The organism is Aeromonas media (assembly GCF_000819985.1).
GTDB classification, from domain to species: Bacteria; Pseudomonadota; Gammaproteobacteria; order Enterobacterales; family Aeromonadaceae; genus Aeromonas; species Aeromonas media.
Window position 1 is genome coordinate 1 of the sequence record NZ_CDBZ01000210.1, and the last position, 55483, is coordinate 55483.

Below are 55483 nucleotides of genomic sequence, written 5' to 3' on the forward strand. Positions count from 1 at the left end.
CTCCTGATGCAGTAATCCTACGGTGCGGAATGTAGTGGCCTCGAGCAAGAGAACGGAGTGAACCCACCATCCGCGGGATTTATCTCCAATAGCACCCAGCTTGCCAAGCTCTTCGGCGACCTGGTGGCGATAACTCAAAGAAGTGGTGTCCTCAATGGCCAGCAGTTCGGGAAACGCCTGAGCTAACTTGACGGTTTGCATGGCGCCAGCCTTTCTGATCGCCTCGGCAGAGACGTTGGGATTGCGGATAAATCGGTAAGCGCCTTCCTGCATGGCTTCACAGCCCTCTGATGAGATGGTTATTGATTTTCCAGAACATTTTGCCAATTGAGCGGCGACGTTAACCAGACGGGTGGTACGGCGAGGATCACCCAGCGCCGCCGAAGAGAACACAGATTTAGCCCAGTCAGCCGCACGATGAAGAGCAGAAGTTATCATGATCGTTACCATGTTAGGAGGTCACATGGAAGATCAGATCCTGGAAAACGGGAATGGTTCCGTTCAGGGCGCTACTTGTGTATAAGAGTCAGCCCTTCGGGTTGGTGACGGGATCGCCAAACATATCGAGGAATACGCTGCGCAGGAAGTCATCGGCAAGGGCGATGGCTTGCTGGCGCTTCTGGCGGATGGCGTCGGCCTTATCCAGAATCGCGGCAATACGCTTTTGTTCTTCGAGTGGGGGAAGTGGAATTTTTAACTCTTTAAAGCGCGCAACATCCAAGTTGGAAATATTTGTGGTTTGTTTGCCTAAATGGCGAATTGAATGTTGAATCTCTGGGGAAGTAATCCAATAATATAAGTATTTAGATTCTATTTTGCTTTTTTTAGCTCTAACTATAGATATAAAGCCACCAGCTGTAGCCTCGTAATCTAATTTTTTAACAAAACTTGTTTTACCAACCAACTCCCAGCTATTCGCACTGGAAATCAACAGATCTCCATATTTAAGCTTCTGCTCTTCACGCTTCATAAAATCACGCGAAACTGAAATCAGATCAGCACAATCAAGCCCCGCCACCTGTACGTTTTTTGTTCTCATGACAACGATCGAGCCATGAGTAAATGCTGGTACAACATCCGTTGGCTTAAACGTAATTCCTCGAATAAAATCAATAACATTGCCAAGGCTAACCATCGGCCATTTCATAGCATTTTCCCCAGAGCCTTGAGATCACGCATAATCTCGACTTCCAGCGTTCTTAGCTTGCGCAGGATATCTTTTGGATCGTCATAGCTCTCCTCCTGATAAACCAACTCTTTATAGCGATTGATGGAGAGATCGTATTTCTGGGCGGCTATATCGGCCTTGGGCACGATAAAGGCTTGTTGAGTGCGGTCCTGATAATCCCGTTCACTGCCTGCTTCATCTTTCAGGTGCTCGTTATTGGGGAACTGCTGTTCAAGCTGGCGGCTGAGCTGGTGGCCGATAAAGTTGCCGACCGGCATATGAGCCTGTTTGCGGTAGTGCTGCCAGCTCGAAACAAGATGGGGCAGATCGTTGTGGGAGATGGGGTTGCGCTTGTCGTCGAGGCTGTAGCCGTCATTGGCGAGATCGTAGAACCAGACGTTGTTGGTAGCGCCGCCCTTGGTGAAGATCAGGATGGCGGTGGCGACCCCGGCATAGGGCTTGAAAACGCCGGAGGGAAGGTTGATCACCGCCTCCAGCTGGTTCTGCTCCACCAGCAGCTCGCGCAGTTGCACATGGGCCTTAGATGAGCCGAACAGCACCCCTTGCGGCACTACGGTGGCGCTGCGCCCACCGACTTTCAGCATTTGCAGAATGCGGGCGATAAACAGCAGCTCGGTCTTCTTGGTCTTGACTTTGGCCAGCAGCTTGGGGTCGATGTCTTCCTCGTCCAGGGTGCCAGTAAACGGCGGGTTGGCGAGGATCAGGTGAAAACCGCCCTGGCTGGCGTCCGGGAAACGATCGCTAAAGCCCTGGCTCAGGGTGTCCTGATAGTGGATATCGGGCTGCTCGACCCCGTGCATGATGAGGTTCATGGCGGCTATGCGCAGCATGGTGGCGTCGAAGTCGTAGCCATGGAACATGTCGGTATCGACGTGGTGACGATAGTCGGCGAGCAGATCCCCGGCGAAGACTTTTTGCTCTTCCAGCTCGCCACGCTCGTTGGCGACGATCTGGCTGTGGACGTTGTCGGCGGAGGTGTAGCGTTCGACGATGTATTCGTAGCTGTTGGAGAGGAAGCCTGCCGTGCCACAGGCGGGATCGCAAATGCGCTCCCGACGGGCGGGATTGGGCTCCATCATCTCGACCATGGCGCGAATGAGGTGGCGCGGGGTTCGGAACTGGCCGTTGATACCGGCGGTGGTGAGCTTGGAGAGCAGGTATTCGTAGAGATCGCCCTTGGTGTCGCCTTGGTCGATGGGGAGGGACTTGATCATCTCCACCGCGCTGACCAAGAGGCTTGGTTTGACGATCTCCAGCCGGGCATTCTTCATGAAGTGGCTGAGGATGGAGCCCTCGTGGTTGAGGCTGCGGAAGTGATCGAATACGCCATCGCGCACCACCACCAGCATCTCGTCCGCCCCCAGATTGGCGTAGCGGGCGAAGCGATAATCCTGCTCGAACTCGGCAAAGCGGTGTTTGAAGGGGACGCCTGCCAGCATTTCCCGCTGCTCGTCCTTGCTCTCCTGCATATCGAGCATACGGGAGTACATCAGGAAGGTGATCTGTTCAATCACGGTCAACGGGTTGGTGATGCCGCCGACCCAGAACGCTTCCCACAGCTTGTCGATATTACTTTTCAGTTCACCGGTGATCATGCTTGTCTCGTCACTTGAGTGGTCCCCGCTGCCAAAATGTGACTAGCAGACAGACCAGAAAATAAGGCCCGCACTGCGCGGGCCATTTGATGGCGGGGATTGTACCGCGCTTTTTATGGTGATGGGGGTTTATGACCCCTTATCACGTATCCCCAAATTAAAGGGCCGGTTTACCGGTATCGACGCTAAAGCCTTCGACGATGGTCTTGAGCGCCACCACCTGAGCCATATCGGGGAAGACCCCGATCACCCCCTGGCTGTTGACCGAGGTGAAGGGCTGTTCAAACAGCTGCTTCATCTCGATGGTGCCGAAGGTTCGGATGTGGTTTTTCAGCAGATCGAGAAACCGCATCTGGACTGCACTGAGGTTTTGCTGAGCGGCAAAGCCGGTGAAGCGCTCGGCTACCGCTTCGCTATCCATCCCCACCAGGGTGCGCAGGATCTTGTCGAGCCCGGCACTGGCCTCGGGGTAGAAGTCGGTCAGCACCTTGATATCGACGTTGGGGTTTTGCACCAGCACCAACTTGCGCAGTTCATCGAGCTCTTTGTCATCCACCGGCTGACCCTTGCGGATCTTTTGCAGCACCGGGTTGCTGTTAAACAGCGGCTCCAGCACGCCCTGCACCTGCTTGCGGTAGAGCTTGAAATCCACCGATTTGAAATTGGTCTTGCGCTGACCTGTCTGATATTCGGCCTCGTCTTCCTTGATGTTGGTGACCAGCGGCGAGCTCGAAGGGGTGGGGGTTTTCTCCATCAGATGCATGATGCCACGCAGGGTGTTGCGGGCGTGTTCCAGCTGGTCGAAGTCGGCCTGTTGCCACCACACAAGCTCGCGCAACTGGTTGATCAACTCGCCGTGTTGCTGCACCTGAGCGAGGTGAGGCGGCAACTGCTCCACCTTCTCCGCCACCTTGTGATAGCTCTGCATCAACTGCTCTGGGTTGTCATAGAGCGCCTGCTGGGCAGCGATCATGTCGAGATCAAAGCGGATGGCGTCGCCCTGGCCACGCACGTCGAGCCACTGCATCAGGGGGGCCATTTCGCTTTGCAACGCCTGCTGGGTGGCAGGTGAGAACTGGCGCAGCAGCTTGGGGTCGCTGAGGCGAGCCTTCTCCTTCCAGTGCTCCTGTACCGAGATGGATCTGTCATCCAGCGCATCGAGCTGACCCCGCAGCACCATTGCGACCTTATCCAGCACATCCTTGGCAAACTTCTTCTGGGCGCTGCGGCCAAGCTGCAACCAAGCTTCGAAGCGTTGCTGGGCCAGGGATTTGCTGGTGGCTGGCTCCACCTCTTCGGGCTCCTGCTCGAAGTAGTCGAACACACCCCAGTGATCGAAGATGCGGAACTTCTCCTTGTGCTTGCCAGGCCCAAACAGATCTTTGCACAGCCGGGTACCACGCCCGATCATCTGCCAGAACTTCACCTTGGATCTCAGTGGCTTGGCAAACACCAGGTTGACTACTTCGGGGACGTCGATGCCGGTATCGAGCATGTCCACCGAGATGGCGATGGTGAGATCGTGATTTTTGCCATCGCCCTTGAAGTCGTCGATCAGCTGCTCGGCACGGGGGTCGTAGTTGTCGATCACCTGGCAGAACTTGCCTTTGAACTGGGGGTATTGGGCATCGAACACCTCTTGCAGCAAGAGGGCGTGCTGGTGGTTGCGAGCGAAGACGATGGTTTTGCCCGGCAACTGGCCCTCTTTATCCTTGATGCCGTTCTCCATCAGGTTGCGCATGATTGCGGCATTGGTCGGCTTGTTGTAGATGGCCTTGTCGATGCTCTGGGCATCGAAATCAAGCTCATTGGGGTCGATGCCGTCATCTTCCAGTTGAGCAATCTGCTCGTCGGTCAAGTTGTCGCGTTTGATCCCCTCGCGCAGGAATTTGGTGGTGTGAGCCACCACCTCGTAGGGCACCAAGTGATCGTCTTCGATCGCCTTCTCCAGTGAATACTCGGCGGTGGGCATCTTGTAGTCGCAGCCAAACAACTGGCAGGTGGAGCGGCTGACCATTTCGACCGGGGTTGCGGTCAGGCCCACTTGCAGGCAGTCGAAGTATTTGAACAGATCCCCATAGACGTTGTAGATGGAGCGGTGCGATTCATCGGCCACAATGAGATCGAAATAGCCCACATCGAACTGCTCCATGATGTTGAGCATGCCGGGATAGGTGGCGATAAAGATGCGAGCGGTTTGCTGGGTCGCTTTGTCGCTGGTGCCGACCACGCAGAGCGGGTCACTGATAAATTCGTTGAAGGCGTTGCGGGCCTGTTTGCGCAACTCCTTGCGGTCGCACAGAAAGAGTACCCGTTTCACCCAGCGAGCATCGAGCAATAACTTGGTTAAGGCGATGGAGACGCGGGTCTTGCCGGTGCCAGTGGCCTGCACGATCAGGGCACTGCGGCGCTTGTTGCTAAAGGATTCCGCTACCCGGCGGATGGACTCCAGTTGATAGAGGCGAGTGCCGCCCCCAGCGATGTTGGTGTCGATATCGGTTTGCAGCAGATCCTTCTTACTGGTGCGCTGCTGGATCAGGTGTTGCAGGCTCGCCTTGCTGTAGAAGCCAAACAGGCGGCGCGGCGGGTAACCATGCGCGGGATGATCATCCCAGATAAAGATGTCGTATCCGTTGGTGTAGAAGATGACCGGACGCTGACCGTATTTCTCTTCCAGCCAGTCGGCATAGAGCTTGGCCTGTTGGCGCCCTACTGCTGCATCCACCTGGGTACTCTTCGCCTCAATTACCGCCAGCGGCTGGTGGTTGTCATCCCACAGCACATAATCGGCACGCCCTTTGCCGGTCTTGGTGGGCTGTTTGAGGGTGGCCTCTTCCTGGCTGACCTGCTCAGTATCGGTACCATCGTCCGAGATATTCCAGTTGGCATCAAGCAGACGAGCATCGATCAGGCGGCGACGAGTCTCGGCCTCGTTCATATCGAGCAGGCTGACCGCATCTTGGTTCTTCTGACGGGACTGTTCGAGGCGGGCTTTGAGCTCGTCGGCCTGTTCCTTCGCCTGCTGCAAATCGCGCAAGATGGCAATTTCGCGCTCTTCGGCAGCCTTCAGGGCAGCGCAGGCTTTCTCCAACTCCTGCGCCTTTTTCTTCAAGGCATCGGTGGTGAGTTCAAGCGGTTGCTGAGGTGGCAGGGTAAAGCTGCCGCAGTCCTGCTGATTGCCGTTGTCGTAACGAATATAGAGCCAGGCGGCGACCAGCCATCCTTCCTTGAGCAGCCAGACCGAGTGCTTCTGCTCGCACTTCTCGCCGTGAGCGGCCTTGTTGCCGTATTGGCGCAGGATATCGAGCTTGCCGTGAATGGGCTTTGGCATCAGCTCGACAAACACATCGTCCTTGATGAGATCGAACAGGTTGGGCCGATAGCCTTGGGGCAAGCGCTCTTCCCGGTAGATCCAGCGCACGATCAGCTCGACCATGTTGCGCAGCTTGACCAGCGAGGTCTCCGGATCTGTGTAGACGTAACCTTCAGCCATGGCGCCGAGATCGGCGATCTCGGGCCATTTGCGGCGTAGCATTTCAAAGTTCAGTGACTTGTTGGGCATGGTCGTCAATCTTCCAGAAAGTAATCCGAATCCAGGGTCTTGATGGTCAGGGTCTCGCGGGTGGTGACACCGACGCCATATTCGATCATCAGGGCGGCGAGGCGCGGACCGTCGATCAGCACGATGCGCTTCTCAATCAGCCCCAGGGTTTCTTTCATGGGCTAGCCAGAATCAGACAAAACAGGTAGTTATCCTGCCATAGTGACCTCCATGGAGCCATTGAATCACGCACAGTGTGTGCGTGGGTTCAATTTAAATGAGAGAGTCAGATCGCTGGTGGATGGTGTTCTGTTAAGTGAGACACAGCATGTTTTAGCATGAAGAGGGCGACACAAGTGGGAGAGCCTGGGTCGAAGGCGCTGACAGGATTGAGCCACCGGAACTCCGTACCGGCCGACCCGCCACCGATACCCCAGTTACAAGCATTGCCTATGGTGTGAAGACCATTGCAACCGTGGCCGAGATGGGCAACTACCAGGCATTCTTGACGACGTGATGAATTCAGTAAAAGGAATAACTAATTGAACAAGCATCTTGATGAAATAAAACGGGATTACATTCGTTTACGTGCCAACGAGCAAGGACTCTGGCTTGAGGTGCGCGTTGTTGAATGGAACGGGCCTCATGCGTCATACAGCAATTGGACTGTGGTCAAGCGACTGGGGCAACCACCAGCTCCACCTGAAGAGCATACCATCCCGACAATCAGCTTACCGTTCAATACTGATGAACATGAATCTAATGTCCGTGATCATGGATCGGAGGGCTGGATAGTCACACCACAAGAACTGGAACAGTCGGTCGCCAAACTACTGACCAATCGCCGTTATTTTCGAGTGTGCAGCCACTGCGAAAAATTGTTCCAAAGGGGACGCATGTTCGATAACAAGACCTGCCATAGCTGTGCCGTGAAAGAATTTGGCGTAGTCTATTGAACCGTGTCGCTGGTCTAGGGAATGGCGATACAACCACTATCCTAGACCATAACCAATCTGTTTTTTGCTGCGCCATTTGCCGACAATTGGACGTAAAATCGGAAATTGAGGGACAATCCATGGCTGATCTCCCTGCTTTTATTCCTGTCCTTACTGTGATGGTGGACTATGGATTTGCGGATTTCCTGTGGCTCAAAGACTCACCATATGAAGAGGGTTACGTTAATCAGCCTTTCGCCGATGGTTTGAGTAGGGATGAAGATTGTCCGTTCTCAGAAGAGCTCTGGAAGAAGTTTGCCCCTTGGGCGATAGAGTTTGATAACACAAAGGGCGTTGAACATGCGTTTGACTCTGGTTGTTGGGATTGGGCTGCTTATCACGATCGCGGCCTGCAACTGGCACGTGAGCTCAAGGAGGAGGTGGGTGATACTTACCGCGTTGTTTATACCAAACCTGTTGAAGACCCGAATTTTAAACAAGACGAGGACAGGGAGATCCTGGCCGATGGGACAGTAGTGCCGTTTCATCGTGATGACGTGAATCTATCGAATTGAAAGAGTGAACGTTGAGCCAGCAGGAATTTGAACCCGCATCCTGTAGTGGGGACTACATCAAGAGAAGAGCTCACGTTCAATGGGTCAGGAGTACTTCTCTGCTTTGTACCATCATTAGTGCCATTGCAGTTTTCAGTGAAACATTAAATACTTAAATAACAACATGTTATTAATCTAATTCAGATTCCCCCAGCCCACCAAACGTTTGGAAAAGGCCACTTCGCAGGAAGTGGCCTTTTTTATTGCTTGCGTTCATGTCTCTGAGCCGGCTCTGGCTGCCTGTCCGGGGGCTGTGGAGGGTGGAATGGCCCTGATGCCGCCCTCTGCCGTGGCAGAGGGCGGGTCTCGCGTGGAAGACTAATCGACGGGTGTCAGGACCAGCCTGCGCCAGGGCCCCGTGATGTCGCAGTGCCCCGTTTCATCCGTATTTTCCCAGCCCAGTCGATGATAAAACGCCAGCGCCGTGGTGTTGCGGGTGGCCACCTTGAGGGATGCCGGGGGGTTGTGTCCGGCGAGCCCGGCGGCCAGCAAGGCTCGCCCCATTCCCTGGCCATGCCAGTCGGCCACCACATAGAGGTGATGCACGAAGCTGTCTTGACCCCAGATGGAGACAAATCCGCAGGGAGTGCCGCCCTTCTCTGCCACCCAGATCTGCTCACCTTGGGTCTGCTCGGCAAAATCCTCCAGCCTAAACAGGGAGGGCTCGACCCAATGAAAGGCCTGTCGCCTTCCCTTGAGGAACAGTTGCGCCAGCATGGGTTCATCTGCATCTCGCATCATTCTGATCATGAAGACATCCTTGATTTGCCTGCTCACTGCCTCCCACTCTCGATGGATCCCGCCGCGCTGTCAAATCGGCAATTTGGACCCCCTTGAATACGTGATGGTGTGATGCAGGGCTGCCTATTTTATCGCCTTAGGGGCTATACTGCCTGGGTCCCGTCCATGACTGGTTTGAGGTTCACTGATTTATGGATAACAAGCAAATAGAAGGCAGTATTCTGGTACCCGCCCACATCGACGATGTCTGGCGGGCCTGGACCACGGAGAGCGGTCTGCGCAGCTTTCTGGCGCCCGAATGCCTGATGGTGGCGGAACCCAACGGTCCTTTCGAAATCTATTTCAGGCCAGAGGCCCCGCTGGGGGAACGCGGCAGTGAAGGGTGCCGGGTGATGGCGGTCATGCCCCATGACTTGCTCAGCTTCAGCTGGAATTTCCCTCCCCAGTTTCCCCATATCCGTCAGCAGAAGACCCAGGTCAGCCTGCGCTTCGTGCCCGAAGGCCAGGGTACCCGGCTCCACTTCCTGCAAACCGGCTGGGCCCAGGATCCCGATTGGGACCAGGGTTATGCCTACTTCCGGGAGGAGTGGCTGGAGCTCAGCCTGCCAAGGTTGCAGTATCGCTTCACCCACGGCCCCATCGACTGGAACAATCCGCCGGGCAAGCCGCAGTTGAAATCTCTCGCCCAGTGAGGGAGCGATTGAAATGAAGAAGGACCCTGAACGGGTTCTTCTTCATGAGGGATCAGGCGGTCACTCCACCGACTCTTCATCGAACAGGGGGTGATAGAGCACCTCGCCCTGCAGACCGGCCAGCCCCCCGGGCTGCAGCTCCCTCGCCATGAAACAGTCGGCTGGCACCTCGTAGATGCAGTGCAGGCCGAAGTCGCTGGCAGGCCGGAAGCCGAAACGGGCGTAGTAAGCGGGATCGCCAAGCACCACCACCGCCTTCCAGTCCATCTCGAGGGCCGTATCCAGCCCTTCCCGCACCAGATCCGAGCCTATACCCTGCCCCTGCCAGTCCGGATGGACGGCCACCGGTGCCAGCCCGAGCCAGGGACCTTCCTGCCCGTCAATGGTGATCGGGCTCAGCATCAGGTGCCCCATGAACTCGTACTCTTCCTCCTCGACCATGGTGACCACGGCGGCCCCACACTCGCGCAGGCGATTGACCAGTTCGGCCTCGTCGGGACGACCAAAGGCGGCGCTCACCAGCTCGTAGACTGGCAGCATGTCGCCGGGACGCTCGGTTCTCAACATACAGGGTTACTCCTCGTACAGCAGGGCGGCCATTATTTCACAGAAGTGGCCCCTGACTTGAGCGTCTTTATCCGAAAATGGGAGGGCTGACTCAGGAAAACGAGTGGCAATCCGTGCGCCAAACGTCGCAATACCTCCCCTTCCCACCGGCTTCGTCAACATCAAGCGCCAGGATCCCCTAGCAATCGCAGCAGATAACCGAAACCAAGCTCTTTCCGATCCTTGAGCAGGATACCGCCACCATGGGTCTGCATCCCGGGGACCTCAGGTGCCAGCCAGGCGAGCGGATGGCACCTGACCGTCAGCCCTGCGGGGAGGTGCAGCTCACCGCCCGCATCGGTTCCTTCCATGAAGAGCGCCACCTCCTGCCCTCCGGCCTCGTTCTCATGGAGGATCGCCACCGCCACCCGCTCGTCTTCGAGCCAGGGGGCCAGCGCCCCCTTGAGGCCGTCCGGCAGGTGCGGCGGGCGATCCAGCCGCCAATGATCCAGTTCAGCGGGTTGGCGTGCCGACCCGGGCCGCCGACCGCAATGATGCATGCCGAGCTTGGCCATCACCCGGCCGGAGGCCAGGTTGCCCCGCATGTGGCGGGCGGTCAGGGCGGGCAGGCGCAGCTGCTCGAAGGCAAAGGTCCTGACCAGCAGCGCCGCCCTGGTGGCCAGCCCGCGGTTTTGCCAGGGCACGCCCACCCACCAGGCCAGCTCGCCGTGCCAGTGCAAGGAGATCACCCCGAGCAGAGGGGCCGGCTCATCACGGGTGGGCAAGGTCAGGGCCCAGGTCCACCCCAGCCCGAGGGCGGCCTTGCGCCCGCTCATGGCGAGCCAGTCGCGGGCCGCCTCCAGTGGATAAGGATGGGGGATGTTGAGGGTGTAGCGGGCAAGCGCCTCATCCGAGCAATAACGCACGATGTCGGTCTCATCCTCCGCCTGCAGTGGTCGCAGCACCAAGCAAGAGACTGGTTCGGACGATGGCTCATGCAATGTGGGGATGTACAGGCGCCGGGCAAGCAGTCGCTGCAGTACATCAGCCAGCTCGTCGTCCGCGCTCAATCGCAGATCCGCGCCGCTGGGCCCCAGGGTGAGCAGGCCGCTCTCCTTGGCCAGGGTCAGGAGAACGCAGGAGGCAGAGATCAGGATCTGGCGGCTCGGGTCCGCCGTCATGAGGGGCGACTCATCCTCCCCCAGCCAGGCGGCGAGCAAACCGCTGGCCGAGAGAATACCGTCGGGCGGGCAGCGGGCCCAGGGCGCAGGAGTCACTGCCGGCTGCTCGCCACACCTGCCGCGCAGCAACTGCCAACGGTTGCCCTGCCCCTGCCACCCCTGCAGCGCACCCTGCCAACGAGGCTGCCAGAGCGCCTCTTCTATCAACAGTTCCATGCTTCCCCCTGCGACCGCCGAACGGCGCAGCATAACCGGCTGCTAATGGTTTGTTAACCCATATCTTTAGCATGGTTAAACGGCATACCCCATGAAAAAATGCCATATGGCCAGCTTGATGGCGGTCACATTAATGCCCCCCTGCCCTTCCTATCATGCCCCCATCTCGCTGTGGCCGGCGCCGCTCGAGAATGACAACGCATAACAAGAGAACACACTATGCAGCAAACCAGCCCACTCAAAACGGTGTTAGTCAGTACCCTGGCGACCGCCTTGCTGATCTTCGTGGCCCAGTACCTCATCGGGAAACAGGAGATAAGGATAGGCATCGCCATCATCCCCATACTGCCCATGCTCTTTGCCGTCATCATCGGCATGATAGTCTCCGCCAAGCCCGTCAAGGATCGCATCCCCGGCTGGAAGCGCCTCTTTGGCGAGAAGGAAGAGGGCTTCTGCGGCAAGATGGTGGGCTTCAGCCTGCTGATCCTGGGTACCCAGTATGCGGGCATGATCATCCCCAACCTCAAGATGATCCTGAGCGTCGGCGTGCCGCTCTTCCTGCAGGAGATAGGCAACCTCCTGCCCATCCTCATCGCCATCCCGCTGGCGGTGAAGTTCGGCTTCGGTCGCCGCGCCATCGGGGCCTGCTCCTCCATCAGCCGTGAACCCTCGGTCGCGGTGATCCAGGGCAGATTCGGCACCGGATCCCAGGAGTACATAGGCGTGCTCGCCATCTACCTGTGCGGCTCCGTCATCGGCACCCTCTGGTTCAGCGTGCTCGGCAGCATAGCGCCCCTCACAGGTCTGCATCCGCTGGCCCTGGCCGCCGGTTCCGGCGTGGGCTCAGGCTCCATGCTGAGCGCTGCCTCCGGTGCCCTGATCAACGGCCTCGACGAGGCACTGGCCCAGCAGGTGCTGAGCATAGCCGCCGCCTCCAACCTGCTCTCGTCGGCCCTGGGTGCCCTCTCCCTCACCTATCTGGGGCTGCCCCTTGCCGAGAAGATCTATTCCCTGACTGACAAAGGAGCGAAAGCATGAAAAGCATCGTGATGGATATGCGCTTCGTCTTCCTGGCGATCCTGCTGGCCATGTTCACCCAGACCCTGACCACAGGCACCCCGCTCTGGCTCATGGGTGACAGCTTCATCGCCATGTCCCTGGTGGTGTTCGCCTCCCTGGTGGCCAAGCGCTACCTGCCCTCGTCCCTGCCAGCCTTTGCCTATGCCACCATCATCGGCATCCTCATCTGCCTGCCCGAGACGCCGGTGCGCGGCCTCTTCATCGATGCCGTGGCCAAAATCTCCTTCCTCTCCTGCTGCGTGCCGCTCTTGGCCTTCGCCGGCCTCTCGGTGGGCGGTCAGCTGGAGGAGCTCAAGAAGATGTCGTGGAAGGTGATCCTCATCTTCATGATCGTCTCCACCTGCTGCTTCTTCGGCGCCTCCCTGGTTGCCCAGCTCGGTTTCTCCATTCAAGGGATCATCTGATGAACCACTACCATATCGAACCTGACCTGTTGGCTCTGCGCGGTTTCAGCCACGAGGTGCGCCACCACCTGCACCGCATCCCGGAATACTCCGGGGCCGAGTTCAAGACCTCCGCCTACTGCCGGGGATTGATGGAAGAGTTCGGCTACAGGATCACCGACTACCCGGGCTTCACTGGTTTTCACGGGGATCTGCACATAGACCCCAGCCTGCCCACCATAGCGTTTCGCGCCGACATGGATGGCCTGGAGATGCATGACATGAGCGAGGTGGCGTTCAAGTCCACCCATGAGGGGATGGCCCACAACTGCGGCCATGACTCCCACATGGCGATCGCCCTGACCGCGGCGAAATTCCTGGCAGGTCACCGGGAGCGGCTGCGCTACAACGTTCGCGTCATCTTCCAGATGGCGGAGGAGGACATGCGGGTGCCGGGGGCCGAGAAGATGGTGGAGCTCGGCTGCATGAAAGGGGTGGACGAGGTCTATGCCCTGCACAACGACGGCGCCATGGAGACGGGCACCATCAAGTTCAACCAGGGGGCCATGTCCTCCTGGGGCTCGGCCTGGACCCTGGATGTACACGGCATCTCCGCCCACGGCTCCACCCCCCACAAGGGGCTGGATGCCATCCGCGAGGCGGTGCGCATCATCGAGGACATGGACTACATCGTCGCCAAGCGTACCAGCCCGTTCAGCCCGGCGGTGTTCGGCTGCGGCATGATCAACGGCGGCACCATTCCCAACGCGCTGGCCGACCATGTGCAGGCCCGTGGCACCATACGTGCCATGGACGCCGAGACCGACCGGATCCTGAAAAACAGCTTCAGGGACATCATCGCCCAGAGCGAGCTGCGCGGCTTCAAGACCACCATGGTCCATGCCGGCTACCCGGCGGTGGAGAACCACGCTGGGGCCTGCGAGCGCCTGCTGCAAGCCGCCGCCGAGGTGCTGCCCGCCGAGTGCATCAATGCCCAGGGTCAACCCATGACAGGCAGCGAAGACTTCAGCTACATGATCAACGCCACCCCGGATCGCAAGGGGGCCATGTTCTTCCTCGGCAGCGGCAATCAAGCCAAGGGGATCTGCAACTACCTGCACGCCAATCCCTATTACCTGGACGATGACTGCCTGCTGATTGGCGCCCAGATCTTTGTCAATCTGGCGACCAGACGCACCTGACGGGCAAGGGGGAGCTGCAATTACTCACATCATGCATCCCCCAACTATCTGGCAGGTGGGCCGCGGAGGCCCGCCTGCTGACCCGCACCCTCAACAGCAAGGAGGCGGTGGGTATAAGGCAAGATCGATGGATGCACTGCCAGCGTACAACCTGTCGCACAGCCAGATGGTGAAGATGGCGGCGAGCCTGAAGAGAGACACGACGAGTCAGCTGAGTTTTCATATGGCGTCGGCGTTCCTCATCCATGACGGTGCTGCATGCCGTATGTGTCAGCGGGCAATCTCCCAAGGCGGGGAGCGGACCTTGAGCCACAAGCGAGGTTGTTTGTTCTGCCCATCAGAAGAGAGCGATATTGGCCGTGCAGTGTGAAGGCAAGGTCACAGAAGGAGAATATGAAAAAAGCGAATAAAAAAATGCCAGTCAAACTTAACTGACTGGCATTACGCCGTGGCGTCTTTGGGGCTGGTGTCAGGCTGCGACAATCCCTGACAACATACCCGTTTATTTCACCGCATCGAAGGTCAGCAGCGTCGCCTGCTCGGCACTCTTCAGCACCAGCTGTTTGCCGCTTATCTGGAAGCTTGCCACCTTCTCCAGCGCCTGCAGGTAGTTCATCTCCTTGCCGGCCAGATCCCCTGTACACATCATGCGAGTCGCCCCCATGGGGCCCAGAGCCAGAATACCGTCCCCCTGCTCTGTGATGCCGCCAAAGTAGCGGTTGCAGCCGCCCTTGCCTGCCACCTTGTCGCCGGCGACCTGCAGGGTGAAGGTATCACCGCTCGCCCCTTGCAACTGCCAGGTCGATGCTTGCAGCTCTGCCAGGGTAGAACCCGTTGCCATGGCGCAGCCTCCCAGGGCCAGCGCAGCCAGCAGGGTCAGTTTCTTGTTCATGAGTTCACCTCGTGATGGAGAAAGTCGTGAAGACACAGAGTGAGGGGCCTGTTTATCATGACTCTGGCGCCCATCAAAACTCTTTTATTGTGATCGGGGTTCCCTTTACTCCCTGCTGGCATGTGCCATGCTTGTAGTCCTGTTCCGGACCCAGGGAGGGGAAACGAATGGTCAAGTCTCTCGTCATCGCACTCGCATTCGGTCTCACTTTTTCGGCCCAGGCCGCCGACTGGGATTTCCTCAAAAACGAAGCCGACAGCCAGCTCTACGTGAAAAGCTATTCCGGCGTACTGCTCGGCAACCAGGCCCATACGGGCGACAATTTCGATATCTGGCTCATCAACACCGGCTACCAATATCCGGTAGAGGATGATATCAGCCTCTACATGGAGGCCGGACCGGCAGTGGGCAGCCACAGCGAGCAGGCCGGCTTCAATATCAGCTCTGGGGTGCGCTACCGCCTATCCCCCTCACTGAACATCGGCAGCCAGCTCAAACAGCTGGAGGTGAGCAAGCCCAGCACCCTGGTGGAGCTCAACAGCAGCCTGCTGGTGACACCGCAGTTGGCCATCACCGCCAACTACGGCCTCAGTGCCTTCAGCACCGAGCAGTTCCTCACCCTGGGGGTAGGTTTCAACTTCTGAGGGATCAGAGGAGCCTGGCGCCACTGACCAGCACGCCATTGAGATCGGCGTAGACATAATCCCCCGGCGCTATGCTGACCCCGGCAAAGGACAGCACCACATCTAGCTCGCCCTGTCCGCGTTTCTCGGTTTTGACCGGACAGGCCGCCAGCGCCTTGACTCCCAGCGCCAGCGTCGCCAAGGTGCCCACATCTCGCACGGCGCCGTGGATCAGGATCCCTTCCCATCCCTGCTCCACCGCCTTGATGGCCAGTTGGTCCCCCAGCAGCGCCCGGCGCAGGGAGCCACCGCCGTCGATCACCATCACCTTGCCATGACCGGGGCTCGCCACCAGCTCCCGCACCAGGCTGTTGTCCTCGAAGCAGGAGAGAGTGACCGCTTCGCCATAAAACAGCGGCTTGCCGCCATAATCGTGAAACAGCGGCTCTGCCACCTGCAGGGCATCGCCATGTTGATCGCAAAGGTCGGGCAGTAGATCCATCATGGTCAGCATCCTTCCATGGAGTGAATGAGTCCGCTCATTCTTTCATCATGTGGACAGGCTGACAATCCAGCGGGCAACCGACATACCCGGATGGTGTGGCTCCCGTCCAGCCTCTCATCATGCGAAAGCTCTGAGCATCCAGCGGGAAGTCAGTCTGCCAAGATGGCATGGCTCCCCCTTCAGCAGGACGGGCACCAACCAGAGCTCCCCCTCTACCACCCAGTAGAGGGCATTCTGCCCGAAGCGGGCGGCCAGTCGGATGGCCTCGCCCTGAGGAATGTGCAGCAACAGGGACGCCTCCTGCCAGCACTCATCCGGAGCGCTGCCCCACACGGGCCCCATCACCAGGGTATCGGCAAGGTGGCGTGACAGGGCGCGTTGACGTCGGGCGTTGCGGCGCATCCCCACCAGCTGGCTGGCCGGATTCCAGGCCGTGACGATGGCATAGGCAGCCCAGACTGGCGGTGCGAAGGGGGCAATAAAACACACATTTCTGTAGTTTTCCCACAAAGTCATGTCAACCACATGTTACATCCCATTACATTTCTTAAGGGCGAAAAAGCGGGCCAGCCCACGTATGATGCAGCGAACCTCGGGATTGACTTATATCAAACCTGAGTTAAAAAGTTGCTATCTGACGGCAAAGAGTGTTGTTATGCGCCTGTTAACTGATAAAATGCAGCAACTTTTGTAATGGACTACCTTTCCAGGCTTCTCTCGATCAGACTTGTTGAGAGCCTATGTGCGGCACAGGGATGTTTGCCAACATAGATACCAAATTCGCGATGATTCGACCTGACATTCATACCCAGGATGACGTAATAAATTTTCAGGACCGGTCGGATAACGCCAAAGAGTGTTAAAATTTCGATAATTAACTGATAAGAATCTGGGAATACTCATGCAAACACCACATATTCTGATCGTCGAAGACGAGCTGGTCACCCGCAACACCCTCAAGAGCATCTTCGAGGCCGAAGGCTACATAGTGCTGGAAGCCAACAATGGCGATGAGATGCATCAAGCCCTGACCAGCCACACCATCAACCTGGTGATCATGGACATCAACCTGCCGGGCAAGAATGGCCTGCTGCTGGCGCGCGAGCTGCGTGAAGATGACAATATCGCCCTGATGTTCCTGACCGGTCGTGACAACGAAGTGGACAAGATCCTGGGGCTGGAGATCGGCGCCGATGACTACATCACCAAGCCGTTCAACCCACGCGAGCTGACCATCCGTGCCCGCAACCTGCTGAGTCGCACCATGAACGTGACCGCCGGTGGCGAAGAGAAGAAGCTGGTGGAGCGTTACCTGTTCAATGGCTGGGCGCTGGACATCAACAGCCGTGCACTGGTCAGCCCGGCAGGCGACATGTTCAAGCTGCCCCGCTCAGAGTTCCGCGCCATGCTGCATTTCTGCGAAAACCCGGGCCAGATCCAGACCCGTGCCGAACTGCTCAAGAAGATGACAGGCCGTGAGCTCAAGCCCCACGATCGTACCGTGGATGTCACCATCCGCCGCATTCGCAAGCACTTCGAGAGCGTGGGCGACACCCCGGAGATCATCGCCACCATTCATGGCGAAGGCTACCGCTTCTGTGGCGAGCTGGAGCAGGAATAACCCCTGCCCGGTGAAGCGAGAGGCGCCTGTGGGCGCCTCTTCTGTTTGTGGCTGGTGCAAGTCGTCTGTCCGCCAAAACAAAAAGCCCACTCAGTCGAGTGGGCTTTTTGCATGAAAGCTGGAGCGGGCAGCGGGAATCGAACCCGCATCATCAGCTTGGAAGGCTGAGGTAATAGCCATTATACGATGCCCGCAAGACATCAGGAACGCAGCAGATACAAGGCATGGAATCGGCGTCTTAAGAGACGTGCCAGAAGTAGGCAACAACGAGACGGGACAGATACCTGGTATCAGAATGTGGAGCGGGTGATGGGAATCGAACCCACGTATGCAGCTTGGGAAGCTACCGTTCTACCATTGAACTACACCCGCGTCAGTGGCCTCTACTATATGCATTTTGCCGGCGAGCGCAATCACCGCCTTCGTATTTTTTGCCATAAATCAAGCTGTTCGGCCAACTATTGAGCATGCAGCTGCTTTTTCAAACAAAGACGTTCACACTCCCGGATCTGCGAGGTTGCCAAGCCGTGGGGGCGACGATAGTCTTGCGCCACTCGACCGAGGAGGGTGGTAATGGACAAGAACAAGCAGAAACATCTCTATGGCTGGTTGCGCAAACAATCGGGCCATGGCCGGTGCTGGATCGGTCTTTCCATTGGTCTGGGCATGGGTCAGGGCATACTGATGGTGATGCAGGCCTGGCTGCTGGCCACCCTGCTCCACGGCTTCATCATCGAAGGCACCACGCCCGAGCAGTCCATTCCCCTCTTTATTGCCCTGCTGCTGGTGACCCTGACCAAGGCTGCACTGGCTTATGGCCGGGAGGTGGCGAGCTTCAGGGCAGGCAGTGCGGTGCGCCAGGCCATCCGCGAGCTGGTGCTCACCCGCCTCGCCCGCCTCGGGCCTGCCTATATCCAGCGCCGCCCCGCCGGCAGTTGGGCCAGCCTGCTGCTCGAGCAGATCGAAGAGATGCAGGAGTTCTTCTCCCGCTATCTGCCCCAGATGGCCATAGCCGTCTTCATCCCCCTGGTGATCCTGGTGGCCGTGTTCCCGGTCAACTGGGCCGCTGGCATCATCTTGCTCGGCACAGCGCCCCTCATCCCGCTCTTCATGATCCTGGTGGGCGTCGGCGCTGCCGATGCCAACCGCCGCAACTTCCAGTCCCTGGCGAGGCTCTCCGGCCACTTCCTCGACAGACTCAAGGGCTTGCGTACCCTGCAGCTCTTCATGCGTACCCAGGCGGAGGGTGAAGCCATTCGCGACGCCTCGGAAGATTTTCGGGAGCGCACCATGGAGGTGCTGCGGCTCGCCTTCCTGAGCACGGCCGTGCTGGAGTTCTTCGCCGCCATCGCGGTGGCCCTGGTGGCGGTCTACTTCGGCTTCTCTTACATAGATCACCTCAATTTCGGTAACTATGGCGCCAAGGTAACGCTCTTTACCGGCTTGTTCGTGCTATTTCTCGCTCCCGAGTTTTACGCGCCGCTGCGGGAACTCGGCGCCCACTACCACGCCAAGGCACAGGCCATAGGCGCCGCCGAGCAGCTGCTGGAGTTTCTCGAGGCCGAAGTCAGCGAGCCAGCTTCAGGGAGTGCCCCCTTCCAGGCCGATGGCCCCATCAGGGTGGAGGCCCGTGCCCTGGAGGTGCTGAGCGCCGAGGGCAAGGTGCTGGTCGGCCCCATCGATTTCACCCTTGAGGCAGGCACGCGCACAGCCCTGGTCGGGATCAGCGGGGCCGGCAAGAGCTCCCTGGTCAACGCCCTGCTCGGCTTTGCCCCCTATCGCGGTTCGCTCCGTGTCAACGGCCAGGAGCTCGCCGAGCTGGACATGAGCCAGTGGCGGCTGCAACTGGGCTGGCTCTCCCAGAACCCCCAGCTGTTCCACGCCTCCCTGAGAGACAACCTGCTGCTGGCCAGGCCCACGGCCAGCGACGCCGAGCTGGAAACCGCCCTGGTGCGGGCCCAGGCCTGGGAATTTGCCAGGGAGAAGGGATTCGACTATCCGGTCGGAGATCAGGCCGGTGGCCTCTCCGTCGGTCAGGCCCAACGCCTCGCCCTGGCCCGCACCCTGCTCAAGTCCACCCAGTTGATAGTGCTGGATGAACCCACTGCCAGCCTGGATCGCCACTCCGAACGCGCCATCATGAGCACGCTCGAAGACGCTGCGAAAGGCAAGACTCTGCTGATGATCACCCACCGCCTCGATCAGCTCAGCCAGATGGACAACATACTGGTGCTGGAGCGCGGCCAGCTGGTGGAGCAAGGCCACTTCGCGCAACTCTGCCAGGCACAGGGGCCCTTCGCCCGTCTGCTGTCCCAACGTTCAGGGGATTCTCTCGATGACTGATCTACTGCCGTTCCTGCGTCTCTACCGCCAGCACTGGCTCAGCCTCTCCCTCGGCCTGCTGCTGGCCCTGGTCACCCTGGTGGCCGGGATGGGGCTGCTCTCCCTCTCAGGCTGGTTCCTCTCCGCCGCCGCCGTGGCGGGGCTGGCGGTCGCCAGCCGGGATACCTTCAACTACATGACCCCGGCCGGCGGCGTGCGCTTCTTCTCCATAGTGCGTACCGCCAGCCGCTGGGGTGAGCGGGTGGTGAGCCACGACGCCACCTTCCGGGTGCTCACCCGGTTGCGGGTCTGGTTCTGGCAAAGACTCTCCCCCCTCTCCCCCGGCACCCTGGCCGGTTTTCGTCAGGCGGATCTGCTCAACCGTCTGGTGGCCGACATCGACGCCATGGATCACGTCTACCTGCGCCTCGTCACTCCCATAGGAGCGGCTCTGCTCAGCTGTGCCGGGCTGGTATTCTTCCTCTCCTTCTTCGACAGCCGCCTGGCGCTGACTCTGGGGGCCATACTGCTCTTTGGCATGCTGGCCCTGCCGCTGGTGTTCTATTTCGCCGGCCGGGCCCCCGGTCGTCGACTCATCGCCGAGAAATCCACCATGCGCACCCGCATGGTGGATTATCTGGACGGCCATGCCGAGCTGCAGATGTTCGCCGCCGCCCCCAAGGCGCTGGCCGAGCTGCAACAGGCCGAGCAGGCCCTGATCCAGGCCCAAGCCCGCATGGCCAGGGTGAGCGGCCTCGCCAGCTTCTCGGTCCAGCTGCTCAGCGGCTGGACCCTTACCCTGATGCTGTGGCTGGCTGGTCACGGCGTCGGCGGTGGCACCCCGGATCCCATCACGGCGCTCATGGTGTTCGCCACCCTGGCAAGCTTCGAGGCGCTGCTGCCTCTGGCGGGCGCCTTCCAGCACCTCTCCACCAGCCTCACCTCGGCCCGTCGTCTCAACGAGATACTGCAGGAGGCCAAGGCGCCAGAGTGGGGAGAGGAGCAAGCGCCTGCGACTCAAGGCGCCTTGCAGATACGGGACCTCCATTTTGCCTATCCCGGCCAGGATACCCCTGTGCTGCGAGGCTGCACCCTGCAACTGAACCCCGGCGAGAAGCTGGCGCTGCTGGGGCAGACTGGTTGTGGCAAGTCCACCCTGATGGGGCTGCTGACCCGGGAGTGGACGGCGCAGACCGGCGAGATACTGCTGGATGGCAAGCCGTTGACCGCGTACGGCGAAGGGGCACTGCGCGCCTCCTGCTCAGTGGTGAGCCAGCGGGTGCATCTGTTTGCCGATACCTTGCGCGGCAACCTCAAGCTGGCCGCCCCCGACGCCAGTGATGAGCGGCTGACCGAGGTTCTCACCCAGGTGGGTCTCGCCACCCTGCTGGCAGACGAAGATGAAGAGGCCGAGAGCGGACTGGACGCCTGGCTCGGGGATGGCGGTCGCCCCCTCTCCGGCGGCGAGCGCCGCCGCATCGGCATCGCCCGCGCCCTGCTGCACGACGCCCCGCTCTGGCTGCTGGATGAGCCGACCGAAGGCCTCGACAGCCAGACCGAGCGGGAGATCATGGCCCTGCTGCTCAAGCTGGGGGCAAGGCGCTCCCTGCTGCTCATCTCCCACCGCCTGCTGGGGCTGGAGCAGATGGACAGGGTAGCCCTGATGGAAGAGGGCAAGATCCGCCTCTGCGCACCGCACCAGGAGTTGCTGGAAGATGACTACTACCGCAGCCTGCACCAGCGGCTGGCTCCCGCCTGATGAAAGCCAATGAAAAAGGGGCAGGGATCTGCCCCTTGTCTTGTTGATAGTGCCAAGATCCCCGTCACAGCTCGCCTCCCGGGCGAAAAATGGGGCTGGTCGCAGGCAGCGACTGACCCCTATAATGGCCCCCTCACTGTTCAACAAGACCTCGACATGAAACGCCTGATCCTGATGATGCCCCTGATTGCCTCCGGTTGTGCCGACTTCGCCTTCAACAGCAATCTGGACAAGGAAAACTTCGACGAGTATTTCAAGCCGGGCGGCGTCCGGATCTATGAGCAGAACCAGCTCGCCGACCTCAATTACCTCTACCTCGGCACCGTCGAGGGTGAGTCATGCCAGGCCGATGCCAATCAGGCGGTGCCCAATGCCGGCGAAGCCCGCACCCTGGCCCGCCGCCGCGTGGCTGACATGGGCGGCAACGGCGTCAGCTTCGACAAGTGCGCCGAGTTCAGCGATGTGCCGGGCTGCCTGAAGCAGGTGATCTGCTACGGTCAGGCGCTGAAAGTGGCCGAAGAGAAGTAAGGTCTCGACATGGCCCTCGCCATCGTCCGCCTCGGCAGCCCCCGTCTCCCCGATGAGGGACTGCGCATCGGCACAGTGCGCCGCCCGCCCCGCGGCGTGCCCAAGAGCGATTTTGCCAGCCAGGATTGGTACGACGTCTGGTTCCCCAACCTGGCCCCCAGCGCCGAGACCATGAAGCTCGGTCAGGCCGCCGAGACCCCGGCCCAGTGGGCTGCCTTCTGCAAGCAGTACAAGGCCGAGATGGCGAGCCCCGCTGCCCGCAACGATCTGGCGCTGCTGGCAGCCCTCTCCCACACCACCAACCTGTCAGTGGGCTGCTACTGCGAGCAGGAGTCCCGCTGCCATAGAGCCGTGCTCAAGGCACTGCTGGCAGACGGCGGCGCGCTGCTGCGCTGACGGGCAAAACGAGAGAGGGCACCCTGCCCCCTCTCGTTTGCCTCTACGCTTCCCCCTGCCGACCTATGACGGTGAATGCTCCCGTACCCGCCGTCGCAGCGCCGCCTCCTCGGCCAGAGTCATGCCCGTCGTAGTCGCCTGCTCGTTGCTGGCCAGCCACGCCACCAGATCGGCCACCGTCTCCTCCAGCGGTCGGAAGTTCAGGCCGTGGACGATGGCGGCCTCGGCGCTGATGCTGCCATAGCCGGCAAACTCGGCCTGGGTGTTGGGCAGCAGCGTGGGATAGCTCTGCCAGGGTTCGACCCCGGCCGCGATCAGGGCTGGCCAGGGGATCCACTCCGGTTGCAGGGGGGAGGCCGGCATCAGGCGGGCCGCCAGACGCTCAACCCAGTCCACCAGGGCGATGCCGGGCTTGACGAGGTTGAAGCAGCCCTCCAGTCGCTGCTCGGCGGCCCGCAGCACGAACTCGGCGCAGTCGCGCACGTCCAGGTATTGCAGCCTGTCCTGCCCCTCCCCCGGCAGCAGCCAGGATCCGCCTTGCTGCACTCGTTGCACCCACCAGGCCAGGCGGCCGGTCGGGTCGAAGGGGCCGCACAGCACGCCGGGGCGCAGTATGCAGAGCCGCTCCCCCCAGCGGGTCCGATACTCTGCCTCGCACAAGACCTTGAGCGGACCGTAGCCGCTGGCTGACTCGCCGGGAGCCACCTGGTGCAGCGGCGCCGACTCGTCCATCTCGGGCCGGGCGAAGTCCCGATAGACGCTGATGGTGGAGATGAAGATGAGGCGCTCACAACGCCCGAGCAGGGCCGTCGATAGGCTGGCCGCCTGCGCTGGGTCATAGCAACAGGTGTCTATGGCCAGATCCCAGTGCAGTCCCTCCCCCAGCAAGGGATCCAGGCTCTGATCCCTGTCCCCCTGCAGTTGGGTCAGCTCGCGCCAGTCAGGGTGCTGGCGGTGACCCCGATTGTACAGCGTCACCTCATGACCCCAATCCAGGGCCAGCGAGGTGAGGTGGCGGCCCAAAAAACCGGTGCCGCCGATAATCAGCAGTTTCATCCCTGTCTCTCCTGTGCGCCGCGGTGCCATGACCCCGGCCAATCCCTGTTCTTCCCCCACCCTACGCAAGTTGACGCCAGGGCACAGCCTCGGATGCCGCGCTCTGCGACCGGGATCACAGGGGGCCACGACTGTGGCGACGCCTGCGTTTTCGGTCCGCCTGTGCTACATTGCCGGGGTTTTCAGCCAGGATCCGCCATGAAGTTCGATATAGACACACTCGGGATCATCCGCTCTCCCTACAAGGAGAAGTTCGCCATCCCCCGCCAGCCCGGCCTGGTCAAATCGGCTCGCGCCCGCCTGGAGCTGCTGCCTCCCTACGATCAGCCGGACGTGCTGCGCGGCATAGAGCAGTTTTCCCACCTCTGGCTCAGCTTCGTGTTTCACCAGACCATGGCCCAGGGCTGGCACCCGACGGTCCGTCCGCCGCGCCTTGGCGGCAACGAGCGGGTCGGGGTCTTTGCCACCCGATCTACCTTCCGCCCCAACCCGCTCGGCCTCTCCGTGGTCGAGCTGCACGGGGTGGGCCGTGAGCGTGGCAAGCTGTGGCTCGACCTCGGCGCCGTGGATCTGCTGGACGGCACCCCTGTGGTCGACATCAAGCCCTATATTCCCTATGCCGACAGCCTGCCCCACGCCCGGGGCGGCTTCGCCCCCGAGGCTCCAACCCCGCCATTGATGGTGAGCTTCACCCCCGAGGCGGAGCTGCAGCTCATGCCCTGGCTCAAGGCCCACCCCGAGCTGCGCCAGCTGGTGAGCGAGGTGCTGGCCCAGGATCCCCGTCCCGCCTACAAGAAGGGCAAGCCGGACGACAAGGAGTACGGCGTCAGATTGTTCGATATGAACGTGCGATTTCAGATAAAAGAACCTGAATGCCTGGTATTGGCCATCGAACCCGCTTGAAAAAGCCGCTTGATCTGCATGAAAAAAGCCACCCCTAGGGTGGCTTGTTTGTGCGCAGAACAGGGCGCTTAGCGCCGTTGCAACAGCAGGCTGCCGATGGAGTAACCGGCGCCGAAGGAGCAGAGCACACCACGGGCCCCGCTAGGCAGGTCCTGGTTGAACAGGTGGAAGGCGATGATGGAGCCCGCCGAGCTGGTGTTGCCATAGCTGTCGAGGATCACCGGCGCCTCCTGCTGGCTGGCGTCGTGGCCCAGCAGCTTGCGGCCGATGAACTGGTTCATGGTGAGGTTGGCCTGATGGAGCCAGAGGCGGTTCAGCTCCCCCGCCTGCCAGCCCTGATCCCCCAGCTGTTCCTCTATCTGTGTGCACACCAGAGGCAGCACCTCCTTGAACACCTTGCGCCCCTGCTGGCGGAACAGCTTGTCATCCCCGTAGCGGGTGCGCGGACTGAATCGGTTCAGGAAGCCGAAGTTGTTGCGGATGTTGTTGGAGTACTGGGTCACCAGCTTGCTCGCCACCAGTTGCCAGGGGTTGGCCACCTTGCAATCGGCCTCCCGCTCCAGCAGCACGGCGGTGCAGGCGTCGCCAAAGATGAAGTGGCTGTCCCTGTCCCGGAAATTGAGATGCCCCGAGCAGATCTCGGGATTCACCACCAGGGCCAGTCTGGCGGTGCCGGCCGCCAGCAGATCCGCCGCCGTCTTGATGCCGAAGGTGGCGGAGGAACAGGCCACGTTCATGTCAAAGGCCATGCCACTCGCCCCCAGATAGTGCTGCAGCTCGATGGCCAGCGCCGGATAGGGGCGCGGCATGTTGGAGGCCGCCACTATGACCAGATCTATCTCCCCCGGCTCGCGACCGGCGGCGATCAGCGCCTGTTCGGCGGCGGCCACCGCCATCTCCACCATGATGGAGGGCTGGTCATCGGGGCGCTCCGCCAGCAGGGGCTGCATGATGTCCGGATCCAGCACCCCTTCCCTGCTCACCAGATAGCGACTCTTGATGCCGGACGCCTTCTCGATGAACTCGCAGCTCGAATGCTGCTTGGCATCCAGCTGGCCAGCGTCGATGGCGGAGGCGTTCTCCTCGTTGTAGAGATCCACATACTGGTTGAAGGCAGCCACCAGCTCTTCATTGCTGACGGCAAAGGGGGGGGTATAGAGGCCTGAGCCACTGATTACGATAGAGGTCATCTTTGCTCCTGGCCGGGTGCAATCCCGGCTTGTCTGTTTTTTAGGGTTCAGAGATTCATAGCTGATCGATCGCTCCGGCGAGACCAGCCAGGGTCAGCGGGTGCATGCGCCCGCCAATCACGTCATTCATCAACTTGATGGAGGGGTGCCAGAGCCACTCCTGCCTCGGCAGCGGATTGATCCACACCATCTTGGGGAAATGTTGTTGCAGGCGCCCGAGCCACACCTGGCCGGGCTCCTCATTCCAGTACTCTACGCTGCCACCGGGCCAGGTGATCTCGTAGGGACCCATCTTGGCGTCCCCCACCAGGATCACCCGATAGTCGCTGCCGTAGGTGCGCAGCAGCCGCAAGGTATCAAAACGCTCCTCGGCCCGGCGGGCGTTGTCCTGCCAGACGAAGTCGTAGAGACAGTTGTGAAAATAGAAGTACTCCAGATGCTTGAACTCGTGGCGCAGCGCCGAGAAGAGCCGCTGCACCTCGGCCACGTGGGCATCCATGGACCCCCCAACATCGAAGAACACCAGCAGCTTGACCCCGTTGTGGCGCTCGGGTCTGAGCTTCACATCGAGCCAGCCCTGGCGGGCCGTGCTGCTGATGGTGTCGTCGAGATCCAGCTCCGAGGGATTGCCCTTGCGCACCCAGCGCCTGAGCTTGCGCAGCGCCAGCTGGATGGCCCGCTGGCCGAGCGGCGAGTCGTCGCTGAAGTTGCGATAATGGCGCGCCTCCCACACCTTGGTTGCCTTGCCATGCTGGCCTTCTCCCCCCATGCGGATCCCTTCGGGGTGGAAGCCGCCATGGCCGAACGGACTGCTGCCCCCGGTGCCCACCCACTTGTTGCCGCCGGCGTGGCGCGCGTTCTGTTCGCGCAGGCGCTGGTTGAGGGTCTCCAGCAGCTTGTCGAGCCCGCCGAGGGATCTGAGCAAGGCTTTCTCCTCAGGGCTCAATAACCGCTCGAACTCCTGGCGCAACCAGTCGTCCGGCAGCGTCTCGGGCAGCAAGGGGATGGCCTCCAGCCCCTGGTAGTACTCAGCGAAGGCGCGATCGAAGCGATCATAGTGAGCCTCGTCCTTCACCAGCAGGCTGCGGGACAAGCGATAGAAGTCGTCCATGTCCACGCTGGCGAGTCCGGCCGCCAGGGCCCCATGGAGATCCAGCAACTCGCGCAGGCTGCAGGGCAGCTTGTGACGGCGCAGGTGAAGGAAGAAGTCGATGAGCATTCAGCCGCCACGACGCGCCAGGAAGGCGAGCTTCTCGAAGAGGTGCAAGTCCTGCTCCGTCTTGAGCAGGGCGCCATAGAGAGCGGGCACCAGCTTGCCAGGCTCCCGGCTGCGCAGCGCCTCGGGGGCGATGTCATCGGCCAGCAGCAGGCGGATCCAGTCCAGCAGCTCCGAGGTGGAGGGCTTCTTGCGCAGCCCCTCCACATTACGCAGCTCGAAGAAGAGATCCATCGCCTCGCCGAGCAGGCCCTCCTTGAGGTTGGGATGGTGCAGCTGGACGATGGCCTGCATCTCGGCCTTGTCGGGGAAGCGGATGTAATGGAAAAAACAGCGGCGCAGGAAGGCGTCCGGCAGCTCTTTCTCGTTGTTGGAGGTGATGATGACCACCGGACGCTGGCGCGCCTTGATGCGCTCGCCGGTTTCGTAGACATCGAACTCCATCCGATCCAGCTCCAGCAACAGATCGTTGGGAAACTCGATGTCCGCCTTGTCGATTTCATCGATGAGCAGTACCGGCCTCTGCGAGGCAGCGAAGGCCTGCCACAGCTTGCCGCGGCGGATGTAATGGTTGATGTCCCCTACCCGCGGCTCCCCGAGCTGGGAGTCCCGCAGCCGGGCCACCGCATCGTATTCATAGAGCCCCTGCTGGGCCTTGGTGGTGGACTTGATGTGCCAGCTGATGAGGTCGGCACCGAGCGACTCGGCAACCGCCTCGGCCAGCACCGTCTTGCCGGTGCCCGGTTCACCTTTGATCAGCAGCGGCTTCTCCAGCACGATGGCGGCATTGACGGCCATACTCAGTGACTTTGATGCGAGATAGCGATCGCTTCCTGCAAATCCCATGAGATCCATTCCTTTGGTCGCAGGAGAACCCAGGGGCCCTTCGGCGAGAGAGAATAAGTTCTATATGTTGTAATAACATATTGTTATAACGATTCGTCACTTCTCATTCAGAAACCACAGGGTAATCTTGTTTCATCGCCTTAACAAACACAGGGATAGCACCATGAGCAAAATTTTTGAGGACAACAGCCAGACCATAGGCAACACCCCGCTGGTTCGTCTCAACCGTGTTACCAAGGGCCGCGTGCTGGCCAAGATCGAGAGCCGCAACCCGAGCTTCAGCGTCAAGTGCCGGATCGGCGCCAATCTCATCTGGGATGCCGAGAAACGCGGCGTGCTGACCAAGGGCAAGGAGATCATCGAGCCTACCAGCGGTAACACGGGCATTGCCCTGGCGTTCGTGGCTGCGGCCCGTGGCTATCCCATCACCCTGACCATGCCGGCCACCATGAGCCTTGAGCGCCGCAAGCTGCTCAAGGCGCTTGGCGCCAACCTGGTGCTGACCGAAGGGCCGCTGGGCATGAAAGGCGCCATTGCCAAGGCCAACGAGATCCTCGAATCCGAGCCGGGCAAGTATGTGCTGCTGCAGCAGTTCGAAAACCCCGCCAACCCCGAGATCCACGAGCAGACCACAGGCCCCGAGATCTGGGATGCCACCGACGGTGACGTGGATGTGTTTGTGGCAGGCGTCGGCACCGGCGGCACCATCACTGGTGTCTCCCGCTACATCAAGCAGACCAAGGGCAAGGCCATCGTCTCCGTGGCGGTCGAACCCAGCGAATCTCCCGTCATCAGCCAGAAACTGGCGGGCGAAGAGATAAAGCCCGGTCCCCACAAGATCCAGGGCATAGGCGCCGGCTTCATTCCAGGCAACCTGGACCTGACCCTGCTGGACCGCGTCGAGCAGGTGAGCAGCGAGGAGTCCATCGAGATGGCTCGCCGCCTGATGGAAGAGGAAGGCATTCTGGCGGGGATCAGCTCCGGCGCCGCCGTGGTCGCTGCCGCCCGTCTGGCCGAGCTGCCGGAGTTCGAAGGGAAAACGATTGTCGTCATCCTGCCGAGTGCTGCCGAGCGTTATCTCTCCAGTGCCCTCTTCGCCGGCGTGTTCAGCGAACAGGAACTGCAACAGTAATTGATCGCATTACACCAAAACAACGGCGCCTCTGGGGGCGCCGTTTTCATTATGCGCTAAACTCAGTAGCCATCAGTGTCAGTCGACCCCTTATTTTTTGGGGTAAAATAACAAACTTGGGTGTGACAAAAAAAGCAGACATTCTGTGATAAATCTCATATCCTGTGCGGCGTCACGAGGTGTTTACCGGCTAGGTATCACAAGGTAACAAAGTGTTATTTTTCGTTATAAATTAATTTCAGGCCAGACCTGACGCGGCTTGTAGCCCGATGACGAAAAAGACTTAGCCAGGGCGCCGAATACTGCACAGAAAATTGACCTGGATTAAACCATTGCAGGTCTGATTTCGTTACTTTACAACATATCCATACTGACACGGTGAGACAGGAAGCCTCATTAGCGACCATCTCTCCACACAATATCAATAATATGGGGTGAAACCATGTACGAGAAGTCTGTTGTTATTACTGCTGAAAACGGCCTGCACACCCGTCCCGCAGCTCAGTTCGTGAAAGAAGCCAAAGAATTCCAAAGCGAGATCACTGTGGTCTCCGGTGGCAAATCCGCCAGCGCCAAGAGCCTGTTCAAGCTGCAGACCCTGGGCCTGACCAAAGGCACCAACGTGACCATCCAGGCCGACGGCCCGGACGCTCAGAAAGCCGTTGAGAAGCTGGTTGCCCTGATGGACGAGCTGGAGTAATCCAGCTTTATTCCTCCCCCACAGTCGTTTTAATAGGAAGGATTATGATATCTGGCATTCTTGCGTCCCCCGGTATCGCATTCGGTAAGGCGCTTCTTCTGAAAGAAGATGAAATCGTTATCAATCAGGGCAAGATTTCTGCCGACCAGATTGACGCCGAGATCAACCGCTTCCTCGAAGCCCGCACCAAGTCAGCCGCACAGCTGGAAGCCATCAAAGAGATGGCCGGTCGTACCTTCGGTGAAGAAAAAGAGGCCATCTTCGAAGGCCACATCATGCTGCTCGAAGATGAGGAGCTGGAAGGGGATATCAGATCCTTCATCAAAGACAACAAGGCGTCCGCCGACAAAGCCATCTATGAAGTGATCGAACAGTACGCCAAGATGATGGCCGAGCTGGACGACCCCTATCTGCGTGAGCGCGCCACCGACTTCCGTGACATCGGAACCCGTCTGGTGAAGAACGTGCTGGGCATCGCCGTTGTCAACCTGAGCACCATAGACGAAGAGGTCATTCTGGTCGCCAAAGACCTGACCCCGTCCGAAACCGCTCAGATCAACCTGAAATATGTGCTGGGCTTCGTTACCGACATCGGTGGCCGCACCTCTCACACTTCCATCATGGCCCGCTCCCTGGAGCTGCCGGCCATCGTGGGCACCAACGACATCACCGCACGCGTCAACAATGGCGAGATGCTGATACTGGATGGCATCAACAACCAGATCATCATCAACCCGACCGCCGAACAGCTGGCTGAAGCCAAGAAATTCCAGGCCCAGTTCCAGGCCGAGAAGGACGAACTGGCCAAGCTGAAAGATCTGCCCGCCATCACCCTGGATGGTCATCAGGTCGAAGTCTGCGCCAACATAGGTACCGTCAAGGATACCGAGGGCGCCATCCGCAATGGCGCCGAAGGCGTGGGTCTGTACCGCACCGAGTTCCTGTTCATGGACCGCGATGCGCTGCCGACCGAAGACGAGCAGTTCAAGGCCTATAAAGAAGTGGCAGAGGCCATGCCGGATCAGCCGATCATCGTCCGTACCATGGACATCGGCGGCGACAAAGAACTGCCCTACATGAATTTCCCGAAAGAGATGAACCCCTTCCTGGGCTGGCGTGCCGTGCGTATTTTCTTCGATCGTGAAGACATCATGCACGCCCAGCTGAAGGCCATCCTGCGCGCCTCTGCCTTCGGCAAGCTGCGCATCATGTTCCCGATGATCATCTCCGTCGAAGAGTTCCGCAGCCTCAAGGCCACCGTAGAGCAGCTGAAGGCTGAACTGCGTGCCGACGGCAAAGCCTTTGATGAATCCATCGAAGTGGGTATCATGATCGAGACCCCGGCCGCTGCCGTGATGGCTCATCATCTTGCCAAGGAAGTGGATTTCTTCAGTATCGGTACCAACGACCTGACCCAGTACACCCTGGCCGTCGATCGTGGTAACGAGATGATTTCCGCCATGTACAACCCGCTGTCACCCTCCGTCCTGACCCTGATCAAGATGGTAATCGACGCTTCCCATGACAATGGCAAGTGGACCGGTATGTGCGGTGAACTGGCTGGTGACGAACGCGCCACCCTGCTGCTGCTGGGTATGGGTCTGGATGAGTTCTCCATGAGCGCCATCTCTGTACCGCGTATCAAGAAGCTTATCCGCAACACCAACTTCGAAGATGTGAAGGCAATGGCAGACCAGGCACTGAGCTATGCGACCGCCGCCGAAATCGAAGCCTGTGTAGATAACTTTATTAAGCAGAAGGCAGTCTGCTAAGATCGGCTGCAAACAGCGACAATCATCTCTAGGAGCTTTTACTATGGGTCTGTTTGATAAACTGAAGAAACTGGTTTCCGATGACAGTTCTGACACCGGCGGCATCGAAATTTTTGCACCGCTGTCTGGCGAAATCGTGCCGATCGAAGATGTGCCTGACGTTGTCTTCGCCGAGAAGATCGTCGGTGACGGCATCGCCATCAAGCCGGCTGGCAACAAGATGGTTGCCCCGTGCGACGGCACCATCGGCAAGATCTTCGAGACCAACCACGCGTTCTCTCTGGAATCCGACTCTGGTATCGAGCTGTTCGTTCACTTCGGTATCGACACCGTCGAGCTGAAAGGCGAAGGCTTCACCCGTATCGCCCAGGAAGGTCAGAAGGTCAAGCGCGGTGATACCATCATCGAGTTCGATCTGGCTGTACTGGAAGCGAAGGCGAAGTCTACCCTGACTCCGGTCGTCATCTCCAACATGGACGAGATTAAAGAGCTGATCAAGATGACTGGCGCCGTGACCGTGGGCGAGACCCCGGTTATCCGCATCAAGAAATAATGCGCTGCTGGCTGGTGCCAGCTGCTGCAACAAAAAACCGAAGCCATGTGCTTCGGTTTTTTTATGGGCAACACCTTAGGTCCGCCTGTTCTCAACCATCAGGGGCTAACTAGTTCCCTGACCGGACAAGGGGAATCCGATGCAAAAGCGCGGTCGAGATCAAGGCATTGCCCGACAAGCCTTGTAGCATGGGAGTGGAAACCACGGGATCCCGGCGCCGTGCGTGACGGGATGGATCAGGGCGATGGAATGCGCCCTCCGGAAGGAGATAAAGATGCTGAAGAATACGGAACAACGTTATGGCAGCCTGAGCATAGGGTTGCACTGGCTAACCCTGCTGCTGATAGTGGCCGTTTATGGGCTGATGGAGTTCAGGGATATTTTTCCCAAGGGCTCGGCCGGACGCGACCTGATGAAGGAGTTTCACTTCATGGTGGGCTTGCTGATCCTGGCGCTGGTAGTGGTGCGGCTGCTGGTGCGCTTTGGCAGCCCCTCACCGCGCATCCTGCCCGCCCCCTCACCTCTGATGCTCAAGCTCGGCCACCTCGCCCATCTGGCCCTCTATGGCTTCCTGATACTCACCCCGCTGCTGGGCTGGCTGCTGCTGAGTGCGGGTGGCAAGCCCATCCCCTTCTTCGGATTTGAGTTGCCCGCGCTGATAGGACCGGATGATGGCCTGAAAGGGATCATCAAGGATCTGCACGAAACGCTGGCCAACCTGGGTTATGCCCTGATTGCCCTGCACGCTGCAGCAGCCATCTACCACCACCACGTGCTCAAGGACAATACCCTCACCAATATGCTGCCCGAGCGCAAATAACCGGCGACGGGTTGCACACCAGCAAAAAGGCCCCTTTGACAGGGGCCTTTTGTCATGGACGCACATCATCCTCAGGGCAACACCACCCGGCTCTCTCCCCCACCGAGGGCCTCGACCCTTATTTGCACGCCGATCCGCTCCACCAGGGTCTGAACGTGGGAGATGACCCCGATCTGGCGGCCCGCCGCCTGCAGGGAGTCCAGGCTGGAGAGCGCCAGATCCAGGCTGTCCGGATCCAGGGTGCCGAACCCCTCGTCGATGAAGAGCGACTCGACCTGGGTCTGGCGCGACGACAGGCTGGAGAGCGCCAGCGCCAACGCCAGCGACACCAGGAAGCTCTCGCCGCCGGAGAGAGAGTCCACGGAGCGCACCTCGTCCCCCATGTCCAGATCCACCACCTGCAGCGCCAGATCCGTGCCGGGCACCCGCTCCAGTCGATAGCGCGGCGACAGCTCGCCAAGCTGGGCGTTGGCCTCCAACAATAGACGTTCGAGCGTGAGGCTCTGGGCGAAGGTGCGCAGCTTGGCGCCGCTGGCGGAGCCGATAAGCTCGGACAGTTGCAGCCAGTGATCCGCCACCGCCTGCTGGGCCGCCAAGTCCTCCTGCAGGCTCCCCGCCTTCAGCGCCGCCGCCTCGGCCTGGGCCAGCGTGCTCTTGCACTGGAACAGCTGCTCTTCCAGCTCGCGGCAGCGAGCCTCGCAGGCGCCCAGACACTCGGCAAGGGCCTCGGCCGTGAGGGCGGTCAGCTCCCCATGATGCTCCCGATAGCGCGCCAGCTTGGCCTCCTCCTGGGCCAGCGCCCGCTGACGCTCGGCCAACCGGGTGCGGGCCTCGGCCAGGGCATCATCCAGGCGCTGCAAGGCGGTACGGCGAGCCCTGAGCTCATCCGGCGTGATGGCCAGCAGCCGACGCAGATCATATTCGGCGATGCCGAGAGTGCCAGCATGGGCCGCCCAGCGCCCCAGCGCCTCGCGGCGACGACGGCTGCTCACCTGCCTGTCCTGCTCGAGATGGGCTAGCCTCGCCTTGAGCTCGGTCTGCTTCTCCCGGGCGACCCGCAGTGCCGTCACCGCCTCCTCGAGCTGACTGGCCGCCAGTTGCAATCGCTGCTGCCACTCCTGCTCGATCAGGGTGATGGCGCGGCCCCCGAGGCAGGCCTCCCGGCTGGCGAGCAACCCCTGACGCTGCTGCTCCGCCTCCTTGTAGTCGCGCTCCAGCTTGTGCAGCAGCTCGTTCTGGCTTTGCAGCCGCGCCTCCTGGGCACTCAAGACCGGGGTCAGAGTGGCCAGCTCGCCGCCAAGCTGCTCCCACTCATTCTGTCCGTGCAGATACTCCTCGCAGGTCTGCTGCCACGCCAGCCATTGCTGGCTACCAAGCCACTGGCGCCAGGGCTCGGCCCCCATTTGTTGATCGAGACGGGCCTCACCCTGTGCCAGGCGCTGACGCAAGGATGCCTCCTGTTCGGCCAGTGCCTTCAGCTCGGCCTCCCACTCAACCTTCTGCCGCTCCGCCTCCTGCCATTGCTGCTCAAACTGCTGATGGCGGGCGGTCAGCTGGCTCAGCTGCTGGCGCACGGCCTGCAACTGCTGCTGGCCGAACTGGGCCTCACGCAGTTGCTGCTGGCTCTGGGCCAGCCCATGCTCCAGAGTCTGGCCACGGCTAAGCAGGGTACTCATCAGCTCGCTCCACTTGGTCAGGGAATCGGCTTGATTCTGATTCAGTGGCAACGGGTGGCCCAGCAACTTGGCACCGCCGAGCTGCTGCCAACGCAAGGTCAGTTGTTCGGCGCGGGCATCCAGCTCCGGCAGATGCTGGCGGCGCGCCGCCAGCTGGCGTGCCAGCTCCTGGCGTTCGCTCTCGCACTGGATGTATTGATGATTGAGTCGCTCCCACTCGAGCTCGAGGCTGCGGGATCGATCCGCCAGCTGACCCAGAATGCCCGCCACCTGCGGTTGGCTCTGACTGTAGGGGTGCTCCTCGGCGCCGCAGAGGGGACAAGGTTCACCATCGTTCAGGATGTGGCGATATTGCTCGAAACTGGCGATGGCGCGAGACTGCTCCAGCGCGTGGCGCGCCTCGTCTCGCTGCAGGGCGAGCCGCTCGCGGGCCGGCGCCAGCTCGCCGCCGAGCGTGGTCAGCCGGCTCAGGGCCTGCTCCAGCTGGGCGATCTCCTGCTGCAAACGGCCATGCTGCTCGCCGTGATTGCGACCATAATCAGCCAGCTCCAACAACTGATGCAGCTGGCCCAGCTGTTCGGTCTGCTGCTGCCACTGTTCCTGCGCCTTGGCAAGGCGGATCTCCCACTGCTGCTCCTGCAACTCGTGCTGCTGTTGCTGCAATCGCGCCTGCTCCTGCTGCCAGTCGTCGCGCTCCTGCTGTCCCTGCGCCAGCCGGCTGGCGAGATCCCGCAGGGCATGGCCCTTGTGCTCGCGGCTTTGCAACACGCGCTGTAGCAGCTCCCTGTCCGCCGCCCAGTCCTGGATGGCTGCCAGCAAAGGCTGCCACTGGCGCGCCAGTGGGGCCAGGGCCTTGCGCTCCTCGAGCCACAGAGCCCACTGCTGACGGCGCACCGTCAGGGCCTCGACCCGGCTCGCCTGCTGCTGCCACTCCTGCTGCAGTTCCAGTTGCAGGGCGCGTGCCTGGGTCCCCTGCTGCCGGGTCTCCTGCAACTGCTGGCTCTTCTCCTTGAGCCGGGTATCGAGCTCCTGCGCCCGCTTGAGCTCGGGTTGCAGGGCACCCCACTCCCGCTCTGCGGCAATCTTGTCGGCCAGCAGCTGCTGCTCGCGCAGCGCGGCCTGCTGCAACACGGGTTCAACCTGCTCCAGCTGGGACGCAAGCTGGCCTATCTGCTGCTCCTGCTGCTGCACCTCCAGGGTGAGGCGGGCAAGTTCGTCGTGATCGGCGCGGGCCACCTGGGCCTGCTCGGCGCGGGCAAACTCTTCCCGCCCGGGCGCCGCCTCGCCATGGGCTGCCTCGGCGGCGGCCAGCGCCTCCTGCCCCTCCCTGCAAGCCTGCAACTGGGCGGCAATTCGTCCGTTGAGATCCCGCAAGTCCTGCAACAGCTGACGCTGCTGCTGCTCGTGCTTGAGGCTGGTGGAGAGACTCAGCTGCTGGGCGACCCAGTGCTCACGCGTTTCGTCGTCCATCAGGGCCACATCGCCGAGCCGCTGCTGTATGGTCGCCAGCGCCTGCTGCTCGGCCCGTGCCCGCTCATGGGTCTGGATGGAGATGGCGGAGTAGAGCTCGGTGCCCGTCATCCGCTCGAGCAGGGCGGAGCGCTCATCGGCGCTCGACTTGAGGAAGGCGGCGAACTCCCCTTGCGGCAGGATGACGGCGCGGCGGAACTGCTCCCAGGAGAGGCCCACCAGCTCGTCGATGCGATCCTGCAGCTCCCGCTTGCTGCCAGAGAAGACCTGCCCCGACTCGACGTCGGTCAGGCTGCGCTCCTGAGCCTGGAAGCGCCCCTCCGAGCGATTGCGGGCACGACGCACCGCCCAACGCGCCAGCCAGATGCGGCCGTCGCAGCCGCGGAACTTCACCTCGGCACAGCCGCTGGCGTGGCCGCGGCTCAAGATGCCGCGCACGTCGTTGGCCTTGAGCTTCTCCTCGTCATCCGCCCTGCCCACTTCGGCCACGTGCTTGCGATTGGCGATGAAGCGCGGCATCTCGTCATAGAGGGCGAGGCAGATGGCGTCGAGCAATGTGCTCTTGCCCGCGCCTGTATTGCCGGTGATGGCAAAGAGCCCGGCAGCCCCCAAAGCGCCACCGGCGAAGTCGATGGTGAAAGCCCCGGTCAGGCTGGCCAGGTTTTCCCCTGCAAGAGACAAGATTTTCATGGGTTGGATTCCTTCACCTGCTCCAGGATCTCTTCAAACAACGCCACCAACTCGGCCGCCGGCTCCCCGTCGAACTGCCGCTGATAGCAGAGGCGAAACACCTCTGTGGGAGCGAGTTCATCCAGCCTGCGCCGTTCGCGGCCATCGGCCAGCCCCTCCCCCGAGCCCTGATACTGGGTGCTGATGCGGGCGAGGCGCACCGGTTTGCCCACCATGGCCGCCAGAATGCGCTCGCGGATGCGCGCCTCGGGTTTGGGCAGCAGCAGCCGCACCTCGAGGAAGGGCTGTGCCTGCTGGGGGCAGTCAGGCAGGGAGAGCGCCTCTATGGCTTTCAGCGCCTCCTCGAGTGTGCCCTGGGGCAGGCGGATCATTTCCACCGCTCGGGGCACGGGGATCCGCTCCAGCCCCGCCAGCTTGCCCCCCTCAAACCTGACCTCCAGCACCTGATGGTTGTAGTTGACCTCGGCGAGGGAGAGCGGCAGCGGCGAGCCGCTGTAGTGCACCCCCTCGGCCGGGCTCTGGGCCAGATGGAGGTGGCCAAGGGCCGTGTAGTCGGCGGCGGCGAAGATGTCGGCAGGCAGGGCGTGCTGATTGCCCCCCAGCACCCGCCGCTCGGAAAGCTCGGATAGCTGGCCCGCCGCCAGGTAGGCGTGGCCCATGGCGATAAGGGCCTGGCCGGGCTCGCAGCGCGTGCGGCCTTGCGCCAGCACGTCCTGATAGATCTGGCGAACCCCCTCGATCAGCCGATCCTGCCCCTCTTCGAGCGGCTCCACCCGCAGATCGCTGCTGCGAAGAAAAGGCACGGCAGCGCACCAGGCGGCGACCTTGCCCTCCTTGTCTTGCAACGGCACCAGCAGGCGATCGGTCTCGAGCTTGCCCTCCCCGTCCCGGCTGATGCTGCCCACCAGATGCAGGTCGAAGGCCCGCAGCAGCTCGTGGGGGGCGTCCAGCTTGGAGGGGGAATCGTGGTTGCCGCCGATCAGCACCATGTTGAGGTGAGGCATCTCGGCGCGCAGCCTGGCCAGGAAGCGATAGAGCTGCTGCCAGGCGCTGGCTGGCGGATTGGCGGTATCAAACAGATCCCCTGCTACCAGCAGGGCGTCGATCTGCCGCGTCTTGATGGTGTCGGTCAGCCAGTCGAGAAAGGCATCGTGTTCGAAGCGGCGCTCATGGCCATGGAGTTGATGGCCAAGGTGCCAGTCGGCTGTGTGCAGGATCTTCATGAAAAACGGCTCGAAAGATAAGAGGGGAGGTGCCAGTGGTACCCGATGAGGACAAGATGAGGATATGCCCCTCTTTTTTCAAGCAAAACAGGCCGCTGACGTCAGATTCAGGCGGGCTGGGAATGCATCTCATACTGGGGATGGCCGGTCAGGGGATCCGAGACTTCATTACCGACCCTGAATCCGTGGCGGCGATAGAAGCGCACCGCCGGCTCGTTTTCCACGAAGACCCGGGTATGGAGCGCCCCCCCCTGCTGCTTGGCCTCCTGCAGCAGGGCATGGCCGACCCCGCGCCCCTGGCGGTCGGGTCGCACGAACAGAGCGGCCAGATAGTCATCCACCAGCGCCATGAAACCGAGCAGCTCGCCGCGCTCCTCGAACACCCAGATGCGGGCGTGATCGAGGTAGCGGGTACGCAGTTCCTCCTGAGCCTGCCACCAGCAGGAAGCGTCAACGAAATCATGGGCCTGCAAGGATGCCAGCAGCCAGATCTCGACGATCTCTTCCATGTCTTCCGGCCGGCTCGCTCTCAACATATTCGCATCCTTGTTAACAATCTGAACACTCGCAGTCTAGGGGAGTTCGATGACGAGACGGGCGGTCAAGATGAGGCCATGTGAAGTCGATCGCCCTTTATTTAGCGAGAATGATTGGCTGATCACAAAGCGCCTCTCTAGTACAATGCCCGCCGGACAATCTATGAGACCGAGGACGCCATGTGGTTTAAAAACCTGCAGATTTATCGCTTTACCCGCCCCTTTGACCTGACCGTGGATCAGCTGGAAACCCAGCTCGAGGCCTGTGCCTTCACCCCGTGCGGCAGTCAGGACATCTCCCGATTCGGGTGGGTCAAGCCCCTCGGTAAATTCGGCTCCACTCTGACCCATTCAGCCTCTGGCCACATCCTGCTCTGCGCCCGCAAGGAAGAGAAGATGCTGCCGGGCACCGTGGTCAAGGAGATGCTGGCGGAGAAGGTGGAAGCGATCGAATTCGAGCAGGGCCGCGCCCTCAAGAAGAAGGAGAAGGAGGCGCTGAAGGAGGAGATCATGCACACCCTGCTGCCCCGCGCCTTCAGCCGCACCAGCCAGACCTTCGCCTGGATAAGTCCCGCCGACAACCTGATGGTGGTGGACGCAGGCTCCGCCAAGAAGGCGGACGATCTGCTGGCGCTGCTGCGCAAGAGCATAGGCACCCTGCCGGTGGTGCCGGTGGCCCTCAAGAACCCGCCCGAGATCACCATGACCGAGTGGCTGAACGAGGGTAATCTGCCCGCCAGCTTCACCCTGGAAGACGAGGCCGAGCTGCGCAGTGCCATGGAGCACGGCGGCATCATCCGCTGCAAGCAGCAGGATCTGATGAGCGACGAGATCAAGAATCACCTGGCCAACGACAAGCTGGTGACCAAGCTGGCCCTGAACTGGGGCGAGACCCTGAGCTTCGTGCTGGGGGACGATCTCTCCATCAAGCGCCTCAAGTTCAGCGAGGAGCTGCGCGAGCAGAACGATGACGTCACCAGCGAGGATCCCGCCGCCCGCCTGGATGCGGACTTCGCCCTGGTGACCGCCGAGCTGGCCCAGTTCATCCCGGCGCTGTTTGCCGCCCTGGGTGGCGAAGAGCAGTCCCTCTGAGTTGTCCCCTGCCTGTAAAAAAACCGCCTGATGGCGGTTTTTTTGATCCCGGGCGGCGCCGACACGGTGAGAGCCAGTGCCTCAGAGCGCGCCGCGGGCCTGCAGCAGCCGCTCGGCCAAGGCGCCATATCCCTGCGCGTTCAAGTGCACGGCGTCGGACTTGAGCCCGGGAGTGCGCAGCAACTCGCCAAGGCTGTCGTTGTCCAGCACCAGTCCGTACTACTCTGCCAGCTCCCCGTAAAGGGGCGCACCATCGGCAAACAGGGACTTGCGGGGCACGGCCACCAGCAGCACCTGGGCACCGCTGCCCTGTACCGCCTCTATCATGGCGGCGAGATTGGCCTTGAGCGCCCCTTCCCCGCTGCCGTGCAGTATGTCATTCCCCCCCTCCAGCAAGATGACCAGGGCGGGCCTGTGCTCGGCCAGCAAGCCGGGCAGACGGGCCCGCCCGGCCCGGCTCAACTCCCCCGAGACCCCGCCATTGATGACGGGGTGACCGCTCAGGCTCGCCAGTACGCTGGGGTAGCTCTGGGCCGGGTTGACCCCGCGCCCCTCGGTCAGGCTGTCTCCAAATGCCAATATGGTCTCCCCCGCCGCCAGGGGTCTGAACCCTGGCTCCCCGCAGGCGGCCAGCAGCAGGCAGAGCAGCCCCGTCACGCAACGCCTCACCAGCCCCTCCTTGTGCATCCTGGCCCCCTCCTTGATATTTTTGTAACCATATGAGTATAAAGACAATCTTTCAATCGGGCTCCAACTGTGCCACATTTCGATGATTGTACAAGAAACCGACAAGGAGCCTGTCATGTCCCTCAAACCCCTCGCCCTGCTGGTCGCCTTCGGCCTGCTCACCGGCTGCGCCCCCCAGAGTGCCTTTCATTATGTCCCCCCTCCCCAGACACTGATCGCCCCGGAGGCGGCCAGCGGCTGGACCGACAAGCCGGGCTGGCAGGGGCGCGACTTCATGGTGGCCGCGGCCAACCCGCTGGCGGTGGATGCGGGCTACCAGATCGTCAAGGCGGGAGGCAGCGCCGTTGATGCGGCCATCGCCGTCCAGCTGGTACTGACTCTGGTGGAGCCGCAATCCTCCGGGATCGGCGGCGGCTCCCTCATGCTGGTGTGGGATGGCAAGCAGGTGGCGGCCGTGGATGGCCGTGAGACGGCACCAGCAGCGGCCACGGATCAACTGTTCATGAAGGATGGCAAACCGATGGCGTTCTACGACGGCGTGGTGGGCGGCCGCTCGGTCGGCGCCCCCGGCACGGTGCGCGCCCTGGCCCTGGCTCATGAGCGCTATGGCAAGCTGCCCTGGGCCAGCCTGTTCGAGCCCGCCATCACCCTGGCAGAGCAGGGCTTTGTGATAAGCCCTCGCCTGGCCACCCTGCTGGCCAAGGATCCCTATCTGGCCAAAGACCCCGAGGCCAGGGCCTACTTCTATCAGGCGGACGGCAGCCCCAGGGCGGCGGGCACCCGCCTCACCAACCCCGCACTGGCCGGGGTACTCAGGACGCTGGCACGGGACGGTGCCGATGCCTTCTATCGAGGGCCCATCGCCGAGGCCATGGTGGCCAAGGTACACACCCATCCCACCAATCCGGGGGTGCTGAGCGCCGCGGATCTGGCCAGCTACAGCGCCAGGCTGCGGGACGGTCTCTGCTTTGACTATCGCCAGAGCGAGGTGTGCGGCTTCCCGACGCCCTCCTCCGGCACCCTGGCCCTCGGCCAGATCTTCGGCATGCTGGAGAGCCGCGACATGGCGGCCCTCAGGCCGGTACAGGGGGTGGACGGACGGCTGGCGGCGTCGAGCGATGCCATCCACCTTTACAGCGAGGCGGCGCGGCTCGCCTTCGCCGACCGCAACCAGTATGTGGCCGACGGCGACTTCGTCTCGGTGCCGGTGCGCGGCATGCTGGACAAGGGCTATCTCGCCGAGCGGGGTCGCCTCATCGGGGAGACATCCATGGGCGTCGCCCAACCGGGCACGCCGCCACGAGCACAGGCCCGTGGCCAGGATGCCACCCCCGAGCTGCCCTCCACCAGCCACGTCTCCATCGTAGATGGAGACGGCATGGCGGTCTCCATGACCAGCTCCATCGAGGACGGCTTCGGCTCCCGGCTGATGGTCAACGGCTACCTGCTCAACAACCAGCTCACGGACTTCTCCTTCACCTCGGTGGATGCCGCCGGCCTGCCGGTGGCCAACCGGGTGGAGCCCGGCAAGCGCCCGCGCTCCTCCATGTCGCCCCTGCTGGTGTTCGACAAGCAGAGCAAGCAGCTGGAGATGAGCCTCGGCTCCCCGGGTGGCTCGGCCATCATCAACTACGTGGGCAAGGCGCTGCTCGGCACCCAGGACTGGGGGCTGAACCTGCAGCAGGCCATCAACCTGCCGAACTTTGGCAGCCGCAACGGCCCCACCGAGCTGGAGCAGGGGCGCACGCCCGAGGTCGTTATCCAGGGGCTCAAGGCCAGGGGTCACGAAATCGTGCTCAGCGAGCAAACCTCGGGCTTGCAAGGGGTGCAGCGCAATGCCGGCGGCTGGTTTGGCGCCGCCGATCCGCGCCGGGAAGGGGTTGCCAGAGGTGACTGAGTAAGGACAAACACCTCAGCCCGCAGGCAGGCGCCATGCTTGCCCAATCAATGAGGCCGCCCGTGGGCGGCCTCATTGATTGCGACTGGCAGTAACTCTCAGGGATGAGATTGCACTGCCGGGCGAGCCAACCGCCAATGTTGGCGTTCAATCTGTTCCAGCCGTGCGGCCTGCACTTCCATCTTGCTGGCAGGCGTCACTGACCAGTCGGGCGGCGTCCACCAAGGCAGCGTCAGCAACAGAACAAACAGGCTGGCCAGATAGCAGCGCATGGGAGACTCCAAGAGAGTGTGGATCCTGACTGGGAAGAGGACCCCCTCTATCCCCAGCATGCTCCCATGCTCACTCATCTTGATGACCGCCAGGTGACAGCAGCCCCTGCTTGTCCCGTTATTGATAACGGAGTGACTTTATACCCCCAGCCGATCTCGCAAGGAATACCAGGCGGCGCCGGCGGCGGTGAAGGGGATACGCAGCAGGCGGCCACCCGGGAAGGGGTAGTGCGGCAGCTTGGCAAACGCATCGAAGCGCTCCGCCTGACCGCTCAGCACCTCGGAGAGCAGCTTGCCCGCCAGATGGGTACAGGTAACGCCGTGACCGCTGTAACCCTGCATGTAGTAGATGTTGGGGCCGATGCGACCAAACTGCGGCAGGCGCGACAGGGTGAGCAGGAAGTTGCCGGTCCAGGTGTATTCCACCTTGACCCCCGCCAACTGCGGGAAGGTCTTCAGCATCTTGGGGATGATCAGCCGTTCGATGTCCGCCGGATCCCGCGCGCCGTAGACCACGCCGCCGCCGTAGATCAGCCGGTGATCGCCGGAGGTGCGGTAGTAGTCGAGCAGGTAGTTGCAATCTTCCAGGCAGTAGTTCTGCGGCAGCAGGGCGCGGGCCCGCTCCTCCCCCAGCACCTCGGTGGCGATGACTTGCGTGCCGCAAGGCATGCTCTTGCCGGCGAGCTCGGGCACCAGGTTGCCGAGGTAGGCATTGCCCGCCACCACCACGAAGCGGGCCTTGACCGCCCCTTTGGCGGTTTTGACCAGAGCCGGTTGACCGGGAGTGATGCTGGTGACGGCGGACTGTTCGAAGATCTGCCCACCCTGCATACGAATGGCTTCGGCCTCCCCCAGTGCCAGATTGAGGGGATGGATATGGCCGCCACTCTTGTCGAGCAGGGCGCCGACGTAGCGATCGCTTGCCACCACCTCGCGCACCCCGTCGGCATCGAGCAGCTCCAGCTTGTCGTTGCCCCACTTCTGCCAGCGCTCATATTGCGCCTTGAGTTCGTGAAGCTGCTTCTCGGTCTCGGCGGCAAAGACCCCCCCCTCCTGCAGATCGCACTGGATGTTGTAGCGTTTGATCCGCTCGCGGATGATCTGGCCCCCTTCAAACAGCATGGAACCGAGCAGCCTGGCCTGATCCGGCGGGCAATTCGCTTCTATGGTGTCGATGTCGCGGCTGTAGGAGTTGACGATCTGGCCGCCGTTGCGACCGCTGGCCCCGAAGCCGACCCGGGCCGCCTCCAGCACCACCACCTTGTAGCCCTTCTCCACCAGATGCAGCGCACTGGAGAGGCCGGTATAGCCCGCCCCGATGACACAGACATCGCACTCCAGTTGCTCGGTCAGTGTCGGGTAGGGCGCGTGCTGATTGGCGCTGGCTGCGTAGTAACTCTTTACATGTTCGGTCATGATCCCTGTTTCCTTACCGGTTCGTTTCCAATATTCGTGCTGTTCAATCTCAAAAGCTGGCGGGGGTGTGGGCGCTGACGATGCGACAGACCTGCCCCGACGGGTTGCTGAAGCTGTGGGGCTCGCCGGTATCGATCACATAGCTGTCTCCGGCGCTGAGCTGATAGGTCTGCCCGGCCAGACTCAGCACGACCGAGCCCTCCAGCACGGTGCCCACCTCCTCACCCAGATGCTTGACCTGTCCCCCGGTGTCCGTGCCGGGGGCATAGGTCTCCAGCATGAAGCCGAGCTGACGACGATTGTTGCCGTTGTGCACCAGCTTCATGGAGACCCCCTGGCTGCCCAGCTCGATGAGTTGATCGGCCTTGATCACCACGCTCGGCGCCCGCGCCTCCTCTTCGGCGAAGAAGCGGGAGAGCGGCAGCTCGTAGACGCAGAGCAATTTTTGCAGCGAGGCGACCGAGGGGCTCACCTTGTTCTGCTCTATCATGCAGATGGCACCGTGGGTCAGGCCGCTCAACTCGGCGGCCCGGCGCTGGGAGAGCCCGAGACTACGGCGAAGGAGGGCGAGCCGCTCTCCCATGGTTTTATCCATCCCTTTGTCAGACAAGGGGTTATCCGTCATGGTCTGCCACTGGACCTCGCCTTGTGGTTGCTGCATCCCCACCTCCTTGTATGGCCATTCGAATACCTTGTGACGACTGGTTAAAATAATACGTCAACCTCGGCCCTCTGTTCGTTATCCTGCACAGCTGAGAGCGTTCATTATTTTGCACACCCCACACGATGAGGAACGCAAGAATCGTCCTGACAGCCCCATTTCTAGCATGCAGCGTACCGTTCACTCAAATATATTTAACACTTGAAAAACATTTCGGCTCACTTTATGGTCGTTACGTGCTTATTATTCTATACGGTGGCACCACGGGATGAGTTGGCCACCCAGACCCACAATCGAGGCTTCCTATCTATGTCAGCATCACAACCCGCACTCTCCCTGATCAAATCCCTTGCCTATATGGATGGCCGCTGGTGCGAGGCCCGGGGCGGACGCCGGTTCGAGGTCCTGAACCCGGCGACCGGCCAGCTCATCACCCAGGTACCCGACATGGACGAGGCGGATACCCGGCTCGCCATCGCGGCGGCTCACCGGGCCCAGCCCGCCTGGGCGGCCCTCACCGCCAAGGAGCGCAGCAACAAGCTTTACGCCTGGTTCGAGCTCATCATGACCAACCAGGATGAACTGGCCCGCATCATGACCTGCGAGCAGGGCAAGCCACTGGCCGAAGCCAGGGGGGAAGTGGCGTACGGCGCCAGCTTCATCCAGTGGTTCTCGGAAGAGGGCAAGCGCGCCTATGGCCGCACCATCCCGGGTTTCAGCGGTGACAGGCGTCTGGCCACCATCAAGCAGCCGGTTGGGGTCGTGGCCGCCATCACCCCCTGGAACTTCCCCATCGCCATGATCACCCGCAAGGCGGGGCCGGCGCTGGCTGCCGGTTGCACCATCGTCATCAAGCCCGCCGCCGAGACGCCCCTGTGCGCGCTGGCGCTGGCGGCCCTGGCCGAGCAGGCCGGCATCCCCGCCGGGGTCATCAACATCGTCACCTCCCATCAGGCGGCCGCCGTGGGCAACGAGCTGTGCAGCAACAAGACGGTGCGCAAGCTCTCCTTCACCGGCTCCACCCGCATCGGCAAGCTCTTGATGCGCCAGTGCGCCGACACCATGAAGCGGCTCTCTCTGGAACTCGGCGGCAACGCCCCCTTCATCGTGTTTGACGATGCGGATCTGGACGCCGCCGTAGCCGGGGCGCTCGCCTCCAAATACCGCAACGCCGGCCAGACCTGCGTCTGTGCCAACCGCATCCTGGTGCAGGCCAGTGTCCATGACGCCTTCGCCGAGAAGCTGGCCGCCGCGGTGCGCAACTTCAAGGTGGGGGATGGCATGGGTGAGGGTACCCAGATTGGCCCCCTCATCAATGCCGCCGCCGCCGACAAGGTTGCCTCCCTGGTCAACCAGGCCGAGGCCGCCGGTGCCAGGGTCCTGGTGGGGGGGCAAGCCCATCCCGCCGGTCCGCTCTTCTACCACCCCACCATCCTGACCGGCGTGGCCCCGGACAACCCCATACTGCAGGAGGAGATCTTCGGCCCCGTGGCCCCTCTGGTGCGCTTCGAGACCGAGGCCGAGGCCATCGCCATCGCCAACGACACCCCCTACGGCCTCGCCGCCTACTTCTATGGCCGCGACATCGCCCGCGTCTGGCGGGTGGCCGAGCAGCTGGAATACGGCATGGTCGGAATCAACGAGGGGATCATCTCGACCGAATTGGCGCCCTTTGGCGGCATCAAGGAGTCGGGGCTCGGTCGGGAAGGGGCCAGCGAGGGCCTGGAAGAGTATCTGGAGACCAAGTATCTCTGCTTCGGCTCCATTGTCTAAATATTCATTTATTGTAAATATAAAATCTTCAGTGACTGGGATGTCTCGCGTCGTCCATCCCATGGCACCACCACAAGGAGAGGGTCAGCAGCCAGGCTGCCGGCCCATCACAGTGAATTGAGGGGCTTGCCCCAGAGGGAGAATAGAGATGAGTAACCAATCCTGGCAGGCCCGCCGTGAAGCGGCCGTGGTACAGGGCGTCGGCACCCTGCTGCCGGTCTTCATCGACCGGGCCCAGAACGCCGAGCTGTGGGACGTGGAGGGCAACCGCTACATCGACTTTGCCTCCGGCATCGCCGTGCTCAACACCGGCCACAACCACCCCAAGGTGGTCGCCGCCGTGCGCGAACAGCTCGAGAAGTTCAGTCACACCTGCTTCCAGGTCACCCCTTATCCCGGCTATATCGAGCTGGCCGAGAAGCTCAACGCCCTGATGCCGGGCCCCACCCCCAAACGTACCCTGTTCCTCTCCACCGGCGCCGAGGCGGTGGAGAACGCCATCAAGATCGCCCGCGCCCACACCGGTCGCAGCGGCACCATCGCCTTCAAGGGGGGCTTTCACGGCCGCACCATGATGGGGATGGCGCTCACCGGCAAGGTGGTGCCCTACAAGACCGGCTTCGGCCCCTTCCCGGGAGAGGTCTATCACCTGCCCTTCCCGGCCGACTACCTGGGTGTGAGCGAGGCGGATGCCCTGGCGGCGCTGGATCTCTGCTTCAGCTCGGACATCGAACCGGCCCGGGTGGCCGCCATCATCATCGAGCCGGTGCAGGGGGAAGGGGGTTTCTATGTCGCCTCCCCGAGCTTCCTGCAAGCGCTGCGCAAGATCTGCGACCAGCACGGCATCCTGCTCATCTGTGACGAGATCCAGAGCGGTTTCTGTCGCACCGGCAAGACCTTCGCCATCGAATACAGCGGCGTCGAGCCGGACATCATGACGCTGGCGAAGAGCCTGGCGGGTGGTTTCCCCCTCTCCGCCGTGGTGGGCAAGGCGGCCATCATGAACGCCGCCAAGCCAGGCGGTCTCGGTGGCACCTATGCGGGATCCCCCATCGCCTGCGCCGCCGCCCTGGCGGTGCTGACGGTGATCGAGGAGGAGCGGCTCAATCAGCAAGCCCTGGCCCAGGGCGAGCAGATCAAGGCGCGCCTGCACCAGTTGGCGGAGCGGTTTGACTGCATCGGCGACATCCGCGGCCCCGGGGCCATGGTGGCCATGGAGCTGGTCAAGGGGCGCGATGCCAGCCAGCCAGCCCCGGACCTCACCAAGCGGCTGGTGGCCGAGGCGGGCAAGCGCGGCCTGGTGCTGCTGGCCTGCGGCGTACGCGGGAACGTGATCCGTTTCCTCGCCCCCCTGACCGCCCCGGCGGCCATCATCGATGAAGGGCTGCTCTTGCTCGAGCAATCCCTGGTGGCCTCATTGACCTGATCCGGAAGAAAGCGTTCGCCTATCAAGTGCAAAAAAATGCGTTTTTGTCCCCTTGATATGCTTGTCAAGGGGACAGCACGAATGCACAATGCGCCGCCGTATTCAAGGACCGTCCGCTCATCGCAGCCCGGTTCTTTTTTTGCGTCAAATAAATCCATAACGAGGCCGGAACAGACCGGAAATGATAACGAGATGGACAGCCATCTCACGACACCCGCTTCTTAGTGAGGAACACCATGGGGTATATCACCGCTTTCCTGCCGGCCCGCGCCGGTCTGCGCCAGCCGTCTGTGCTACACATTGGCGCCCCCAATGCCCAGGCTGACATCACCGTCACCCTGATACCCTCGGCCCGGATGGAGAAGACAGCATGATGCATGCTCATCCCGCCGGTTTGAAAAAGAGCCTCAAGCTGTGGCACGTGGTCATCATGGGGCTGGCTTACCTGACCCCCATGGCCGTGTTTGACACCTTCGGCATCGTCACCGAGATCACCGAAGGCCATGTGCCGACCGCCTACCTGTTCGCCCTCATCGGCATGCTGTTTACCGCCATGAGCTACGGCCACCTGGTGCGCAAGTTCCCCTCGGCAGGATCTGCCTACACCTATGCCCAGAAGGTGTTCCACCCCTATGTGGGCTTCATGGTGGGCTGGGTCTCCCTGCTCGACTACATGTTCATGCCGATGATCAACATGCTGCTGGCCAAGATCTATCTGGAGGTATTGCTGCCCGGGGTTGATCCCTGGATCTACATCCTGGGGCTGGCCGCCATCATGACCTTCCTGAACCTGCGCGGCATCAAGCTGGTGGCGAACTTCAACAGCCTGATCGTCATCATGCAGTTCAGCATCATCGCCGTCTTCATCGGTCTCATCGCCTGGGGCGTCCACCAGGGGGAAGGGCTCGGCACCGTCACCAGCAGCCGCCCCTTCTTCTCCGATCAGATGGCCCTGACGCCGCTGCTGACCGGCGCCTCCATCCTCTGCCTGTCATTCCTGGGGTTTGACGCCATCAGCACCCTGTGCGAGGAGACCCCCAACGCGGATCGGGTGATCCCCCGCGCCATCCTGCTCACCGCCCTCATCGGTGGCGTGCTCTTCATCAGCGTCTCCTACTTCCTGCAGCTGTTCTTCCCGGACATCTCCCGCTTCCAGCAGCCGGATGCGGTGTTGCCGGAGATCGCCCTCTACGTGGGGGGCAAGCTGTTCCAGGCCGTCGTGCTGGTCTGCACCACGGTGGCGGTGCTGGCCTCCGGGCTCGCCTCCCACGCCGGCGTGTCGCGCCTGCTCTACGTGATGGGGCGGGATCGCGCCCTGCCGAGCCGCTTCTTCGGCTACATCCACCCGACCTGGCAGACCCCGGCCCTGAACGTGCTGCTGGTGGGGGCCCTGGCCCTCTCCGCCGTGTCATTCGATCTGGAGATGGCGCTGGCGCTCATCAACTTTGGAGCCCTGGTGGCCTTTACCTTCGTCAACCTGGCGGTGATTGCCCACTTCTATGTCAGGCTCGGTCACAACAAGACCCTGCGGGAGCACCTGGTGTTCCTGGTACTCCCCCTGTGCGGAGCCGCCTGCATCGGCGTGCTCTGGCTCAATCTGGAGCCGGCCTCCTTCGAGCTGGGACTGATCTGGGCCGCCCTCGGCGCCATCTACCTGCTGCTGCGCCTGACCGTCTTCCGGGTCCAGCTGCGCCGCCCCGAGGGTGACGCCTCCTGACACCTCTCCCCCAAGCCCGCCCCGTGCGGGCTCTGTCTTGATGTCGCCCCCCTTTTCAAGCCCTGCGGGCCCCAATGACAAGCTTGTCATCGAGGCCCGCAGGGCGCGGCCGACATGACTCCTTACCCGGGCAACAAAATCCCCGTTGGAGGCCTTTTTAGCTTGTCTCCCTCCCCCCCTGAGGGCACAATATCGCGCCCCTTGAGAGCCGATGTTTTTACAGCATCGGTTCTTTGCTTTTGTGGGGCAAACCACCATTCACCAAGAGGCCGGACCTTGTGCCGGAATTGATACCGAGATTGCCAAACAATCTCCCGACGTTGTGAGGAAAAACATGGGGCATTTCACTGCTTTTCTGCCGGTCCCCGCCGGCGTACGCCATCCCTCTGTGCAACAGAGTGGCGTCCCCTGTGTCCAGCGACGCGCTGCCGCGTCCCTGAGCCCGTCCCATTTCGCCCATGGGGCCCGTGCAGAGGAGAAAGCGTGATGGCCGGTGCCAAGCTGCTCAAGACGCTCACCCTGTTCCAGGTGGTGGTGATGGGTCTGGCCTACCTCACCCCCATGGCGGTATTCGATACCTTCGCCATCGTCGGCGACATCACCGACGGCCGCGTCGCCACCGCCTACCTGCTGGCCCTTGGCGGCATCCTGCTGACCGCCTTCAGCTACGGCCATCTGGTGCGCCGCTTCCCCTCGGCGGGTTCTGCCTACACCTATGCCCAGAAGGTGTTCCACCCCTATGTGGGCTTCATGGTGGGCTGGTCCTCCCTGCTCGACTACATGTTCATGCCGATGATCAACATCCTCCTGGCCAAGATCTACCTGACCGCCATGTTCCCCGGCGTCGATCCCTGGATCTTCATCTTCGGCCTGGTGACCGTGATGACCTTCCTGAACCTGCGTGGCATCAAGCTGGTGGCGAACCTCAACGGCTTCATCGTGTTCATCCAGATCGCCATCATCCTCACCTTCCTCGGCCTCATCGCCTGGGGCCTGAGTCACGGTGAAGGGGCTGGCACCCTGATGAGCAGCCGGCCATTCCACGTGGAGTCCGCCAGCATGCTGCCGCTGTTCACCGGCGCCACCATCCTCTGCTTCTCCTTCCTCGGCTTCGACGGCCTGAGTTCGCTCTCCGAGGAGACCCCGAACGCCGGCAAGGTGATCCCCCGCGCCATCGTGCTGACGGCCCTGATCGGCGGCATCATCTTCGTCACCGTCTCCTACAGCCTGCAGCTCTTCTTCCCGGATCTGGCCCGCTTCAAGGAGCCGGACGCCGTGCTGCCGGAGATAGCCCTCTACGTCGGTGGCACCCTGTTCCAGAGCGTGGTACTGGTGTGCACCACCGCGGCCGTGCTCGCCTCCGGCATGGCGGCCCACGCCGGCGTGTCGCGCATCCTCTATGTGATGGGGCGCGATCGCATGATCCCGGAGCGGGTGTTCGGCTACATCCACCCCACCTGGCGCACCCCGGCCATCAACGTGCTGCTGGTGGGGGCCCTGGCCCTCTCCGCCGTGTCGTTCGATCTGGACATGGCGCTGGCGCTGGTGAACTTCGGCGCCCTGGTGGCCTTCACCTTCGTCAACCTGTCGGTCATCGGCCAGTTCTGGGTACGTGAGAAGCGCAACAAGAGCCTCAAGGAGCACCTGCTGTTCCTGGTGTTGCCGCTGCTGGGCGCCGCCACCATAGGGGCGCTCTGGATCAACCTGGAGCAGAGTTCCCTGGAGCTCGGTCTCATCTGGGCGGGGATCGGGGTCACCTACCTCTTCCTGCGCCTGGCGGTGTTCCGCATTCCCTTCCGTCAGTACGAGGAAGCGGCCGACGGTCAGTAAGCACGGCCGGACGACAACCAAACAGAAGGGGAGCCATGGGCTCCCCTTCTTGCATGCAGACCTGTGGCGGGCTATCCCTCAGCCCTGGTTGATCACCGCGGTGGCGGCCGCCTTGACCGGGTCCCTGGCCACGGCGTTGACATCCTTGCGGGTCTGATTGACCTTGTCTTGCGCCTGTTTCAGCTCGGCACTCTGCTTGCCCAGGGTCGCATTGGTGTTCTGCTTTGCCTCTTTCAGACCCGCCGTCTTCTTGTCCAGCACGTCCGTGGTGTTCTTCTTCACCTCGGCCCTGGCCTTCTCCTTCTGCTGGCGCACCAGCTTGTCGGCATCGCAGTTGCCCTTGACCCCCAGGGTCGCATTCATCGCCTCGTTTCTGGCCGCCTTGTCGAGGTTGCACTCGGACTTGAACACGCTGGCCTGCGCACCAGCAGACAACAACCCCAGGGAGAGACACAAAACCCATGCACGCATCATCGCTTCCTCATTTTGAAGACAGGAAAGCGAGGCAGCATATAACCCTGGGATCCCAGTGCAAGACGGGAAGCCGGTTATGAGCCGGATGACGCCATATCGGCGTTTGCTCCGACACTTTTTGTCTGCGGCACCCCCTGCCGCCCTGTCACCAAAACATCATAAAAGTGTCACGTTGTCATATTTCTGTCATGGAGCGCTGCTGTAATGCGCCCGTCCATTTCAACGCAGAACGACCCCAAGAGGCCATATGCACAGCACCGTATCTTCCGCACCCCAGCAGACCCGCCGTCCCGGCCCCCTGTTCAACTGGCTCGCGGTGATCACGCTGATCTACCTGATCCTGGTCGCCGTTGGTGCCGTCTCCCACGGCTTCAAGGGCTTCTCCGGCGGCGCCGAGGGCGCGGCCCAGATCTTCGCCTTCGCGAACAACCCCTTCGTCGCCCTGCTGCTCGGCATCCTGGCCACCGCCCTGGTGCAGTCCTCCAGCACGGTCACCTCGGTCATCGTCGGCCTGGTGGCGGGGGGCCTGCCCATGGAGATGGCCATCCCCATGGTGATGGGAGCCAACCTCGGCACCACCATCACCAACACCATCGTCTCCCTCGGTCACATCCGGGACAGAGAGGAGTTTCGCCGCGCCTTCGCCGCCGCCACCGTGCACGACTTCTTCAACCTGCTGGCGGTCTTCATCTTCCTGCCGCTGGAGTTGATGTTCGGCCTGCTGCAGCAGAGCGCTGAGTGGGTCTCCGGCCTGCTGATGGGCTCCGCCGACATGTCGATGAAAGGCATGGACTTCATGAAGCCCATCATCTCGCCGGCACTGGATCTCATCGATGGAGCCGTCGCCTTCCTGCCGGGCAAGGGCGCCGCCATCGCCACCATCTGCATCGGCATCCTGCTGATCCTGGGTTGCGTCACCACCCTCGGCAAGGTACTGCAGCGGGTCATGGTGGGCCGCGCCAAGGAGCTGCTGCACAAGGCTCTGGGCCGTGGTCCGCTGACCGGTATCGCCTCCGGCACCCTGGTGACCGTCATGGTGCAGTCCTCCTCCACCACCACCAGCCTGATGATCCCCCTGGCCGGCGGCGGTGTATTCAACACCCGTCAGCTCTACCCCTTCACCCTGGGGGCCAACATCGGCACCACCATTACCGCCCTGCTGGCCGCCACCGCCATCAGCGGTGCCGGTGCCCAGCTGGCACTGACCATCGCCCTGGTCCACGTGCTGTTCAACCTGTTTGCAGTGGTGCTCATCTACGGGGTCCCCTTCCTGCGCGAGCTGCCCATCAAGGCCGCCGAGACCCTGGCCCGGGTCGGCAGCGAGAACAAGCTGCTGGCGCTGGGTTACGTGGGCGGGCTCTTCTTCGCCCTGCCCGCCCTGATGATGGTGGCGGTGAAGTAATCCGCCCTCATGAGACGAGGGGGCAGATCCTGGCCCCTCGTCGTCTGTCTGCCCTGTCACATCCTCCTGCGTCCCGACTCGCCCTCCCTCCCCGACTGGGATAAGATGCCGTCTTCATTGCATTTAAGGAAAACCCGATGAAGTTCATTCTGATCGCCCTGCTGATCGCCGGCGCCGCCTACTACTTCTACTCCAGCAGCAATAACAAAAAACTGGCCGAAGAGAACGTGCGCAAGGGCGCCGAGTTCCTCGCCAGCAACAAGGAGAAACCGCTGGTGACCACCACGGCCTCCGGCCTGCAGTACGAAGTGCTGACCCCGGGCAGCGGCACGGTTCACCCCACCGCCACCAGCAAGGTGAAGGTACACTACGAGGGCAAGCTGCTGGACGGCACCGTGTTCGACAGCTCCGTCGCCCGCGGCGAGCCCATCGAGTTTGGCCTCAATCAGGTGATCAAGGGCTGGACCGAAGGGGTGCAGCTGATGGTGGAAGGGGAGAAGACCCGCTTCTATATTCCCGCCAATCTCGCCTATGGCGACAGGGCGGCCGGTAAAATCCCACCTGGCTCGGTGCTGATCTTCGACGTGGAGCTGCTGGGTATCCAGTAAGGTTTCTGGCTCGAGCACCAGCAGACGAGCTCCCGTCGGGCATCCTGCAATACCCGGCACATGAAGAAAACAGGGCCAGCATGGCGATGCTGGCCCTGCTGTTTTAGTGTCATCTCCCGCCTTCATCTATCAACTCATAGTGAACAGTGCTTATACATATAGCCACATTGTTAACTTCCTAGCCGAGGCAGATAATGACCCCATCGTCAGTGGCCCCTTGCCCTGACCCGGCCATGCGCTGCGTGCCGGCATCATTGATAGGAGTCTCGCTATGGCTATCGCCCCCGTCTGGTTCATCTCCCACGGCGCCCCGGATCTGGTCCTGCGGGATCAGCCTGCTACCCAATTTCTGGCGACATTGCGCCTTGGCGGCATCAAGGGACTGGTGGTGATCTCGGCTCACTGGTTCAGCCGAAGCGAGCTGCAGATCAACGTCGAGCCGAGCCCGGCATTGATGTACGACTTCTATGGCTTCCCCGAGCCCCTCTACCAGATCCGCTGGCCAGCGAGGAGCCCCCAGTGGCTGCAGGAGGCGGTGGGCGATCAGTTGCTGCTGGCCGGCCTGCCCGCCACCCCGGTGCATCGCGAGCTGGATCATGGAGTCTGGTCACCCCTCTCCCTGATGGATCCCCAGGGCGAGATCCCCCTGGTGCAGCTCTCCATCCCGGCCAACTTCACCCCGGCCCAGCTGTGGCAACTGGGAGAGGCGTTGCAGGGCCTGCGCGCACAGGGCATAGGCATCCTCGCCTCCGGCGCCATCACCCACAACCTGCGGGCTCTCGGGCCGGACGACAGCCCGGTGCCGGGCTGGGCCCGCACCTTCGTCAGCTGGCTGGAGCAGAGCATGGATGAGGGGGACAGGGCGGCGCTGGAAGATTATCGGGCCCGGGCCCCGGGCGCGGTGGAATCCCATCCCCACGACGATCACCTGCGTCCGCTGTTCGTGGCGCTCGGGGCGGCGGGAAGCGACAGGCCAACTCGACTGCACCAGAGCTGGGACTATGGCAGCCTCTACATGGGTGCCTATCGGTTCGGCTGATCCCGGCACCGCCCAGGGCGGCAGATCCTGGGCACAGATGGCGGATCAGGCCGCCATTTTTGTGCCTTTCATGCCTGCCGTGTCCAAACAGGGGACTCGTTATAGCCATTTTCCGGTAGAATGACCGCCTTTGGGTGAAATGCGGCAAGGATGGCTGCCCCGTTCCTGGTGGCATGATGAATCTCTATCGATCACTGATCCTGCTCTGTCTGCTGATCATCCAGCCTGCGCTGGCGTTGACGCTGCACAGCCGTCACGACTCCGAGATAGCCCCTCCCCGCTGGTCCAAGGCCGAGCAAGACTGGCTGCGGCAAGCCAAGTTGCTGCGAGTCGGCCTCCTCGAGCAGGACTATCGCCCCTTCAGCATGATCGTTTCCCAGAGTCGATTCGAGGGGATCTCCGCCGATTACCTCGGCATCCTCGCCAAGATCCTGCACAAGCCACTGGCGCTGTGCCCCTTTGCCGACAAGGAGAGCGCCCTGCTCGCCCTGCGCCGGGGAGAGATCGATCTGGTCAACCTCGGCAACCTGACCCTGGCGGACACGGAGGCCCCCGGGATCCGGCTCAGCAGGCCCTACTTCAGCAGCCCCCTGGTCTTCTCGGCCCCCAAGCCACACCAGGGCCCCCTGCTGACACCGGGCCAGCGCGTCGCCACCGTAAAGGGCCAGATAGACGCGCAGCGATTCAGGCTCTACTACCCCACTCTCACCCTGGTAACCCATCCCTCCAATGCGGAGGCTTTCGACGCCGTCTTCTTCGGCCGCCAGGAGATACTGCTCAGCGATGCCCACGCCATGCACTACCTCAACAGCGAGCGCTTCGACCACCTCAGGCAACGTGGCGAG

Annotated in this window: 53 protein-coding genes, 2 tRNA genes and 1 pseudogene (1 of these 56 cut by a window edge); 30 read left to right on the plus strand and 26 right to left on the minus strand. The window is 61.6% G+C overall.

Features of this window, described 5'->3' with window-relative positions:
* The 5 genes from BN1127_RS21860 to BN1127_RS21865 all read right to left on the minus strand — a co-directional run.
* Window positions 1–438 (minus strand): IS4/Tn5 family transposase DNA-binding protein (locus tag BN1127_RS21860; RefSeq protein ID WP_269425396.1); only part of this gene is annotated, 438 nt, incomplete at its 3' end.
* Between the two features lie 88 nt (window positions 439–526).
* Entirely contained in the window at window positions 527–1147 is a 621-nt protein-coding gene (locus BN1127_RS18840) for a restriction endonuclease subunit S (protein WP_042650520.1), read from the minus strand.
* Window positions 1144–2784 carry a type I restriction-modification system subunit M gene (locus BN1127_RS18845; RefSeq protein ID WP_042650482.1) on the minus strand — a complete coding sequence of 547 codons (1641 nt, stop codon included), beginning with the start codon at window positions 2782–2784 and terminating at the stop codon, window positions 1144–1146. Before BN1127_RS18845 ends, BN1127_RS18840 begins: the two co-directional genes overlap by 4 nt.
* A 157-nt stretch (window positions 2785–2941) precedes the next feature.
* Window positions 2942–6346 carry a DEAD/DEAH box helicase family protein gene (locus tag BN1127_RS18850; RefSeq protein WP_042650483.1) on the minus strand — a complete coding sequence of 1135 codons (3405 nt, stop codon included), beginning with the start codon at window positions 6344–6346 and terminating at the stop codon, window positions 2942–2944.
* Between the two features lie 5 nt (window positions 6347–6351).
* On the minus strand, window positions 6352–6504 hold the full coding sequence (locus tag BN1127_RS21865; RefSeq protein WP_231557519.1) for a hypothetical protein: 153 nt from the start codon (window positions 6502–6504) through the stop codon (window positions 6352–6354).
* A gap of 363 nt (window positions 6505–6867) precedes the next feature.
* Between BN1127_RS21865 and BN1127_RS22260 the strand changes: the two genes are divergently transcribed.
* Together BN1127_RS22260 and BN1127_RS18855 are read left to right on the plus strand one after the other, a co-directional pair.
* Window positions 6868–7281, plus strand: coding sequence for a hypothetical protein (locus BN1127_RS22260; RefSeq protein WP_156139789.1), 414 nt, complete (start codon window positions 6868–6870; stop codon window positions 7279–7281).
* A 119-nt stretch (window positions 7282–7400) separates the two neighbouring features.
* Entirely contained in the window at window positions 7401–7835 is a 435-nt protein-coding gene (locus BN1127_RS18855) for a hypothetical protein (protein ID WP_052833542.1), read from the plus strand.
* 357 nt (window positions 7836–8192) lie between these two features.
* On the opposite strand, the gene BN1127_RS18860 is transcribed toward BN1127_RS18855, so the two are convergent.
* Window positions 8193–8624 carry a GNAT family N-acetyltransferase gene (locus BN1127_RS18860; RefSeq protein ID WP_042650484.1) on the minus strand — a complete coding sequence of 144 codons (432 nt, stop codon included), beginning with the start codon at window positions 8622–8624 and terminating at the stop codon, window positions 8193–8195.
* A gap of 182 nt (window positions 8625–8806) precedes the next feature.
* On the opposite strand from BN1127_RS18860, the gene BN1127_RS18865 reads away from it, so the two are divergent.
* Window positions 8807–9307: an SRPBCC family protein gene (locus tag BN1127_RS18865; RefSeq protein ID WP_005325836.1), complete on the plus strand. Its 501-nt coding sequence runs from the start codon at window positions 8807–8809 to the stop codon at window positions 9305–9307.
* A gap of 60 nt (window positions 9308–9367) precedes the next feature.
* Here the strand turns inward: BN1127_RS18865 and BN1127_RS18870 are convergent, their stop codons facing one another.
* Window positions 9368–9874 (minus strand): GNAT family N-acetyltransferase, encoded by a 507-nt coding sequence (locus tag BN1127_RS18870; RefSeq protein ID WP_042650485.1) that lies wholly within the window; start codon window positions 9872–9874, stop codon window positions 9368–9370.
* 161 nt (window positions 9875–10035) lie between these two features.
* Window positions 10036–11250, minus strand: a complete 1215-nt coding sequence (locus BN1127_RS18875) for a GNAT family N-acetyltransferase (protein ID WP_042650486.1) — start codon at window positions 11248–11250, stop codon at window positions 10036–10038.
* Window positions 11251–11469: 219 nt separating this feature from the next.
* Here BN1127_RS18875 and BN1127_RS18880 point away from each other — a divergent pair, with 219 nt between their 5' ends.
* The 4 genes and pseudogenes from BN1127_RS18880 to BN1127_RS22925 all read left to right on the plus strand — a co-directional run.
* Window positions 11470–12288: a DUF3100 domain-containing protein gene (locus tag BN1127_RS18880; RefSeq protein WP_041206180.1), complete on the plus strand. Its 819-nt coding sequence runs from the start codon at window positions 11470–11472 to the stop codon at window positions 12286–12288.
* Window positions 12285–12734: a hypothetical protein gene (locus BN1127_RS18885; RefSeq protein WP_005325846.1), complete on the plus strand. Its 450-nt coding sequence runs from the start codon at window positions 12285–12287 to the stop codon at window positions 12732–12734. Before BN1127_RS18880 ends, BN1127_RS18885 begins: the two co-directional genes overlap by 4 nt.
* The gene (locus BN1127_RS18890) at window positions 12734–13915 is read left to right on the plus strand and encodes a M20 metallopeptidase family protein (RefSeq protein WP_005325847.1); all 1182 of its coding nucleotides are present in this window, start codon (window positions 12734–12736) and stop codon (window positions 13913–13915) included. Before BN1127_RS18885 ends, BN1127_RS18890 begins: the two co-directional genes overlap by 1 nt.
* An 86-nt stretch (window positions 13916–14001) precedes the next feature.
* Window positions 14002–14346, plus strand: a pseudogene (locus tag BN1127_RS22925) (IS4 family transposase); the annotation flags it as partial.
* Window positions 14347–14417: 71 nt separating this feature from the next.
* Here the strand turns inward: BN1127_RS22925 and BN1127_RS18900 are convergent.
* Window positions 14418–14807 carry an META domain-containing protein gene (locus BN1127_RS18900; RefSeq protein ID WP_005325848.1) on the minus strand — a complete coding sequence of 130 codons (390 nt, stop codon included), beginning with the start codon at window positions 14805–14807 and terminating at the stop codon, window positions 14418–14420.
* 167 nt (window positions 14808–14974) lie between these two features.
* Here BN1127_RS18900 and BN1127_RS18905 point away from each other — a divergent pair, with 167 nt between their 5' ends.
* Window positions 14975–15451: a hypothetical protein gene (locus tag BN1127_RS18905; RefSeq protein WP_005325850.1), complete on the plus strand. Its 477-nt coding sequence runs from the start codon at window positions 14975–14977 to the stop codon at window positions 15449–15451.
* Between the two features lie 4 nt (window positions 15452–15455).
* Here BN1127_RS18905 and BN1127_RS18910 read toward each other — a convergent pair whose 3' ends face one another.
* Together BN1127_RS18910 and BN1127_RS18915 are read right to left on the minus strand one after the other, a co-directional pair.
* Window positions 15456–15935, minus strand: a complete 480-nt coding sequence (locus BN1127_RS18910) for a putative 4-hydroxy-4-methyl-2-oxoglutarate aldolase (RefSeq protein ID WP_041207041.1) — start codon at window positions 15933–15935, stop codon at window positions 15456–15458.
* A 117-nt stretch (window positions 15936–16052) separates the two neighbouring features.
* Window positions 16053–16451, minus strand: coding sequence for a DUF3293 domain-containing protein (locus BN1127_RS18915; RefSeq protein WP_005325852.1), 399 nt, complete (start codon window positions 16449–16451; stop codon window positions 16053–16055).
* A gap of 385 nt (window positions 16452–16836) precedes the next feature.
* Between BN1127_RS18915 and arcA the strand changes: the two genes are divergently transcribed.
* Window positions 16837–17556 (plus strand): two-component system response regulator ArcA, encoded by a 720-nt coding sequence (gene arcA, locus BN1127_RS18920; protein WP_005325853.1) that lies wholly within the window; start codon window positions 16837–16839, stop codon window positions 17554–17556.
* 119 nt (window positions 17557–17675) lie between these two features.
* Here arcA and BN1127_RS18925 read toward each other — a convergent pair.
* Together BN1127_RS18925 and BN1127_RS18930 are read right to left on the minus strand one after the other, a co-directional pair.
* Window positions 17676–17750: transfer RNA gene (locus tag BN1127_RS18925), tRNA-Gly, on the minus strand.
* A gap of 104 nt (window positions 17751–17854) precedes the next feature.
* Window positions 17855–17928 (minus strand) — tRNA-Gly (locus tag BN1127_RS18930).
* 201 nt (window positions 17929–18129) lie between these two features.
* On the opposite strand from BN1127_RS18930, the gene cydD reads away from it, so the two are divergent.
* The 4 genes from cydD to BN1127_RS18950 all read left to right on the plus strand — a co-directional run bounded on the left by cydD (window position 18130) and on the right by BN1127_RS18950 (window position 22561).
* Complete coding sequence (gene cydD / locus BN1127_RS18935) at window positions 18130–19899, plus strand: heme ABC transporter permease/ATP-binding protein CydD (protein WP_042650487.1); 1770 nt, start codon at window positions 18130–18132, stop codon at window positions 19897–19899.
* Complete coding sequence (gene cydC, locus BN1127_RS18940; RefSeq protein WP_005325857.1) at window positions 19892–21637, plus strand: heme ABC transporter ATP-binding protein/permease CydC; 1746 nt, start codon at window positions 19892–19894, stop codon at window positions 21635–21637. Before cydD ends, cydC begins: the two co-directional genes overlap by 8 nt.
* Before the next feature lie 156 nt (window positions 21638–21793).
* A complete protein-coding gene (gene rcsF, locus BN1127_RS18945) occupies window positions 21794–22165 on the plus strand; it encodes an Rcs stress response system protein RcsF (RefSeq protein WP_005325859.1) in 372 nt (123 codons plus the stop codon).
* A 9-nt stretch (window positions 22166–22174) separates the two neighbouring features.
* Window positions 22175–22561 (plus strand): DUF488 domain-containing protein, encoded by a 387-nt coding sequence (locus tag BN1127_RS18950; protein WP_005325861.1) that lies wholly within the window; start codon window positions 22175–22177, stop codon window positions 22559–22561.
* A 63-nt stretch (window positions 22562–22624) separates the two neighbouring features.
* On the opposite strand, the gene BN1127_RS18955 is transcribed toward BN1127_RS18950, so the two are convergent.
* Window positions 22625–23617 carry an NAD-dependent epimerase/dehydratase family protein gene (locus BN1127_RS18955; RefSeq protein ID WP_005325863.1) on the minus strand — a complete coding sequence of 331 codons (993 nt, stop codon included), beginning with the start codon at window positions 23615–23617 and terminating at the stop codon, window positions 22625–22627.
* Between the two features lie 198 nt (window positions 23618–23815).
* Between BN1127_RS18955 and tsaA the strand changes: the two genes are divergently transcribed.
* On the plus strand, window positions 23816–24520 hold the full coding sequence (tsaA, locus tag BN1127_RS18960) for a tRNA (N6-threonylcarbamoyladenosine(37)-N6)-methyltransferase TrmO (RefSeq protein WP_005325865.1): 705 nt from the start codon (window positions 23816–23818) through the stop codon (window positions 24518–24520).
* A gap of 68 nt (window positions 24521–24588) precedes the next feature.
* On the opposite strand, the gene BN1127_RS18965 is transcribed toward tsaA, so the two are convergent.
* Genes BN1127_RS18965 through BN1127_RS18975 form a run of 3 tightly spaced genes read right to left on the minus strand, consistent with a single transcriptional unit; the run spans window position 24589 to window position 27772 of the window.
* A complete protein-coding gene (locus tag BN1127_RS18965; protein WP_005325867.1) occupies window positions 24589–25710 on the minus strand; it encodes a beta-ketoacyl-ACP synthase III in 1122 nt (373 codons plus the stop codon).
* Window positions 25711–25765: 55 nt separating this feature from the next.
* Window positions 25766–26929, minus strand: coding sequence for a vWA domain-containing protein (locus BN1127_RS18970; RefSeq protein WP_005325869.1), 1164 nt, complete (start codon window positions 26927–26929; stop codon window positions 25766–25768).
* Complete coding sequence (locus BN1127_RS18975) at window positions 26930–27772, minus strand: AAA family ATPase (RefSeq protein ID WP_042650488.1); 843 nt, start codon at window positions 27770–27772, stop codon at window positions 26930–26932.
* Window positions 27773–27935: 163 nt separating this feature from the next.
* On the opposite strand from BN1127_RS18975, the gene cysK reads away from it, so the two are divergent.
* The 5 genes from cysK to BN1127_RS19000 all read left to right on the plus strand — a co-directional run bounded on the left by cysK (window position 27936) and on the right by BN1127_RS19000 (window position 32749).
* Window positions 27936–28904 carry a cysteine synthase A gene (gene cysK, locus BN1127_RS18980; protein WP_041206184.1) on the plus strand — a complete coding sequence of 323 codons (969 nt, stop codon included), beginning with the start codon at window positions 27936–27938 and terminating at the stop codon, window positions 28902–28904.
* Between the two features lie 442 nt (window positions 28905–29346).
* Window positions 29347–29604 carry an HPr family phosphocarrier protein gene (locus tag BN1127_RS18985; RefSeq protein WP_005303128.1) on the plus strand — a complete coding sequence of 86 codons (258 nt, stop codon included), beginning with the start codon at window positions 29347–29349 and terminating at the stop codon, window positions 29602–29604.
* A gap of 44 nt (window positions 29605–29648) precedes the next feature.
* Window positions 29649–31376, plus strand: a complete 1728-nt coding sequence (gene ptsI / locus BN1127_RS18990; protein WP_005325873.1) for a phosphoenolpyruvate-protein phosphotransferase PtsI — start codon at window positions 29649–29651, stop codon at window positions 31374–31376.
* 43 nt (window positions 31377–31419) lie between these two features.
* Window positions 31420–31929 (plus strand): PTS glucose transporter subunit IIA, encoded by a 510-nt coding sequence (gene crr, locus BN1127_RS18995; RefSeq protein ID WP_005325875.1) that lies wholly within the window; start codon window positions 31420–31422, stop codon window positions 31927–31929.
* Window positions 31930–32203: 274 nt separating this feature from the next.
* The gene (locus BN1127_RS19000; protein ID WP_005325877.1) at window positions 32204–32749 is read left to right on the plus strand and encodes a cytochrome b; all 546 of its coding nucleotides are present in this window, start codon (window positions 32204–32206) and stop codon (window positions 32747–32749) included.
* A 71-nt stretch (window positions 32750–32820) separates the two neighbouring features.
* Here the strand turns inward: BN1127_RS19000 and BN1127_RS19005 are convergent, their stop codons facing one another.
* The 3 genes from BN1127_RS19005 to BN1127_RS19015 all read right to left on the minus strand — a co-directional run bounded on the left by BN1127_RS19005 (window position 32821) and on the right by BN1127_RS19015 (window position 38344).
* Window positions 32821–36585, minus strand: coding sequence for an AAA family ATPase (locus BN1127_RS19005; RefSeq protein ID WP_042650489.1), 3765 nt, complete (start codon window positions 36583–36585; stop codon window positions 32821–32823).
* A complete protein-coding gene (locus BN1127_RS19010) occupies window positions 36582–37808 on the minus strand; it encodes an exonuclease SbcCD subunit D C-terminal domain-containing protein (protein WP_042650490.1) in 1227 nt (408 codons plus the stop codon). The genes BN1127_RS19005 and BN1127_RS19010 overlap by 4 nt, the downstream gene beginning before the upstream one ends.
* 107 nt (window positions 37809–37915) lie before the next feature.
* A complete protein-coding gene (locus BN1127_RS19015; RefSeq protein ID WP_042650491.1) occupies window positions 37916–38344 on the minus strand; it encodes a GNAT family N-acetyltransferase in 429 nt (142 codons plus the stop codon).
* Window positions 38345–38524: 180 nt separating this feature from the next.
* On the opposite strand from BN1127_RS19015, the gene rdgC reads away from it, so the two are divergent.
* Complete coding sequence (gene rdgC, locus BN1127_RS19020) at window positions 38525–39436, plus strand: recombination-associated protein RdgC (protein WP_005331880.1); 912 nt, start codon at window positions 38525–38527, stop codon at window positions 39434–39436.
* Window positions 39437–39517: 81 nt separating this feature from the next.
* Here the strand turns inward: rdgC and BN1127_RS23010 are convergent, their stop codons facing one another.
* Window positions 39518–39646: a hypothetical protein gene (locus BN1127_RS23010; protein ID WP_257498034.1), complete on the minus strand. Its 129-nt coding sequence runs from the start codon at window positions 39644–39646 to the stop codon at window positions 39518–39520.
* A 9-nt stretch (window positions 39647–39655) separates the two neighbouring features.
* Window positions 39656–40123, minus strand: a complete 468-nt coding sequence (locus BN1127_RS19025) for a GDSL-type esterase/lipase family protein (RefSeq protein ID WP_231557520.1) — start codon at window positions 40121–40123, stop codon at window positions 39656–39658.
* A 115-nt stretch (window positions 40124–40238) separates the two neighbouring features.
* Here BN1127_RS19025 and ggt point away from each other — a divergent pair, with 115 nt between their 5' ends.
* Window positions 40239–42020, plus strand: coding sequence for a gamma-glutamyltransferase (ggt, locus tag BN1127_RS19030; protein WP_042650492.1), 1782 nt, complete (start codon window positions 40239–40241; stop codon window positions 42018–42020).
* 98 nt (window positions 42021–42118) lie between these two features.
* On the opposite strand, the gene BN1127_RS22525 is transcribed toward ggt, so the two are convergent.
* From BN1127_RS22525 to puuR, 3 genes are all read right to left on the minus strand, one after another.
* The gene (locus tag BN1127_RS22525) at window positions 42119–42292 is read right to left on the minus strand and encodes a hypothetical protein (RefSeq protein ID WP_167332174.1); all 174 of its coding nucleotides are present in this window, start codon (window positions 42290–42292) and stop codon (window positions 42119–42121) included.
* Between the two features lie 138 nt (window positions 42293–42430).
* The gene (locus BN1127_RS19040; protein ID WP_042650493.1) at window positions 42431–43708 is read right to left on the minus strand and encodes an NAD(P)/FAD-dependent oxidoreductase; all 1278 of its coding nucleotides are present in this window, start codon (window positions 43706–43708) and stop codon (window positions 42431–42433) included.
* Between the two features lie 49 nt (window positions 43709–43757).
* Window positions 43758–44369: an HTH-type transcriptional regulator PuuR gene (gene puuR / locus BN1127_RS19045; protein WP_042650494.1), complete on the minus strand. Its 612-nt coding sequence runs from the start codon at window positions 44367–44369 to the stop codon at window positions 43758–43760.
* A 309-nt stretch (window positions 44370–44678) separates the two neighbouring features.
* On the opposite strand from puuR, the gene BN1127_RS19050 reads away from it, so the two are divergent.
* From BN1127_RS19050 to BN1127_RS19070, 5 genes are all read left to right on the plus strand, one after another.
* A complete protein-coding gene (locus BN1127_RS19050) occupies window positions 44679–46142 on the plus strand; it encodes an NAD-dependent succinate-semialdehyde dehydrogenase (protein ID WP_042650495.1) in 1464 nt (487 codons plus the stop codon).
* Between the two features lie 148 nt (window positions 46143–46290).
* Window positions 46291–47568 carry a 4-aminobutyrate--2-oxoglutarate transaminase gene (gene gabT, locus BN1127_RS19055; protein ID WP_042650496.1) on the plus strand — a complete coding sequence of 426 codons (1278 nt, stop codon included), beginning with the start codon at window positions 46291–46293 and terminating at the stop codon, window positions 47566–47568.
* A 236-nt stretch (window positions 47569–47804) separates the two neighbouring features.
* Window positions 47805–47942, plus strand: coding sequence for a hypothetical protein (locus tag BN1127_RS22530; RefSeq protein ID WP_005331854.1), 138 nt, complete (start codon window positions 47805–47807; stop codon window positions 47940–47942).
* On the plus strand, window positions 47942–49285 hold the full coding sequence (locus BN1127_RS19060; RefSeq protein WP_042650522.1) for an APC family permease: 1344 nt from the start codon (window positions 47942–47944) through the stop codon (window positions 49283–49285). The genes BN1127_RS22530 and BN1127_RS19060 overlap by 1 nt, the downstream gene beginning before the upstream one ends.
* A gap of 486 nt (window positions 49286–49771) precedes the next feature.
* Window positions 49772–51115, plus strand: a complete 1344-nt coding sequence (locus BN1127_RS19070) for an APC family permease (RefSeq protein ID WP_041206191.1) — start codon at window positions 49772–49774, stop codon at window positions 51113–51115.
* A gap of 78 nt (window positions 51116–51193) precedes the next feature.
* On the opposite strand, the gene BN1127_RS19075 is transcribed toward BN1127_RS19070, so the two are convergent.
* Window positions 51194–51586: a hypothetical protein gene (locus tag BN1127_RS19075; RefSeq protein WP_042650523.1), complete on the minus strand. Its 393-nt coding sequence runs from the start codon at window positions 51584–51586 to the stop codon at window positions 51194–51196.
* A 250-nt stretch (window positions 51587–51836) separates the two neighbouring features.
* Here BN1127_RS19075 and BN1127_RS19080 point away from each other — a divergent pair, with 250 nt between their 5' ends.
* The 4 genes from BN1127_RS19080 to BN1127_RS19095 all read left to right on the plus strand — a co-directional run.
* Window positions 51837–52991, plus strand: a complete 1155-nt coding sequence (locus BN1127_RS19080; RefSeq protein WP_005331846.1) for a sodium:phosphate symporter — start codon at window positions 51837–51839, stop codon at window positions 52989–52991.
* A 137-nt stretch (window positions 52992–53128) separates the two neighbouring features.
* Window positions 53129–53599, plus strand: a complete 471-nt coding sequence (locus BN1127_RS19085) for a BamJ family beta-barrel-assembly machinery protein (protein WP_005331844.1) — start codon at window positions 53129–53131, stop codon at window positions 53597–53599.
* A gap of 271 nt (window positions 53600–53870) precedes the next feature.
* The gene (locus BN1127_RS19090; RefSeq protein ID WP_042650498.1) at window positions 53871–54638 is read left to right on the plus strand and encodes a DODA-type extradiol aromatic ring-opening family dioxygenase; all 768 of its coding nucleotides are present in this window, start codon (window positions 53871–53873) and stop codon (window positions 54636–54638) included.
* Window positions 54639–54814: 176 nt separating this feature from the next.
* Window positions 54815–55483, plus strand: partial view of an ATP-binding protein gene (locus tag BN1127_RS19095; RefSeq protein WP_231557521.1) — the start only. It continues 2352 nt past the right edge of the window; 669 of the gene's 3021 nt are visible here — the first part of the coding sequence; the start codon lies at window positions 54815–54817; its stop codon lies off the right edge, out of view.

Excerpts from the sequence above, each read along its gene's own strand:
- BN1127_RS18840 (WP_042650520.1), bottom strand. The coding sequence starts at position 1,147 with ATGAAATGGCCGATGGTTAGCCTTGGCAATGTTATTGATTTTATTCGA.
- BN1127_RS18845 (WP_042650482.1), bottom strand. The coding sequence starts at position 2,784 with ATGATCACCGGTGAACTGAAAAGTAATATCGACAAGCTGTGGGAAGCG.
- BN1127_RS18850 (WP_042650483.1), bottom strand. The coding sequence starts at position 6,346 with ATGCCCAACAAGTCACTGAACTTTGAAATGCTACGCCGCAAATGGCCC.
- BN1127_RS21865 (WP_231557519.1), bottom strand. The coding sequence starts at position 6,504 with ATGAAAGAAACCCTGGGGCTGATTGAGAAGCGCATCGTGCTGATCGAC.
- BN1127_RS18855 (WP_052833542.1), top strand. The coding sequence starts at position 7,401 with ATGGCTGATCTCCCTGCTTTTATTCCTGTCCTTACTGTGATGGTGGAC.
- BN1127_RS18860 (WP_042650484.1), bottom strand. The coding sequence starts at position 8,624 with ATGATCAGAATGATGCGAGATGCAGATGAACCCATGCTGGCGCAACTG.
- BN1127_RS18865 (WP_005325836.1), top strand. The coding sequence starts at position 8,807 with ATGGATAACAAGCAAATAGAAGGCAGTATTCTGGTACCCGCCCACATC.
- BN1127_RS18870 (WP_042650485.1), bottom strand. The coding sequence starts at position 9,874 with ATGTTGAGAACCGAGCGTCCCGGCGACATGCTGCCAGTCTACGAGCTG.
- BN1127_RS18875 (WP_042650486.1), bottom strand. The coding sequence starts at position 11,250 with ATGGAACTGTTGATAGAAGAGGCGCTCTGGCAGCCTCGTTGGCAGGGT.
- BN1127_RS18880 (WP_041206180.1), top strand. The coding sequence starts at position 11,470 with ATGCAGCAAACCAGCCCACTCAAAACGGTGTTAGTCAGTACCCTGGCG.
- BN1127_RS18885 (WP_005325846.1), top strand. The coding sequence starts at position 12,285 with ATGAAAAGCATCGTGATGGATATGCGCTTCGTCTTCCTGGCGATCCTG.
- BN1127_RS18890 (WP_005325847.1), top strand. The coding sequence starts at position 12,734 with ATGAACCACTACCATATCGAACCTGACCTGTTGGCTCTGCGCGGTTTC.
- BN1127_RS18900 (WP_005325848.1), bottom strand. The coding sequence starts at position 14,807 with ATGAACAAGAAACTGACCCTGCTGGCTGCGCTGGCCCTGGGAGGCTGC.
- BN1127_RS18905 (WP_005325850.1), top strand. The coding sequence starts at position 14,975 with ATGGTCAAGTCTCTCGTCATCGCACTCGCATTCGGTCTCACTTTTTCG.
- BN1127_RS18910 (WP_041207041.1), bottom strand. The coding sequence starts at position 15,935 with ATGATGGATCTACTGCCCGACCTTTGCGATCAACATGGCGATGCCCTG.
- BN1127_RS18915 (WP_005325852.1), bottom strand. The coding sequence starts at position 16,451 with ATGACTTTGTGGGAAAACTACAGAAATGTGTGTTTTATTGCCCCCTTC.
- arcA (WP_005325853.1), top strand. The coding sequence starts at position 16,837 with ATGCAAACACCACATATTCTGATCGTCGAAGACGAGCTGGTCACCCGC.
- cydD (WP_042650487.1), top strand. The coding sequence starts at position 18,130 with ATGGACAAGAACAAGCAGAAACATCTCTATGGCTGGTTGCGCAAACAA.
- cydC (WP_005325857.1), top strand. The coding sequence starts at position 19,892 with ATGACTGATCTACTGCCGTTCCTGCGTCTCTACCGCCAGCACTGGCTC.
- rcsF (WP_005325859.1), top strand. The coding sequence starts at position 21,794 with ATGAAACGCCTGATCCTGATGATGCCCCTGATTGCCTCCGGTTGTGCC.
- BN1127_RS18950 (WP_005325861.1), top strand. The coding sequence starts at position 22,175 with ATGGCCCTCGCCATCGTCCGCCTCGGCAGCCCCCGTCTCCCCGATGAG.
- BN1127_RS18955 (WP_005325863.1), bottom strand. The coding sequence starts at position 23,617 with ATGAAACTGCTGATTATCGGCGGCACCGGTTTTTTGGGCCGCCACCTC.
- tsaA (WP_005325865.1), top strand. The coding sequence starts at position 23,816 with ATGAAGTTCGATATAGACACACTCGGGATCATCCGCTCTCCCTACAAG.
- BN1127_RS18965 (WP_005325867.1), bottom strand. The coding sequence starts at position 25,710 with ATGACCTCTATCGTAATCAGTGGCTCAGGCCTCTATACCCCCCCCTTT.
- BN1127_RS18970 (WP_005325869.1), bottom strand. The coding sequence starts at position 26,929 with ATGCTCATCGACTTCTTCCTTCACCTGCGCCGTCACAAGCTGCCCTGC.
- BN1127_RS18975 (WP_042650488.1), bottom strand. The coding sequence starts at position 27,772 with ATGGGATTTGCAGGAAGCGATCGCTATCTCGCATCAAAGTCACTGAGT.
- cysK (WP_041206184.1), top strand. The coding sequence starts at position 27,936 with ATGAGCAAAATTTTTGAGGACAACAGCCAGACCATAGGCAACACCCCG.
- BN1127_RS18985 (WP_005303128.1), top strand. The coding sequence starts at position 29,347 with ATGTACGAGAAGTCTGTTGTTATTACTGCTGAAAACGGCCTGCACACC.
- ptsI (WP_005325873.1), top strand. The coding sequence starts at position 29,649 with ATGATATCTGGCATTCTTGCGTCCCCCGGTATCGCATTCGGTAAGGCG.
- crr (WP_005325875.1), top strand. The coding sequence starts at position 31,420 with ATGGGTCTGTTTGATAAACTGAAGAAACTGGTTTCCGATGACAGTTCT.
- BN1127_RS19000 (WP_005325877.1), top strand. The coding sequence starts at position 32,204 with ATGCTGAAGAATACGGAACAACGTTATGGCAGCCTGAGCATAGGGTTG.
- BN1127_RS19005 (WP_042650489.1), bottom strand. The coding sequence starts at position 36,585 with ATGAAAATCTTGTCTCTTGCAGGGGAAAACCTGGCCAGCCTGACCGGG.
- BN1127_RS19010 (WP_042650490.1), bottom strand. The coding sequence starts at position 37,808 with ATGAAGATCCTGCACACAGCCGACTGGCACCTTGGCCATCAACTCCAT.
- BN1127_RS19015 (WP_042650491.1), bottom strand. The coding sequence starts at position 38,344 with ATGTTGAGAGCGAGCCGGCCGGAAGACATGGAAGAGATCGTCGAGATC.
- rdgC (WP_005331880.1), top strand. The coding sequence starts at position 38,525 with ATGTGGTTTAAAAACCTGCAGATTTATCGCTTTACCCGCCCCTTTGAC.
- BN1127_RS19025 (WP_231557520.1), bottom strand. The coding sequence starts at position 40,123 with ATGCACAAGGAGGGGCTGGTGAGGCGTTGCGTGACGGGGCTGCTCTGC.
- ggt (WP_042650492.1), top strand. The coding sequence starts at position 40,239 with ATGTCCCTCAAACCCCTCGCCCTGCTGGTCGCCTTCGGCCTGCTCACC.
- BN1127_RS22525 (WP_167332174.1), bottom strand. The coding sequence starts at position 42,292 with ATGCGCTGCTATCTGGCCAGCCTGTTTGTTCTGTTGCTGACGCTGCCT.
- BN1127_RS19040 (WP_042650493.1), bottom strand. The coding sequence starts at position 43,708 with ATGACCGAACATGTAAAGAGTTACTACGCAGCCAGCGCCAATCAGCAC.
- puuR (WP_042650494.1), bottom strand. The coding sequence starts at position 44,369 with ATGCAGCAACCACAAGGCGAGGTCCAGTGGCAGACCATGACGGATAAC.
- BN1127_RS19050 (WP_042650495.1), top strand. The coding sequence starts at position 44,679 with ATGTCAGCATCACAACCCGCACTCTCCCTGATCAAATCCCTTGCCTAT.
- gabT (WP_042650496.1), top strand. The coding sequence starts at position 46,291 with ATGAGTAACCAATCCTGGCAGGCCCGCCGTGAAGCGGCCGTGGTACAG.
- BN1127_RS22530 (WP_005331854.1), top strand. The coding sequence starts at position 47,805 with ATGGGGTATATCACCGCTTTCCTGCCGGCCCGCGCCGGTCTGCGCCAG.
- BN1127_RS19060 (WP_042650522.1), top strand. The coding sequence starts at position 47,942 with ATGCATGCTCATCCCGCCGGTTTGAAAAAGAGCCTCAAGCTGTGGCAC.
- BN1127_RS19070 (WP_041206191.1), top strand. The coding sequence starts at position 49,772 with ATGGCCGGTGCCAAGCTGCTCAAGACGCTCACCCTGTTCCAGGTGGTG.
- BN1127_RS19075 (WP_042650523.1), bottom strand. The coding sequence starts at position 51,586 with ATGCGTGCATGGGTTTTGTGTCTCTCCCTGGGGTTGTTGTCTGCTGGT.
- BN1127_RS19080 (WP_005331846.1), top strand. The coding sequence starts at position 51,837 with ATGCACAGCACCGTATCTTCCGCACCCCAGCAGACCCGCCGTCCCGGC.
- BN1127_RS19085 (WP_005331844.1), top strand. The coding sequence starts at position 53,129 with ATGAAGTTCATTCTGATCGCCCTGCTGATCGCCGGCGCCGCCTACTAC.
- BN1127_RS19090 (WP_042650498.1), top strand. The coding sequence starts at position 53,871 with ATGGCTATCGCCCCCGTCTGGTTCATCTCCCACGGCGCCCCGGATCTG.